The sequence below is a fragment of the Methylobacterium sp. Leaf118 genome (assembly GCF_920984675.1).
In the GTDB taxonomy this organism is placed as follows: Bacteria; Pseudomonadota; Alphaproteobacteria; order Rhizobiales; family Beijerinckiaceae; genus Methylobacterium.
Genome location: NZ_CAKLBV010000028.1, coordinates 1 through 56,119 on the forward strand (window position 1 = coordinate 1; position 56,119 = coordinate 56,119).

Below are 56,119 nucleotides of genomic sequence, written 5' to 3' on the forward strand. Positions count from 1 at the left end.
CCAGCTCACGCCAGACCCGCAAGGACGAAAACAAGCCGCCCACGTTTCTCTTTCTCAATCTCAACTTGTCAAAGAGCTGCATCTGATTTGCCAGACGCTACTACTGAAGTCAAGTGGCAATTTGCTTTGGCTGGTGCCGGTCGCTGCTTGCCGTCGTCTTCGGTAGTCTTTCCGGGCGGCCCGTTTGTCTCGTCACCGCGTCAGGAGCCGCCGTATAGGAGGGCCTGATTCCGGTGTCAACCAGCTATTTTCCGACGCTCAGGATCTCCGCCGGTCCGGACCCCGCGGAGGGCCGCTCGCGCGTGGCCCGTCCGGCCCGGCGCTGCGGTAACCGTTCGGTAAACAAACGTCCTTAACACCGCCTTCATCGGCCGCCTTCCCCGCGCGGGTAGACCTTCGCGGTGCCTGCGCTGGCGCAGGGCGGCGCCAAACCTTCATTGGAAAGCCACAGACCATGTCGGCGACGGTCGCAGCGGACAAGGGAACCGCCCCCAAGGCGGCCGAAAGCACGCTTTCGGCCGAGGAGTTGCTGAAACAGGCGGTCGGCGCCGGCCCGGAACCCCGGGTCGCCCCCGTCGAGGCACCGGCCCCGGGGACGGGCGCGCCCCGGACGTTTCGCCTCGGCGCGAACGGCCGGCTCGCCGCAGCGGCCTCGATCGCCCTGGCCTGCGGCCTCACGATCGGCCTCAACGCGGCGCCGCGGGAGCGCTCCGGCGAGGCTCTCGGTCAGCTGCGGGCCGGGATCGAGGCCGGACGGGCCGAGACCCAGCGCCTGGCCCAGGACGTGGACCGGCTCGCCCGCGCCGCGACGGCCCTGCGCGAGGCGAGCGAAGCCGCCCGCGGCGAGATCAAGGCGCTGAACACCAGCCTCACCGAGAGGATCGGCCGGACCGAGCAGGCGCTCGACCGGCGCCTCGCCGCCCTGTCGGACACGATGGTGCAGGCCGAGCGCGAGCAGAGCGTGAAGATCGCCGGCCTCGCGACGCAGATGGAGAAGAAGCCGCCGCTCCCGCCGTCACCGGTGGCGGCGCTCCCGGCCAAGGCCGAGACCAAGCCGGAGGCCAAGCTTACCGAGCCGGTCCAGACCGGCAGCCTGCCCGACAAGGCGAAGCCCGACACCGTCGAAGGCTGGGCGGTGCGGGACGTCTATGACGGGGTCGCGATCCTGGAGGATCGCCGTCGCCGGCTGGTGGAGGTCGGCGCGGGGGACGCGGTGCCGGGCGTCGGCCGGGTCGAGGCGATCGAACGCCGGGGCCGGGCCTGGGTGGTGGTGACGCGCCAGGGCGTGATCACGCCGCAGGCGTGGTGACCCTCGACCGCCCCACACAGGGATCAGCCGAGCGGCGCGGCCTCGTGAATGGGGATGGAGCCCAGGGTGCTGCCGGGCAGCGTCGGCACCAGCTCCGCCAGCATGGTGGCGCGCTCCAGGCGCGCGCGACCGCGCTCCCGCGCCTCGTCCCGCGCGGCGGCGGCCGGGTGGAGGATCATCGCCAGGAGCGCGAGATCGTCGTCCTGGCTCGTCAGATGCTTCGCTTCGAAGACTGGCATGACCGGCTCCCACCCCATCCCGGGGCACGCGGTCGCCGAGCGAGAACTCGACTGTAGGCGAGTAACGGGCAGAGCGGGAACAAGTTCCGGCCCCATCCATAATTTAACCGCAAATTCATATTTGCGCCGCGCAAGAGTTCGCTGCAGTGCGAAGGGACACCCGGCGGGCCGAATAGTGGCGGTCCATCCTCCGGCGCCGATCCGAGCCGGGCCCTCGTTCACCCGGGCGGGACGGGGGACAGCGGCAGCGTGTAGAGGCGCGCGGGGAGACCGCGGAACGGGGTCTCGATCCGGAACAGATGACCGGCCATCGGGTCGATCTGCGGGTCGCGCCCGCGCCGGCAGGTCGTGACGTAGAGCGTCGACAGATCGGGACCTCCGAAGGCGCATTTGGTCACGAGGGCCGTCGGCACGGGGACGACGCGCTCCACGGTCCCGTCCGGCCGGAAGCGGGTGATCCGCGACGCGCCGTAATGGCAGATCCAGAGATGATCCTCTGCGTCGAGGGTGAGGCCGTCAGGCTTGCCCCAGCCCGCCTCGAACCGCAGCACCGTCTCCGGCGCGCCGATGCGGTCGCCGTCGAGCCCGTGGACGCGGACGATTCCCTGGGCGGTGTCGAGGGTGTAGAGGCGCCGCCCATCCGGGCTCGGCACGGGCCCGTTGGTGACGGCCGCTCCCCCGCCGAAGCTCTGGAGCCCGCGCCCGTCGAAGCGGTGGTAGCGCCCGGTCTCGGCCTCCTCCGCATCGTCCATGCTGCCAAAATAGAGGCGGCCGTCCGGGCCGACCTGGCCGCTGTTGAGGCGGTTGCCCGCGGGCTCGCCCTCGGGCCGGACGATCGGCCGGCGGGACCCGTCGGCGAGGTTCAGGGCGGCGACGCCCGATCGGAAGCCTGCCACCACCACCGCCGGGTCCGGTGTCAGGACGGCGAAGCTGAGCGTCTCGTCGAGGGCGAGGCGCTCGGTTGTCCCGGTCTCCGTCCAGTGGCGCCAGATCGCCGGGTCCTCGATGTCGACCCAGAGGAGGGAGGCGTCGCGGGCGTCCCACACCACCTCCTCCCCGAGGGTGCAGCCGCAGGCGACCATGACGCGGGCGGGTTCGGGATGGACGATCGGGGTCATCGAGGCTCCGGGACGGGCGGGTGACCTCCGTCAACACCGGCCGGGGCGGTTGGTCTCCCGCCAAACCGGGACGAACGGAGGCGGGTCCCGGAAACCGGCCGCCCCCGCCCGGGCCGACCCGTCAGCGCGTCGTCTCGGCGAGGATCTCGGTGTTGATCGCGAAGGCCGCCATGGCGCCCTCGGCCGCCGCCACCACGGCGAACTGCACGCGGCGCGAGGCGTCGCCCGCGACGTAGAGCCCCGGCACGTTGGTCTTCTCGTAATCCCCGGTCGGCACGACCCCGCGGGCCTCGTCGAGGTCGCAGCCGAGCTGCGTCACCAGGGGCGAGGGGCTGCAGGCGAAGGGCATCACGAACACAGCCGCGCAGGGAATGTCGCTGCCGTCGCGGAAGGAGAGACGGCTCGGCCGGTCCCCGTTGCCCTCCAGCCGGGCCACGGGGGTCGTGACCACGCGGATGCGGTTGCGGGCGAGGCGGTCGCGGTCCTTGTCCGAGAGGTCGCCGTCGGTGCCGTCGGTGCAGAGGGTGACGTCCTGGCTCCAGCCCGAGAGTTCCAGGGCGACGCCGCAGCCGCCATGGCCCCGTCCGTAGGCGATGAGGGGGCGGTCGCGGACCTCGTAGCCGTCGCAATAGGGGCAGGAATGCACCCCCGTGCCCCAATAGGTGGCGAAGCCCTCGATCTCAGGGATGTCCTGGGACAGGCCCGTCGCGAGGATGAGGCGGCGCGCCCGCTCGCGGCGCCCATCCGCCAGGGCGATCGCGAACCCGTCGCCGTCGCGGAGGGCTTCGACCACCTCGATCGTCCGATGCTCGACGGTGTCGTAGCGGGCGAGGTCGGCGCGGGCCCGGGCGCGCAGCTCGGCCGGCGGGGTTCCGTCGCGGGTGAACAGCCCCCAGGTGGCGGGGGTGCCGGCGTTGCGGGGCCGGTCGGCGTCGCAGATCAGGACCCGTCGGCGGGCGCGGCCCAGGATCAGGGCGGCGTTGAGCCCGGCCGGGCCGCCGCCCACGATGATGACGTCGTGCATGAAGCCTCCCGCGGGGTCCCCAGCGGGAGCAAGCGCGCGGGAGGAGTGGGGTTCCGCGCGCGGCTCAGGCCGCGGACTTCACCGGCACGCCCTTCTCGGACAGGAATTGCTGCAACTCGCCCGACTGGAACATCTCGCGGGCGATGTCGCAGCCGCCGACGAACTCGCCCTTCACGTAGATCTGCGGGATGGTCGGCCAGTTCGAGTAGGCCTTGATGCCGTCACGGATGCCCATGTCGTCGAGGACGTTGACGCCCTTGAACGGCACGCCGAGGTAATTGAGGATCTGAACGACCTGGCCGGAGAAGCCGCACATCGGGAATTGCGGCGTGCCCTTCATGAACACGACCACGTCCTGGGACTCGATCTCGTTCTTGATCGCGGTGTTGATGTCGCTCATCGGAAATGTCCTCGTCGGCGTGTCGTCGGGTTCAATGGCTTGAAGTCAGGTGAGCCCGGCAGAATTCAAGGCCGGACCGCCCCCGGCATGGTCAATCCTGAGGAACGCCCGTGGTCAGCGCAAGAGCGTGGAGCACACCGCCCATGCGCCCCTGGAGCGCGCCGTAGACCATCTGGTGCTGGGCCACCCGGGTCTTGCCCTTGAAGGCGGAGGAGATGACGGTGGCGGCGTAGTGGTCGCCGTCGCCAGCGAGATCCTTGATCTCGACCGTCGCGTCGGGCAGCGCCTCGCGGATCATCGCCTCGATCTCGCGCGCATCCATGGGCATGGGGGTCTCTCGCTCTCGACTTCGTGTCAGGCCGCCGGGGCGGCCGGCTGGCTCGCCATGTAGGACGGGAACCAGCCCTCGTGGGCCTCCCTGAGCTCGTCCACGGATATGGTCTCGCCGTCGGGCAGTACCAAGATGTCCCCGCCGACGATGCCGACCGTCGCGGCGTCGATCCCCTGGGCGGAGGCGCTGTAGAGGAGGTCGGCGGCGGCCTCGGCCGGGACCGCCACGAGGTACCGGGCCTGATCCTCGCCGAACAGGTAGGCATGGGCCGGCAGCCTCTCCTGCGGGACGGCGGGAAGCGCCGCGCCGATCCCGCCGGCCATCGCCATCTCGGCCAGGGCCACGGCGAGGCCGCCGTCGGACAGGTCGTGCACCGTGTCGGCGATGCCGGAGACGATCAGGCTGCGCACGAAGTCGCCGACCTTCCGCTCGGCGGCGAGATCGACCGGCGGCGGCGCGCCCTCCTCGCGGCCGAGGATCTCGGCGAGGTAGAGCGACTGGCCGAGCCAGCCCTCGTGGCGGCCGAACAGCACCAGCACATCGCCCTCGCGCTTGAGCGACAGGGTGGCGTAGCACTCCACGTCGTCGAGCACGCCGACGCCGCCGATGGTCGGGGTGGGCAGGATGCCGACGCCGTTGGTCTCGTTGTAGAGCGAGACGTTGCCGGACACGACAGGGAAGTCGAGCGCCCGGCAGGCTTCGCCGATCCCCTGGAGGCAGCCCACTAGCTGTCCCATCACCTCGGGTTTCTCGGGGTTGCCGAAATTGAGGTTGTCGGTGATCGCGAGGGGGCGCCCGCCGACGGCGGTGATGTTGCGCCACGCCTCCGCCACGGCCTGCCGGCCGCCCTCGACCGGATCGGCCTCGCAGTAGCGCGGCGTCACGTCGGTGGTGAGCGCGAGTCCCTTCGGGCCGTCCTCGACCCGAACGATCGCCGCATCGCCGCCGGGCTTCTGCACGGTGTTGCCGAGGATGAAGTGGTCGTATTGCTCGTAGACCCAGCGCTTCGAGGCGAGTTCGGGCGAGCCGATCAGGCGCTTGAGCGCCTCGGCGTTCGGCACGGGCGCCGCGACGCTCGCGGCGGCGATCACCGGATGGTGGGTGTTGGCGATGTGCGGGCGGTCGTAGAGCGGGGCCTCGTCGCCGAGTTCCTTGATCGGCAGATCGGCCACCGTCTCGCCGTTGTGCTTGATGACGAAGCGGAGCGTGTCGGTGGTGTGGCCGATGACCGCGAAGTCGAGGCCCCACTTCACGAAGATGGCCTCCGCCTCCGCTTCCATGCCGGGCTTGAGCACCATGAGCATGCGCTCCTGGCTCTCGGAGAGCATCATCTCGTAGGGGGTCATGCCCTCTTCGCGGGTCGGCACCTTCTCGAGATGCAGCTCGACGCCGAGATCGCCCTTGGCGCCCATCTCCACCGCGGAACAGGTGAGACCGGCCGCGCCCATGTCCTGGATCGCGATGACGGCGCCGGAGGCCATCAGCTCCAGGCAGGCCTCGAGTAGCAGCTTCTCGGCGAAGGGATCGCCGACCTGCACGGTCGGACGCTTCGACTCGCTGGCCTCGTCGAACTCGGCGGAGGCCATGGTCGCGCCGTGGATGCCGTCGCGGCCGGTCTTGGAGCCGAGATAGACGATCGGGTTCCCGATGCCGGTCGCCGCCGCGTAGAAGATCGCGTCGGTGCGGGCGAGGCCCACCGCCATGGCGTTGACGAGGATGTTGCCGTCGTAGCGCCTGTGGAAGCCGACGAGCCCGCCGACGGTCGGGACGCCGAAGGAATTGCCGTAGCCCCCCACGCCGGCGACGACCCCCGAGACCAGATGGCGGGTGCGCGGGTGGTCCGGGGAGCCGAAGCGCAGGGCGTTGAGCGCCGCGATCGGCCGCGCGCCCATGGTGAACACGTCGCGCAGGATGCCGCCGACGCCGGTCGCCGCGCCCTGATAGGGCTCGATGAAGCTCGGGTGGTTGTGGCTCTCCATCTTGAAGACGCAGGCCAGCCCGTCACCGATATCGATGACGCCCGCATTCTCGCCGGGGCCCTGGATCACGTGCGGGCCCGTGGTCGGCAGGCCGCGCAGGTGCTTGCGCGAGGACTTGTAGGAGCAGTGCTCGTTCCACATCGCCGAGACGATGCCGAGTTCGGTCAACGTCGGCTCGCGGCCGACGAGGGCGCGGAAGCGTTCGTACTCGTCGGGCGTCAAGCCGTGCTGGCGCACGAGGTCGGGGGTGATCGGAACATCGTTGCGAAACATCCGCAGCCCTTGCCAGTCCCCTTTGCCGCAGGAAAGCCCCGCGGGCACGATCACGCAACCCACGACGAGCGGGACCCGCCCGTCCGGGCGTCTGGTCCGGTGCGGGGACCGCTCTAGAGCGGAACGCCACGGGCTGCAAACGCGGAACGGCGTTGCAGCATGATCGCGCGCGATCGAGTTGCCGGTTTTCCTCAGCTTGCCTCTGCGGCACTTGCCCCGGTTCGGGCGGGCCGCTCCAGACAGACAATGCGGAGAACGGCCGGGATCTCGGGATGGGACGCGGTCGGGCGCCACGCGATCCCATCCGGCTCGGGAGCCGGAGGCCGGCTCGTCAGGCCGAGGCCCTAGCCGTCCTGCGGCCGATCGGCGATTCGGGCGACCGCCGCGTGGATCGGCTCCGGCCCGGCCACGAAGGCGGCGTAGTCGAAGGCCTGGGGCGCGCGGCTCGACATCAGAAGCTGGAAATGCATTCGAAACAGGTTCCAGCGCCGCCTTGCCACGATGTCCGGCTCGATCAGATCCTCGATCGGCACGCGCAGGACCGCGATGCGGCCCGGGGACGGAGCCGGGAGCCCGGAGGCGCTGAGCGGATCGCGCAGGTGGATCGACAGCCAGTCCCACTTGGCCCGCACGTCGAGCCAGCCGATGCGGGTCTCGGCGCCGATCCGGGTCAACGCAGCCCGGGCCCCCTTGGCCCGGTCGTCAAGGGTGATCCAGGGCGTCACGCTGCCGATGGTGACCAGCGTCACCGGCGTGCCGCGCCCGCCGAAACCCGGATCCTCCGCGAGGATGCGGTCGAGGACCTCGAGCGCGAGGAAGCTCGACGAGGAATGACCGATCACCACGATCTCGGTGGAGGCCCCTTCGGCGGCGCGGATGCGCGCGGCCCAGGGGCCGAGCCGCTCGCGCATCGCGGTCTCGCGGCCCGAGCCGTGGTCGTGGGTGAAGGCGGTGTCGTCGACGAGGTGGGCCACGTAGAGCGGCCTGCCGCGCGTGAGGCGCATCACCACGCCGAGGATCGCGTAGGCGAGGAGCGGCACCAAAGCGACCACCGCCAGGGGGGGCAGGCCGGCCAGCGGCGTCAGGGCCACGAGCCCGAAGGCCAGCGTGAGGCTCAGCAGGATGAAGGCGAGGTAGAGGAGGTGGACGCCGAGGATGACCCGGTGGAAGCGCCGCCCCTCGCGCCGCAGCGCTGTGAGATAGCCGCTGCGCCACAGCCGCCACCACAGGACGGGCAGTTCCGCGAGCCGGCGAAGGTTGCGGCGGGGAAACCGCGCGCGCACGATGTCGTCCCAGCGCAGCAGGCTGTAGCGGACCCGCGTCGCCGCGCCCTCGACCTCGCTCGTCACATCCCAGTCGAGGCTGATGTCGTCGCCGGAGCGGGTGGGCTCGCCGACGGTGATGCGCAGACCCCGGCGCTCCGCCGTGATGCGGCTCTCCCGGCGGAACAGGCCCCAATAGGTCTCCGGCGCGCGCGGGTCGAAGCCCGGCAGGTAGAAGACCTGTCGCGCCGGCTCTGTGTCGTCGGAGCGGGAAATGGCGGCCTCTCGCGGGAACGGCGCGGCCCGCCGGCCGCCTCACCCGCGCTGCCTACACGATCGGTTGCGCGCAAAGCGAGGGCAAAAACGGCCACGGCCACGGCTTCGCACCCGGGGTCGGCACGCCCTCGCCCTCCGCGGCCCCCGTCGCTCGTCCCATCGTGACCGGAGGGCGCAGCCCGGGCGACCGCCGCGCCGCTTGGTTCGAGCGCCGTAGCGCGACCCGTCCGAGAGCCCGGCTGGGGCGTCGCCCGCCTCACCCCGCCTCCAGCCACTCCCGGAGCTTCGTCCAGCGCCGCCGGGACGCGCCCTCGCGCACCGCCCTGCGGATCGCCTGGGTCTGGCCGATCAGCACGACGAGGCGGCGCCCGCGGGTGAGGCCCGTGTAGAGGAGATTGCGGGCGAGCATGGTGCGGTGCTGCATCACCACCGGGATCACCACGGCGGGATATTCCGAGCCTTGCGCCTTGTGGATCGTCGTGGCGAAGGCGGGCACCAGCGTGTCGAGTTCGGCGAAGGGATAGATCACGGCACGCCCGTCGAAATCGACGCGCACCGCCTCCTCCGCGAGGTCGACCCCCGCGATCGTGCCGAGATCGCCGTTGAAGACGTCGCGGTCGTAATCGTTGCGGGTCTCCATCACCCGGTCGCCGGGGGCGAAACGCCAGCCGAATCGCTCGACCTGGACCGGCGGGTCCGGATTCAGCACCGCCTGGAGCCGGTGGTTCAGGTTCCGGCTGCCCAGGGATCCGCGGATCATCGGCGTCAGCACCTGGATGTCCCGGGCCGGATCGAGGCCGAAGCGGCGGGGGATGTGGCGGGACACGGTCTCGACCAGGGTCTCGACGCCGGCCTCCGCGTCGTCGATCGTGACGATGTGGAAGTCGCTCGGCGCCCCCCGGGGCGGCGCCTCGGGCACGTGGCCGGCATTGACCCGGTGGGCGCTGACGACGATCCGGCTCTCGGCGGCCTGGCGGAAGATCTCGGTGAGGCGGGCGACCCGGACCCGCCCGGACGCGATCACGTCGCCGAGCACCTGCCCCGGCCCGACGGAGGGAAGCTGGTCCACGTCTCCGACGAGGATCAGGCCGGCCCGCTCCGGCACGGCCTTGAGGAGCGCGTGCATCAGCGGCAGGTCGACCATCGAGGTCTCGTCGATCACGACGAGGTCGGCATCGAGGGGGTTCGCCTCGTTCCGCCGGAAGCCCCCATGGGCGACGTCGATCTCCAGCAGGCGGTGGATCGTGCGCGCCTCCAGCCCGGTCTGCTCGGTCATGCGCTTGGCCGCGCGCCCGGTCGGCGCGGCCAGCAGCACGCGGACACCCTTGGCCGAGAGGATGCGCAGGATCGCGTCGAGGGTGCTGGTCTTGCCGACGCCCGGCCCGCCGGTCAGCACGCAGAGCTTCGTCGACAGGGCGAGCCGCACCGCCTCGGCCTGGGACTCGGAGAGCGCCTTGCCGGTCCGCGCCTCGACCCAGGGACGGGCGCGGGCGAGGTCGATCGACGGCCAGGGCGGGGTGCCCTCGGCCCGGTCGAGGAGGCGGGCGGCCACCGCGCGCTCGGCGCCGTGCAGGCCTTTCAGGAACAGGCCAGGCTCGCCGGCCAGGGTGTCGGCCACGACCTCGCGCCCGTCGCGCAGGGCGAGCGCCGCGGCGCAGCGCACGAGGTCAGGCCCGACCTCGAGCAGGTCGGCCGCCGCGCGCACCAAAGCCGCGACGGGCAGCCCGCAATGGCCCTCGTCCATGGCCTTCTGGAGCGCATCGCTGATCCCGGCGGCGAGCCGCTGCGGCGCCTCGCGGGGCAGGCCGAGCCGCAGCGCGATGGCATCCGCCATGCGGAAGCCGATGCCGCGGATGTCCCGGGCGAGGCGATAGGGATCCTCGGCCATCACCCTCAGGGAATCCCGGCCGTAGGTCCGGAAGATGCGGGTCGCCCGCGCGGTGCCGACGCCGTGGGCGTGCAGGAAGATCATGATGTCCCGCACCGCCCGCTGCTCGGCCCAGCCCATGACGATGCGGGCGGCGCGGGCCTTCCCGATGCCCTCGACCTCGGTGAGGCGCGCGGGCGCGGCCTCGATGATCTCGAACACGGCCTCGCCGAAGGCCGCGACGATGCGCTTGGCCATCATCGGGCCGATGCCGCGCATCTGGCCCGAGGCGAGGTAGCGCTCGATGCCCTCGATGCCGGTCGGCGGCGTGACCTGCAGGGTCTCGGCCCGGAACTGGAGCCCGTGTTCGCGATCGGTCGTCCAGCGGCCGGACGCCGTCAGCCACTCGCCCGCCGCGATGGCGGGGGCGTGGCCGATCACCGGCACGAGGTCGCGCTTGCCGCGGGCATGGACCTTGAGCACGCAGAAGCCGGTCTCGACACTGTGGAAGGTCACCCGCTCGACCGAACCCGCCAGCACATCCATGCATCACCCGATCGAAGGTTTCGAAAGGCGGAGTCCTTTCGCGGGTCCAGCGCTGAGCCCCGGCCGGCGGAGCCAACCGGGGGCTCAGCCCCAAACCCCTCCAAAGGGATGATCCCTTCGGGAACCCGGACTTACGCGGCGCGTCCGCGGGCCGGCTTCTTGGCCGGCGGCCAGCCGAGCGCCCGCAGGCGGGCTTTCGCATAGTCGCGCACCTCCTCGCGGGTGCCGGTCGGCATGGCGTTGAGGAGGCCTTGGGTCCGCTCGTCGAGCATCAGGTCGGTGACAGCGTTGATCGAGGCGGCCTCGTCGATGAGGCGCTTGAGGTCGGCCTCCTGCTCGGTGACCTCGTCGAAGGCCGGAGCGGCATCGAAATCCTCGTCCACGGCCCGGATCGCCATGGGCTGGTTCTGGCGGAACTCGTCGGCCTCCTCCTCGGAATAGACGAGGCCGTGCAGCTCGATCAGCTTGAGGATGACCCGGTCCTTCGCCCGCTTCTCGGCCATGGCGTAGACATAGGCCGCCTGACGGCCGGAGACGCGGTAGTTCACGTTCACCAGCGCCTCGCCGATCGACCACTCGACCCGCTCCTCGCCCGCCTTCTCGCCGGGCATGCGCCCCGTGACGAGAATCACCGCCTCGTCGCGCTCCGAGCGGATCAGCGTCGGCGGATCGAAGCGCAGCCGGGTATGGGCGGCGATCCGCTCCAGGGTCTTGTGGTAGATCACGGCGGTGCCCTGCACCCGCCAGACATTGCCCGCGAAGGGCTCGCCGTAGCGCACGAGGATATCGGCGATCTGCTTGTCGGCGGTTCTCATGGTGCGTCCCGGGTTGGGGGTCGAGCCCGCGAGCGAAAGGGCGCCGGAGCGGCGCCTGTTCTCTTTTTGTTCTTGTCCTGATTTATATGTGGATAAGTGTGGACGGCGCAACGTCCCAGTCTGCGGCAGGCCGTCGCTGGCGCGCGTGTGCGGCCTGTGGATAGCCTGTTGAAAAAGGGTTCGGGGCGGCCCGTGCTCCGGGGCCGCCCGGCCGGATCAGCCCGGCGCCGACCGGCCGGGCCCCGAGGCCTCGGCGAGGAAGTCGCGGATCGCGTCGGTGAAGCGCTCGCCATAGGCGTCGCGTTTGCGCTCGCCGACGCCGTGGACCGAGCGCAGCGCCCAGAGGTCGACCGGCTTGGCGCGCGCCATCTCGATCAGGGTGCGGTCCGGAAACACCATGAAGGCGGCGATGCCGTCCCCGCGGGCGATCGTGGCGCGCAGGCCCCGCAGATGCTGGAACAGGGCCTCGTCGGCCTCGTTCAGGCCCTCCGCGCCGTCCTCGGTGCGGGCGCTGGAACGCCGGCTTCGCGGCTCGGCCTTCTTCGGCTCGGGGTCGGGGCGAACCTGGACCGTCTCGCGGCCGAACAGGATCGCCTCGCCCTTCTCGGTCATCACGAGGCCGCCATAGCCGTCGCTGTTCTCGGCCACCGCCCCGGCGGCGAAGAGCTGGCGCAGGAGGGCGCGCCAGGCGGCCACGGGCTTGTCGGCCCCGACGCCGAAGGTCTTGAGCGCCGCGTGGCCGTTGCGGCGGATCGGCTCGCTCTCCTTGCCGTGGACCACGTCGCAGACATAGGCCGCGCCGAAGCGCTGGCCGGTGCGCACGATCGCCGAGAGCAGCTTCTGCGCCGCCACGGTGCCGTCGATGAGGGGGACGCCGCCCCGGCAGAGATCACAGCGACCGCAAGGGTCGCTCGCCTCGCCGAAATAGCCGAGCAGGGACTGGCGGCGGCACGTCGCGCCCTCGCAGAGCGCGATCATCGCCTCGAGCTTGCGCCGCTCGACCCGGCGGCGTTCGTCGGGGATCTCCTTCTCGTCGATCTGGCGACGGCGCAACGCCATGTCGTCGAGGCCGTAGAGGGTGAGCGTGTCGGAGGGCAGCCCGTCGCGGCCCGCTCGGCCGATCTCCTGATAGTAGCCCTCGATGTTAGTCGGCATGTCGGCGTGGCAGACGTAGCGCACGTCCGGCTTGTTGATGCCCATGCCGAAGGCGATCGTGGCGGTCATCACCACGCCGTCCTCCTGCAGGAAGGTGTCCTGGTTCTTCGCCCGCGTGCCCTGGTCGAGCCCGGCATGGTAGGGCAGGGCGTTGAAGCCGTCGGCCTTCAGGGTGTCGGCGAGCTGCTCCACCCGCTTTCGCGACGAGCAGTAGATGATGCCGCTCTCCGAGCGCCGGTTGCGCAGGAAGCGCTCCAGCTGCCGCGTCGGGTTGTCCTTCGCCTGGAAGGTCAGGCGAATGTTCGGCCGGTCGAAGGAATGGACGAAGGTTTTCGGCGGGCGGCCGGCGGGAAACAGCCGCTCGGCGATCTCGGCGCGGGTGGCGGCATCCGCCGTGGCGGTCAGCGCCAGGGTCTGCACGTTGCCGAGGGCCTCGCGGGCCCGGGCGATCTCCCGGTATTCCGGCCGGAAGTCGTGGCCCCATTGCGAGACGCAATGCGCCTCGTCGACCGCGAGCCGGCGCACCCCCACGCTCTGCAGGGCCTCCATGCAGCCGTCCATCAGGAGCCGCTCGGGCGAGACGAACAGCAGGCGCAGGGCGCGCGCGCGGATCTTTCGCCACGTCTCCCGCGCGGTGACCTCGGCCACCGTCGAATTAAGGGTCGCCGCCTCGATGCCGAAGGCGTGCATCTGCTGCACCTGATCGTGCATCAGGGCGATGAGCGGCGAGACCACCACGGTCAGCCCGTCATCGACGAGGGCGGGCAACTGGTAGGTCATCGACTTGCCCGAGCCCGTCGGCATCACGGCGAACACGTCGTCGCCGTCGAGCACGGCAGCGATCACCTCGTCCTGGCCGGGCCGGAAATCGTCGTAGCCGAAGGTTTTCTGGAGCGCGGCACGGGCCTCGGCGAGGCGTGAGGTCATCGGGTCTCGGAGGCTCGAGCGCGGGGGAAAGGACGTGGCTTACACCGATCCAGGATGGGGTCTACCCTATGGGGGCAATGCCGCAATGGCCGCCGAGGCGTCGCCCCATGCCCCTTGTGATCGACGAGGGGACCGATCGACGGGCCCAGCCTCTGGCGGCTCTGCTGCGGATCGAGAAGATCGAGGCCGTGCGGGGCGCCGCGCCTCAACGGGCTGCGGCGCTCCGATACGTCAGCCGCGAGCGGAGTCGCGCCACACCGGCCGAAGACGGATCGTGCGGCAGAACGGGATGAAGGCTCTCTCCCGCCTCGGGCCTCACCGCGTGGCAACCGCGAGAGCCGCACCCGCCATGAGGGTGCCGGCGCCGCGATTCACCGCCCGCCGAGCGCGCACCGAGACGAAGAGGCGCCGGACGCGGACCGCAGCCAGGGTGTAGGCGGCGAGCGTCGTGCTGAGCACGACCACGATCGTCACGGCGACCTCGACCATGCCGAGCGGCGTGATGTGGTCGAGATCGATCACGCTCGGCAGAAGGGCGAGGAAGAACAGGACGACCTTGGGATTGCCGAGGGTCAGGGCCAAGCCGCCGAGGAAGAGGCGCAGGCCGCTCTCGCCGCGAGCGGGCTCGCCCTCAAGGGGCTCGACCGGCGCGGTCCAGGCCCGCCATCCGAGATAGGCGAGATACGCCGCCCCGACGTAGCGGATGGCGACGAAGACGGGAGCGACGCCCTGCGCGAGCAGCGCGAACCCGGTCGCGGCGATCGCGAACCAGACCAGGTCGCCGACGATGAAGCCCGCGACGAAGGCCGGGATGCCCCGCGGGCCCCGCGCAAGGACGCGGGCGACGAGCGCGACGACGCCGGGACCGAACGACGCCACCGCGACCCCATAGACGGCGGCGAAGAGGACGATGCTCGACAGAGGCATGCGGCAACTCAGGCGATGTCCGGTGCGACGATGCGACCGTCCGCGATTCTGATCAGGTCGGCACGCCCCGACAACTCGGAAAACATCGCCGGGTCGGCGCCCGTCATCCAGACCTGGCTCTCCAGGGTTTCGAGGGCGTCGAACAGGCCGCCGCGGCGGCGCGGGTCGAGATGGGCGGCCACCTCGTCGAGGAGGATGAGGGGGGACAGCCCGCTCATGGCGCGGACCAGCCGGGCATGGGCCAGGACGAGGCCGATCAGCAGGGCCTTCTGCTCGCCGGTCGAGGCGGTGGCCGCCGGCACGTCCTTGGGACCGTGGCGGACGACCAGATCGGTGGTCTGCGGCCCGATCAGGGTACGGCCCGCCGCCCGGTCGCGATGGCGCCCCTGCATGAGCGCCCGGCGGAAGCGGTCCTCGGCTTCGAGCGCCGGCCAGACCGCGACGAGGTCGTCGAGGTCGCCCTCCAGCCGCACGGCCGCCCAGGGGAAGGGCGCTTCATCGTCCCGGGTCTCGGCGATCAGCCGGTCGAGGCGCTCGGCGGTCTCCCGGCGGGCGAGCGCCACGGCGACGCCGAGTTCGGCGACCTCCCGCTCCACCGCGTCAAGCCAGCGGCCGTCATCGGGGCGCTCGTCGAGGAGGCGGTTGCGCGAGCGCAGGGCCCGCTCCATCGCCGAGACCCGGGCCCCGTGGCTGGCATCGACGGCGAGCACGAGCCGGTCGAGGAAGCGGCGGCGGTCGCCGGCCGGACCGCGGAACAGGCCGTCGAGATCGGGGGTGAGCCAGACGATCCGCAGGAATTCGGAAAAGGCGACGGGGGAGGGGGCCGGGGCCCCGTCGATCCGGCAGAGGCGGCTGCCGCGGGCCTCGTGGACCGGCGGCTCGTAGCCGGTGCCGAGCCGATGCTCGGCCTCTCCGCTCTCCAGCACCACCGAGACCGCGAAGCCGCCGGGCCCGCCGACCCGGGCCATGGTGGCGAAATCGGCCCGGCGCAGCCCCCGGCCGGGGCAGAACAGCGAGACCGCCTCCAGCACGTTGGTCTTGCCCGCCCCGTTCTCGCCGACCAGCGCCACGAAGCGGCGTCCGGTGGCGAGGTCGAGATCGCTATGGTTGCGGAAGTCGCGGGCGATCACGCGGATCAGGCGCGTCGCCGGGGCTGGTGCTTCATTCATACGGCAGAAGGCCGGACCGATCCCGGGCGGAGTGGATGACGCGATCGATCAGGACGGCTTCATCGCTGACACGGTGGAGGATCAAGTAGGAGGGGAACACGAGGATGCGAACGTCCGCCGCGATCTCCGGCGCCGGCCGCCCCTGGAATGGGGTGCCGGAACGGGAACGGCAACGCACGCGACGTTCCGCGACGAAGGTCACCGCCCGCTTCGGATCGTCGTTCGCGATGACGTCGCCGATGTCTCTCAGGTCCGCCCGCCCCCGTCGCGCGATGACGACGGGTCTCACGAGCCGGCCGTCTCACTCGCTCCGTAGCGCGCGTCGAGCACATCCTCGACCGGCTCGTAGTGGCCGCTCTCGACGCCCTCGGCCCAGGCGGTTCTCAGCTCCACGAGCCGCGCCTCGCGCAGACGGACCAGGCGGATCCCCTCCAGCACGGCCGCGTCGGTCGAGGCATCGCGCCCGGCCGCGACGAGATCGTCGACGAAAGCCGCGTTTTCCGGCGTCAGGACGACTGGCTTCGACATGAGCTCCCTCGCACCGACCCATCGAGCCGGTCGAATCCGAACGAGGCGAGCGACCCGTTCGCCTGATACGGGCTCCGCTTGATCAAAGCGGAGCCCGTATCAGGCAAGCCCGCGCGGCGTTTGAGCGAAGCCCAAATCCGCCATCCCGAAGGGATCAACCGGATTTGGTATCACACCCGCATCGGCATCAGCACGTAGAGGGCGGCGGCGCCCTCGCGATCCTGGATCAGGGTCGGCGAGCCGGGATCGGCGAGCTTGAACAGCGCGGTGTCGCCCTGGAGCTGGGCGGTGATGTCGAGGAGGTAGCGGGCGTTGAAGCCGATATCGAGGGCGCCGGCCTCGTAATCGACATCGAGTTCCTCGGTCGCCGAGCCGGCATCCGGGTTGGTCACCGAGAGGGCGAGGCGCCCGTCGGTCATGGAGAGCTTCACGGCGCGGCCGCGCTCGGACGAGATGGTCGAGACGCGGTCGACGGCGCGGGCGAAGGCGTCACGCTCCACCGTCAGGCGCTTGTCGTTGCCGGTCGGGATGACCCGCTGGTAATCCGGGAAGGTTCCGTCGATCAGCTTGGAGATCAGGGTCACGCCGCCGGCGAAGGTGAGGCGGATCTTGGCGGGCGAGATCTCGACCGCGACGCTGTCGCCGCCGTCGTCCACCAGCTTCTGGATCTCGGCCACCGCCTTGCGGGGTACGATGATGCCCGGCATGCCGCGGCTGCCCTCGGGCGCGGCGGTCTCGACCCGAGCCAGCCGGTGCCCGTCGGTGGCGACCGCCCGCAGGGTCAGCGTGCCGTCGACCTCCATCGTGTGGAGATAGATGCCGTTGAGATAGTAGCGCGTCTCCTCGGTCGAGATGGCGAACTGCGTCTTCTCGATGAGGAGCTTCAGTTCGGCGGCGGGAATCGCAAACGAATGCGGCAGTTCGCCCGCCGCGAGATCGGGGAAGTCGCCCTCGGGGAGGGCGCCGAGCGCGAAGCGCGAGCGGCCGGAGCGGATCGTCATCTGCCCGGTCTCGCCGGAGGTCTCGAGGGAGACCTGGGCGCCGTCGGGGAGCTTGCGGACGATGTCGTAGATGACGTGGGCCGGGACCGTGGTGGCACCCGCGTCGATGACGTCGGCCGCGACTGTCTCGGTCACCTCGATATCGAGATCCGTCGCCTTCAGCTGAAGCCCGCCCTCGGCCGTGCGCAGGAGGACGTTGGACAGGATCGGAATGGTGTTGCGGCGCTCCACCACCCGATGCACGTGGCCGAGCGATCTGAGGAGGGCCGCGCGCTCGACAGTGACTCTCATCGACGAATCCGTAATTTCTCGAAACAACGCCCGCCCGCCCGCGATCCGGCCCTTGGACCTCGGACAGGGTGGGGCCGCACAGCTTGGCGAAGCGCCCCGGCGAAGGCAAGGGCGCGCGGGCGGCTGTCCCGGATGACCGCGCGGCCTCACGCGCCGGCGCCCGCGGGACGCGCCTCACGCAGGGAGGGCGAGCCGAGCCTCGGCCCGGGAGGTCCGCACCGGCTCGCGGGACGGAGCCGGTGCGGCATGAGCGCCGAGAGAACCGCCCGGATCCGGGACGAGGGTCAGTCCTGCAGCATCCGCTTCAGCAGCTCGACCTCATCGCCGAGCACCGCGTCCTCGCCGATCTGCTTCTCGATCTTGCGCACGGCATGGAGCACCGTGGTGTGGTCGCGCCCGCCGAAGCGGCGGCCGATCTCGGGAAGGGAGCGCAGGGTGAGCACCTTCGAGAGATACATCGCGATCTGGCGCGGCTTGACCACCGCGGCGGTGCGCCGCTCCGACAGGATGTCCGAGCGCGAGACGTTGTAGCGCGAGGCGACGAGCTTCTGGATGTCCTCGATCTTCACCCGCTTGGGCTCGCGGTTCTTCACGAGGTCGCGGATCGCCGATTCCGCGGTTTCCACGGTCACCGGCGCGCCGGTGAGGGTGGCATGGGCGAGGAGCCGGTTGACCGCGCCCTCGAGGTCGCGGCCGTTGGCCGTGATGGCGCGGGCCACGTAGGACGAGACGGCGGGGGAGACCTCGAAATTCGGGTGGCTCTGGCGCACGGCGGCGAGCCGGGCCGAGAGGATCGAGGTGCGCAGGCCCTCGTCCAGCGTGCCGATCTCGACCACGAGCCCGCCGGCGAGGCGCGAGCGCACCCGCTCGTCGAGGGCTTCGAGTTCGGTCGGGGGCCGATCGGAGGCCACCACGACCTGACGGCCGGAATCGATCAGGGCGTTCAAGGTGTGGCCGAACTCGGTCTGGATCGACTTGCCCTGAATGAACTGTACGTCGTCGAGGATGAGCAGGTCGATCGCCCGCAGGCGCTCCTTGAAGGCCAGGGCGCTCTGGGTCTTCAGGGCGTTGACGAAGCCGTACATGAAGCGGTCGGCGGTGAGGTAGATCACCCGCCGTCCCGCCTCACGGGCGGCGTGGCCGGCCGCGTGCAGCAGGTGGGTCTTGCCCAGGCCCACGCCGGCATGGACGTAGAGCGGGTTGTAGAGCGTGCTCTCGCCGTCGTTGCGGGCGATGCGCTCGGCCGCCGCATGGGCGAGGGCGTTCGAGCGGCCGACCACGAAGCTCGCGAAGGTCAGGCGCGCGTCGAGGGGCGCACCGTTGAGGTCGACCGACGCGCTGTCGCCCCGCGGGGCGGCGATCTCGGTCTCGACGCCGGGGCCGGGGCCCTGGAGGGCGGCGGGCGTCGCCGTGGCGTGGAGCCGGGTCAGCGGCCCCGTGGTGGGGTTGGACTTGCCCGCGGCCGGCGCCGAACGCACGGGGGCAGAGGGGCCGCGCACCCCGACCTCGATCCGGCTGACGCTGTCGGCCTCGGCCCGGAAGGTGGTGAGGACCCGGTCGAGATAATGCGACTCGATCCAGCTCTTGAGGAAGCGGGTCGGGACCGTGAGGCGGGCGACGCCGCCGGCGACCTCTTCCAGCTCGAGCCGGGCGAACCAGCTCGCGAACACGTCTTCCCCGAGTTCGGCCCGCAGGCGCCGCTTCACCCGAGCCCAGGCGGCGGGCACGTCGGTGCCGTGCCTGCCGTCGCCGCCATTGCCGTCCGCCATGCTGCCGTCGAGGTGCATCACCAACTCCCCTCGCACCCGCCCAACGGACCGGACCGGCGCGTACGCAAACTACACGAGAGGACCCCACCGACCGGGCGGGACCCGCCGAACTCCGCGGCACTGTCAAGAGCCAGGCCTGCGGTCATCGTCTAAGAAGCCTGTGTATCAACAATCCTCTATCGTTCTCCTAACAACGGGACGATCGGGGACAACTTCTTCGCCGGCACGGAGTCGCGAAGCGGCGCCCGGCGAGTCGAAGGCGTGCGGGCATCTTGGGGAAGACTCGTGCGGCCTCGGTGCTCACCTTGTGGGGCGACCCCGCCATCAAGGTTCTGTTAAGCTACACGCCCGGCTACGACTCAGCGAGTCGAGAACGATTCGAACGTGGTTAACCGATATTTGCCGACGCTCGAACCGGCCGGGGCAAGGGCGAATCCGGGATAACGGCACGATCCCTGTGGAGAAGACGCGGAGTCCGGTGCATGGGCGGGCCGCTGAGGATGGGCTCGGGCATGGGGCCGGGCATGGGGCCGGGCATGGGGCCGGGCCTGCCCCGGCACGGCGTCCGGCGGCGGAGCGAACAGGCAGGGCGCCGAACCAGCAGGGCGCGCCAGGAAGGCGGGAGCGCGTGCGGAGCGGCCGGTCTCGGCGCACGAAAAAAGCCCGGCGCAAGGCCGGGCTCGGATCGTCGCATCGATGAGGCCCGGCCGATCGGCCGGGAACCAGGCTCAGGCCGCGATGGCCTTCACCCGGGCGGCGAGGCGCGAGACCTTCCGCGAGGCGTTGTTCTTGTGAACGATGCCATGCTGGGCCGCGCGCATGATCTCCGGCTCGGCGGCGCGGAGGGCGGACAGGGCCTCGCCCTGGTCACCAGAGGCAATCGCCTCCTCGACCTTGCGGACAAAGGTGCGCATGCGGGAGCGGCGCGAGCGGTTGATCGCCGTGCGCTTGGCGATCTTGCGTGTCATCTTCTTGGCCGACACGGTGTTGGCCATGGGGCATCCTCGTCTGGTCGTGGCGGCAACGACCCGAGCGGGGGAGTCCCGTATCGGTCGGCGCGGCCTGAATGATGGGCAATGACGAAGCGTCCGGTCACCGAAGGGCGTACCGGCCGCGGAGCGGGTCCTATAGCGGCGCCCCAGGGTCTCGTCAACAAATCGTCACGGCAACGGCGCGACGGCGCGGACGCTCAGCGCTCCGTGAGCTTCATCTCGATGCGCCGGTTCTTGGCATAGGCCTCTTCCGTGGTGCCGGATTCGAGCGGCTGGAACTCGCCGAAGGCCCCGGCCAGCAGCCGCTGCGGCGGGATGCCCTTGCCGCGCAGGTACTGCACCACCGCGATGGCCCGGGCCGCCGAGAGCGCCCAGTTCGAGGGGAATTGCGCCGACTGGATCGGACGGGCGTCGGTATGGCCGTCGACCCGCAGCACCCAGGGGATGTCGGCGGGGATCTCCCGCGCGATGTCGACGATGGCGCCGGCGATGCGGTCGATCTCCGGCCCGGCCTCGGGCTTCAGCGCCGCCGAGCCCGCGGCGAACAGCACCTCGGATTGCAGCACGAAGCGGTCGCCGACGATGCGGATGTCCGAGCGGCTGCCGACGATCTGGCGCAGGCGCCCGAAGAAGTCCGAGCGGTAGCGGGCGAGTTCCTGGACCCGCTGCGCGAGGGCCACGTTGAGGCGGCTGCCGAGTTCGGCGATGCGGGCCTGGCTCTCGCGATCGCGCGATTCGGAGGCCGACAGCGCGTCCTCCAGAGCGGCGAGCTGGCGGCGCAGGGCCCGGATCTGCTCGTTGAGCAATTCGACCTGGTTCTGGGCGCGCTGCGTCGCGCCCCGCTCGGCGGCGAGCTGCGCGTCGGTGTCGGCGCTCCGGCCCTGGCTCGCCTGGGCGGCGTCGGAGAGCGCCTGGAAGCGATCGCGGTCGGCTTCCGTGGCGGTGAGCGTGTTGCGCAGGCCCGAGGCGGCCTCCTCCTGCGCCCGGCGCGCCGAGCGCTCCAGGGCCAGGAGATCGGTGAGATCGGCGATCTGGCGGTTGAGGCGGGTCAGCACCGCGTCGCGGCCGGTCAGCTCCTGCGACAGGAAGAATTGCCCCACGACGAAGACCGTGAGGAGGAAGACGACGGCGAGGAGGAGGGTGGCGAGGGCGTCGACGTAGCCCGGCCAGACATTGAGGCTGCGGTGGGCCCGGACGCGGCTCGACGCCATTACTCCGCCTTCCCGCGGGCGAGCCGCTCGAGCACCTGCTTCAGCTCGCGCTCGCGGGCGGCCTGGGCCTCGACCCAGTCGCGGATCATCTGCTGCTCGGCCCGCATGTGCTGGACGAGGCCCTGGATCCCCTCGGCGAGGTTGGTCATCGCCTGCGTCGCCGCCCGCCCGCCGGCGCCCTCAGAGACGACGCCGGTGAGCCGCTCGACCGCGGCCTGAAGCTCGCGGGCGAGGGCCGGGTCCTGCGCGGGCGCGGCGGCGGTCACGACCGCCTGGGCCTCGCCGGAGACCAGCCAATCCTCCAGCTCGTTGTGGAATCGGGCATGGGCCTGGCCCGCCTGAAGGTCGAGGAAGCCGACGACGAGGGAGGAGGCGAGGCCGAACAGCGAGGCCGAGAAGGCCAGGCCGATGCCGGAGAGCGGTACGGCGAGCCCGCTCTTCAGCTCGTCGAACATCACCGCGGCATCGCCCCCGCCGCGCATCCCGCCGATGACCGCGCCCACCGCCGAGAGCGTCTCGATCAGGCCCCAGAAGGTGCCGAGCAGGCCGAGCAGGATCAGGATGCCGGCGACGTAGCGCAGGATCTCCCGGCCCTCGTCGAGGCGGGCCGCGATGGTGTCGAGCAGGGCCCTGGTCCCGGAGAGCGTCACGCCCTCGCGCCGCGCCTCGAGCGCCGGCACGAGCGGCGCCAGCAGCAGGGGCTTCTCCTTCGGCGCCTGCCCGGCGGCGACCGCGTTGACGTAGCGCGTCTCGCGGAACAGGCGGGTGACCTGCCCGAAGGCGAGCAGCACCGCGATCAGCAGCACGCCGAGGATCAGACCGTTGAGGCCGGGATTGGCGAGGAAGGCCGGGGTGATCTGCCGGTAGAGGACGAAGGCGAGGAACCCGACCAGCGCCAGGAAGACCAGCATCCGCACCAGGGTCATGCCGGGCTTGGCGAGGGGCAGGTTCTCGGGAGACGCGGGACGGGCCGCCATCGGGTCCATGCTCGTGTTTGAGGCCGACGCCGGGGGGATGGCACCGCGCGGGAGTGACGCGGCGGCACTCTGGCGACTCGGTCCCGCGCGATCAAGTCGGGCCGTGGCCGCGTCCCGGACCTCTTGCGGTTGGAACGCCGGGTCGCCGGGCCCCGTGCCTCACGGGGCCGCCGTCATCCCTCCCAGTCCCGCGGCCAGCTCTCCTCCAGATGGGGCCCGAGCCGGACCGCCCAGACCCTTTTTGCGAGGCCGGTGGCGTCGTCGGTCTCGACGGCGACGCCGCAGAGCGTGCCGGGGCCGGAGGCGGTTTCCAGCCGCGAGCCCGGCGTCTTCTGGAGGAAGCGGCGCACCGGCTCCTCCTTCTGCATGCCGAGGACGGAATCGTAGTCGCCGCACATGCCGGCATCCGACAGATAGGCGGTGCCGTGCGGCAGGATGCGGTGGTCGGCGGTCGGCGCGTGGGTGTGGGTGCCGACGACGAGACTCGCCCGCCCATCGAGGAAATGCCCCATCGCCTGTTTCTCGCTGGTGGCCTCGGCATGCATGTCGACGATCACCGCATCCGCCGCCGCCCCCAGCGGGCAGGCCTCCAGTTCCCGGTCGGCCGCCGTGAAGGGATCGTCGAGGGGATCGAGATAGATGCGGCCCATCACGTTGACGACGAGGACGCGGGCGCCGCGCGGGGTCTCGATCACCGTGGCGCCGCGGCCGGGCGTGCCCGGCGGGTAGTTGGCCGGCCGGATCAGCCGCGGCTGGCGGGCGATGAAGACGAGCGCCTCGCGCTGGTCGAAGGAATGGTTGCCGAGGGTCACCGCGTCGGCGCCGGCCTGGAGGATCTCGTCGCAGATCGACTCCGTGATGCCGAAGCCGCCGGCGGCGTTCTCGCCGTTGATGACGACGCAATCGAGCCGCCAGCGCTCGCGGAGTTGGGGCAGGCGATCGGTCACCGCTTGGCGGCCGGGTCGGCCGACGATGTCGCCGAGGAAGAGGATGCGCATGAGCATCGGCCCGAAAGTGGACACCGGCCCCGAAGCGGGCGCCGCGTGGTCGCGAGGATGGAGCGCTCAGCCCTGCCGCAGCGGCACGGGGCCCTGTTCGGTCACCAGGTGGTCGAGCGGTCGGTCATGCGGCTCGGCGGGCACCGCCGCGACCTCCTGCACCGAGAAGGCGATGCCGACGGTGAGCACCGGGCCGTTCTTCGAGAGCCGCTCGATCGCCTGATCGTAATAGCCCGCGCCATAGCCGATGCGCTGGCCCGCCCGGTCGAAGGCGGCCAGGGGCACGATCAGGGCGGTCGGGTCGAGGGGGGGAAGGTCGTCGCGGGGCTCGGACAGGCCGAAGCCGCCCTTCACGAGTTCCTCGCCCGCCCGCCATTCGCGGAAGACGAGGCCCTGCTTCGTGACCTTCGGCAGCGCCACCCGCTGGCCGCGGGCGAACAGGCGCTCGATCAGCGGGCGCGGGTCGATCTCGCTGCGGATCGGCCAGAAGGCGCCGACCAGGGGCGCCCGCGCGAGATCGGGCATCGCCGCGATGGTCTCGGCGGCGCGGCGCGCGCCGTCGGCACGATCCTCGGGCGAGAGGGCGTCGCGGCGGGCGAGCGCCTCGGCACGGATCTGCGCCTTGAGGGCACGCGAGGGGGAAGAGTGCGGAGCCACCTGAGCCGTTGGAGTGTCGATCCCGGGAAACCTACAGAGTAGGTGGGCGCCGTGTTGGCCAAGTCCACGGACGAGGCCAGTGACAGCTCCCGAGGGAGTCGATAAGGCCCCGGGGAAAGTTCTCCTGACGAACTCGGCAGCCCCGCCCGTCAGATGTAGAGCCGGCGCGGCTCCGGCGCTAGGGGCAAAGCGTGCGACCCGGAGGCCGGCCCCGGAAAAGTCGCCGGAGCGATCGGACCGGCAGGCTCAGGCGCAAACGATCCCCGCCCGGCCTTATCCCCCCGAATGTCCCGACAGCGCCCGGGCGAGCCGGTCGATGCGCTCGGCGGCGACGCCGACCCCCGTCGCAAGGCGGGCCTGCTCGCCGGCCTCGCGGGCGGCCTCGCGCTCCAGCTCGCCGATCCGGCGCCGGGCCTCCTGCAGCTCGTCGGCCAAGGTCAGCGCGGCCATGACCTGGAGGCGCATGTCGCCGATCTCGCCGAAGGTCCCGCGCATGCCGGTGATGCGCCGGTCGAGATCCTCGGCCAGCGTCGTGAGGTGGCCTTCCTCGCCCTCGCCGCAGGCCATCCGGTAGCTCTTGCCCGCGATGGTGACGGTGACGTGCGGCATCCGACGACGACTCTTCTCACTCGCGGCCGGGGGGGCCGGACAGCACATCCTTCACGGTCTCGATGGCGCGATCGAGGCGGCGGCCGACTTCGCCGGTGGTGGCGTTCATCCGGGCGAGCCGGGCACCGGCGGCGTCGAGCTCGGCGGCGAGCCGGGCGCGGTCCTCTTCGAGAAGCGCGAACTCCGTCTCCCGGTCGCCGCGGCTGCGCTCGGCCTCCAGCCGACGGGCCACCGCCGTCTCGAGCAGCGCCAGGGCCGCGTCGAGGCGGTGCATCGCCTCTTCCAGGGTGACCGCCGTGTCCTTGTCCACCGTTTTCGCCATACCGACCCGACCGACCCCACCTCCGTGCCCGCCCCCGAGCGGGACGAGGTTTCCGCCAACGGCTTCCGAAATTCCAGTCCGTTCGCGGGCCATGCCCGATCTTTGACAGCCCCGGTCGCCATGGTAGAGAGCCGGCGCCCGGCCCCCGCGCTCAGTTCTCCGTGCCCTCGCGCGGCCGCAGCCCAACGGAATCTCGACCGTGCCCCTTCCCGGCTTCCCGCGCAGACCGTCCGCCGTCCGGACCTGCGCGGGTGCGAGCCGTCGGCCGGTTCATGCCAGGTTCAGCGCGGCCCCGCATGGAGCGGTCCCGCTGTCGTCGGACGAGGGGCGCCCTCGCACCGCATCATCGGTCCCCCATCGGCGCACCCGCGCGCCCCAATACGAAGGAGTCACGCCGTGACCGTCAAGGTTGCCATCAACGGGTTCGGGCGCATCGGCCGCAACGTGCTGCGCGCCATCCACGAAGCCGGCCGCAGCGACATCGAGGTCGTGGCGATCAACGATCTCGGCCCCGTCGAGACCAACGCCCACCTGCTGCGCTACGATTCCGTGCACGGCCGCTACCCGGGTGAGGTCGCGGTGGACGGCGAGTACCTCGTCGTCGACGGCAAGCGCATCAAGGTCACGGCGGTGCGCAACCCCGCCGAGCTGCCCCACAAGAATCTCGGCGTCGACGTCGCGCTGGAATGCACCGGCATCTTCACGTCGAAGGACAAGGCCAAGGCCCATCTCGAGGCGGGCGCCCGCCGCGTCCTCGTCTCGGCTCCCGCCGACGGCGCCGACCTCACCGTCGTCTACGGCGTCAACCACGACAAGCTCACGGCCGAGCACCTCGTGGTCTCGAACGCCTCCTGCACCACGAACTGCCTCGCCCCGGTCGCCCAGGTCCTCAACGCGACCGTCGGGATCGAGCGCGGCTTCATGACGACGATCCACTCCTACACCAACGACCAGCCCTCGCTCGACCAGATGCACAAGGATCTGTACCGCGGGCGGGCGGCGGCGCTCTCGATGATCCCGACCTCGACGGGCGCGGCCAAGGCGGTGGGCCTCGTTTTGCCGGAGCTGAAGGGCCGGCTCGACGGCACCGCGATCCGCGTGCCGACCCCGAACGTCTCGGCGGTCGACCTCGTCTTCACGGCCAAGCGCGCGACCTCGGTTCAGGAGATCAACGACGCGATCAAGGCCGCCGCGGAAGGCCCGCTCAAGGGCGTGCTCGGCGTGACCGACCGGCCGAACGTGTCGATCGACTTCAACCACGATCCCCACTCCTCGACCTTCCACCTCGACCAGACCAAGGTCATGGACGGCACCTTCGTGCGCATCCTGTCCTGGTACGACAACGAGTGGGGCTTCTCGAACCGCATGGCCGACACCGCCGTCGCGATGGCCAAGCTGATCTGACCCGAGCCGATCCGCGGGCGGCTTCACCGCCGCCCGCGCGAGGCACGCAATCACGCACGATGTCCGGGCGGCCCCGCCCGCCGAAGCGTCCGACGAGCAGGGTGAGCCGCCGATGACCGAGACCGCGCCGACCAAGACGACCGGAACCGACTTCATCCCCGTCACCCCGGCCCCCGCGACGCCCGCCCCCGCGGCTCCGCCCGCCCCGCCGCCCGTTTCTCGGGGCCCCGTCGGCCCGGCCGAGACCGCCGCCTCCGCCCCCGTCAACGTCGCCGACCAGCTCGCCCGCATCGAGGACAAGGCGGCGCGGATCGAGGACAAGTACGCCCGCTCCGAGGCGTTGCTGTCGCGGGTCGAGGAGAAGGTCGAGGGCGCCTCCGCCCGCATGAACGAATCCGCCCGCCAGGCCGACCTCGCCTCCCTGCGCGGCGAAGTGCGCGGCATGGCCGACCGGGTGGCGCGCCTGCCCGGCACCGGCGCCCTGGTGCTGACCGCGCTGATCACCTCGGTGCTCACCGTCGCCCTGATGGTCGCGGTGCAGCGGGCCGATCTCGATCGGCTGCTGCCGCCGAGCCTCGGCGGCCAGACCCAGACCCAGACGACGAATCCCTGATCTCTCCCGCGAATTGACAGGCCCATGACGGACTTCCGCACCCTCGACGATGCCGGCCCGCTGAACGGCAAGCGCGTGCTCCTGCGCGTGGACCTCAACGTGCCGATGGAAGCGGGCCGCGTCACCGACGCGACCCGCATCGAGCGGGTGGTGCCGACGATCCGCGAGATCGCCGACCAGGGCGGCAAGGTGATCCTGCTCGCCCATTTCGGCCGTCCGAAGGGCAAGCCGGACCCGAAGGACTCCCTCAAGCCCATCCTGGCGACGCTCGCCGAGAAGGTCGGCAAGCCGGTGGCCTTCGGCGAGGATTGCGTCGGCGAGGCCGCCGCCTCGGCCGTGAACGCCTTGCAGGACGGCGACGTGCTTCTTCTCGAGAACACCCGCTACCACGCGGGCGAGGAGAAGAATTCCACCGACTTCGCCGAGGCCCTGGCGGCGAACGGCGACCTCTACGTCAACGAGGCCTTCTCCGCCGCCCACCGGGCCCACGCCTCGACCGAGGGCCTCGCCCGCCTGCTCCCGGCCTATGCCGGGCGCCTGATGCAGGCCGAGCTCGACGCGCTCTCCAAGGGGCTGGAATCGCCGGCCCGTCCCGTGATCGCCATCGTCGGCGGCGCCAAGGTCTCCACCAAGATCGACCTCTTGGAGAACCTCGTCGCCAAGGTCGACATGCTGGTGATCGGCGGCGGCATGGCCAACACCTTCCTGCACGCGCAGGGCAAGGATGTCGGCAAGTCGCTCTGCGAGAAGGATCTGGCCGAGACCGCCCAGCGCATCCTGGCGGCGGCCAAGGAGAAGAACTGCACCATCATCCTGCCCGCCGACGCCCTGATCGCCCGCGAGTTCAAGGCGAATGCCGAGAACGAGACCGTGCCGGTCGACAGCGTGCCCTCCGATGCGATGATCCTCGATGTTGGCGCCGCCTCGATCGCCTCGATCGACGGCGCCATCGATGCGGCGCGCACGCTGGTCTGGAACGGGCCCCTCGGCGCCTTCGAGCTGACCCCCTTCGACACCGGCACGGTCGCGGTCGCCCAGCACGCGGCGGCCCGCACCCGGGCCGGCCAGCTCGTCAGCGTGGCCGGCGGCGGCGACACGGTGGCGGCCCTCAACCATGCGGGCGTGGGCGAGACGTTCTCCTACGTCTCGACCGCGGGCGGCGCCTTCCTCGAATGGCTGGAAGGCAAGGAACTGCCCGGCGTCGAGGCGCTGCGGGCGAAGGGCTGAGACGACGTCGCTGCCGCCTCGTCTCCCCGCCGCGGGGAGGGGAGGGCGGCCCCGTTCCGTGACCTGAAAAGGCCTTCAGCGAAGGCCCAACCGCGCGAGGTATCGACCCATGGCACGCATCACCCTTCGGCAGCTCCTCGATCACGCCGCCGAGTACGGCTACGGCGTGCCCGCGTTCAACCTGAACAACATGGAGCAGGGGCTCGCCATCATGGCGGCGGCCGATGCCACCGATTCGCCGGTGATCCTCCAGGCGAGCCGCGGCGCCCGCGCCTACGCCAACGACGTGGTGCTGGCGAAGCTGATCGACGGCCTCGTCGAGATCTACCCGCACATCCCGGTGTGCATGCATCTCGACCACGGCAACAACGAAGCCACCTGCGCCACCGCGATCCAGTACGGCTTCACCTCCGTCATGATGGACGGATCGCTTAAAAGTGACGGCAAGACCCCGGCCGATTACGCCTACAACGTCGAGATCACCCGCAACGTCACCAAGATGGCCCATTGGGCCGGCGTCTCGGTCGAGGGCGAACTCGGCGTCCTCGGCTCGCTGGAGAGCGGCACCGGCGAGGCCGAGGACGGCCACGGCGCGGAAGGGGAGCTGTCCCACGACCAGTTGCTCACCGACCCGGAGGAGGCGGTGAAGTTCGTGCGCGAGACCAAGGTGGACGCGCTGGCCGTGGCGATGGGCACCAGCCACGGCGCCTACAAGTTCACCCGCCAGCCCGACGGCGACGTGCTCGCCATGAACGTGATCGAGGAGATCCACCGCCGCCTGCCGACGACCCACCTCGTCATGCACGGCTCCTCCTCGGTGCCGCAGGAGCTGCAGGACATCATCAACAAGTTCGGCGGCCAGATGAAGCCGACCTGGGGCGTGCCGGTCGAGGAGATCCAGCGCGGCATCAAGCACGGCGTGCGCAAGATCAACATCGACACCGACAACCGGATGGCCATGACCGGCCAGATCCGCCGCGTCCTCACCGAAACGCCGGAAGAGTTCGACCCGCGCAAGTACCTCAAGCCCGCCATGGAGGCGATGACCAAGCTGTGCAAGCAGCGCTTCGAGGAGTTCAACACCGCGGGCCAGGGCTCGAAGATTCGCCCGATCTCCGTGGCCGAGATGGCCAAGCGCTACGCCAGCGGCTCCCTCGATCCGCGCATCGACGCCTGATCCCTCCGCGCCCGGTCCATGACCGGGCGCCCGAAGGCCCGGCCCGCACAGGTTAGGATCCGAGGTTCCCATGGCCGAGACCGAGACGGCGGGGCCCGCACCCCGCCTCGCCCTGCTCACTCCCTACGGCCTCGGCCTCCCGGAGGCCGAGGCGACCGCGACGGCGCTCACGGCCGCCTGCGCCGCGGGCGACGTCGCCGCCGTACTCCTGCGGCTGGCGCCCTCCGACGAGCGCGGCCTCGTCAACCTCCTCAAGCAGCTCTGTCCGGCCGCCCAGGAGTGGGGCGCGGCGGTCGTTGTCTCCGTGCCGGGCTTTGCCGGCGACCTCGTCAGCGTCGCGGCCCGGGGCGGCGCGGACGGGGTGCATCTCGACCGGCCGGACGAGCCCGCCCTGCGCGACCTGCGCGGGCGCCTGCGCGACGGGCGCATCCTCGGGGCCGGCGGCGTGCTCGGCTCGCGCGACACCGCCATGCTCGCCGGTGAGGCGGGCGCGGATTACCTGATGTTCGGCGGGCTGTTTCCCGACGGGGTCGCCCCCGATCCGGACGAGGTTCGCGAGCGCGCCGCGTGGTGGGCCGAGATCTTCGAGACGCCCTGCATCGCGGTGGCGGCTCAGGCCGGCGAGGTCGCGGGGCTCGCTGCGACCGGGGCCGAGTTCGTCGGCCTCGAAAGCGCCCTCTGGCTCGGCGATGCCGAGGCCGTGCGGATCGCGCAGGCGCAGCTCGACACGGTGCGATGACGGTTTTCGGGGTTTCGAACACGTCCTCCCGCTCGCGCCAGGCTGCGGACCGGGGGAGGGCGAGGCGGCGGCTGCGCCTCGGTTCGCTCCTGGCGGTCTTCGCCGTCACAGTGCCGGCCGGCTTGCAGGCCGCCCCGAAGCCGCCCGCCCCGGAGGCCGCCGCGCCCAAGGAGGCCAAGCCGACAGGCAAGGGCCTGGAGCGCGAGCTGCCCTCGCCCTACTCGTCGAACGCCGAGGGCGCGAAGCCCGCGACCGGCCAGGCCAACGCCGATGCGGCCTACGGCGCCTACCAGCGCGGGCGCTATGTCACCGCCTTCCGCGAGGCGACCAAGCGCATCGAGGCGAACCCGAAGGACGCCGCCGCGATGACGCTGCTCGGCGAGCTGTACAATCAGGGCCTCGGGGTCAAGCAGGACCCGAAACGGGCCCGCGAATGGTACCGCCTCGCCGCCGCCCAGAACGAGCCCCACGCCATGGCCTCCCTCGGCCTGATGGCGATGGATGGCCGCGGGGGCCCGAAGGACGTGAAGGCCGGGCGGACCTGGCTGGAACAGGCGGCCCAGCGGGGCGAGGCGAGTGCCGCCTACAATCTCGCTTTGATCCAGATCGGCGACGGCGGGCCCGACGACCTCACGGCCGCCGTCACGAACCTGCGCCGGGCGGCGGAGGCCGAGATCGCCCCCGCCCAGCACGCCCTCGGGGTGCTCTATCTCCAGGGGCGGGGCGTCGCGAAGGACACGACCCAGGCCGCGACCTGGTTCCGCCGCGCCGCGGATAACGGCGACCTCGCGGGCGAGGTCGAGTTCGCCATCCGCCTGTTCAACGGCGACGGCGTGGTCAAGGACGAGGCGCGAGCCGCGCGCTACTTCCTGCACGCGGCTCGCCGCGGCAACGCCATCGCCCAGAACCGGGTCGCCAAGCTGTACCTGCTGGGGCGCGGTCTTCCGAAGAACCTCGTCGAGGCGGCGGCCTGGAACCTGACCGCGGCGGCGCAGGGGCGCTCCGACGAAGGGCTCGATCAGGGCACCGCCGGGCTCAAGCCCGAGGAGCGCAAGCGCGCCGAGGCCCTGGCCACCGAGCGGGCGAATCTCCAGCGGTAGAGGATCGTCCGGGAGACCGGCTCCGCGACGACGCGCTCCGGTCCGGCGCCCCCTCGTCGTTGTACGAAAGCCAGCCCCCCGATCGGGACGCTGCCCCGCAGCGGGCGGTCAGTGGCGTCCGTCCGGCTCGCCCTCCTTGTCGGCGGGCGGGACGGCGCTCGCCACCGCGGTCGGCTCCAGCATCGGCTGGAGGCGGGCGGCGAGCTGTTTGTCGAGATGGCGGGCATAGGCGCCCTTGAAATAGCGCTCGCCGGTGCCGCGGCCGTAGGCCTGATCGTGGGCGACCGCCATACGCTGCACTTCGGGCCGGCACAGGAAGCCGATCACGCCCGCGGCCTCGTACCAGTGGCCGTCGCGGGCCAGCCGAATCGCCCGGGGATTCGAGAGCACGGTCTCGGCGAAACAGGCGGTCGCCGCTTCCTCGAGCGGCTTCAGCACCGCGTGTGGGCTGCCGGGCACGTGCTGGCGGGCGGGTCGCGCCTCCGCCGCGTGGGAGACCAGGGCGACGGCAAGACCGCAGAGCAGCACGGCTTTCATGGTGGCGTCTCGAACCGATGTCGAACGCGCACATTGTTCGCTGAACAAACGGACAGATCTAGGGCGAGGCCGGGGCTTTCAGGCCGTCCCGGGCGACAATCCCGGGCTGTCGCCGCGCCGCAACACCGGGCGTCAGCCCCGGCGCACCGCGTTCCAGCTGCCGCTGCAGCTGATCAGCCCGCCCCCGACGGTCTCCCAGGTGCCCGAACCGCTGCCGCCGGCGGTGAGGCGCCCGACCACCTGCGCGGCATCCTGGCCGCGGGAGATGATGCCGCGCACCGCGCCGTTCGGCGCGACCCGGCCGCTGATGTTGAACTCGCCCCCGCCATAGATCGCTTCGCCGCGCTGGATCTGGACGCCGTAGCGGTAGGCCCGGTCGCAGGGTCCGTCGCGGGTCACGACCTCGATGCTCCAGCGCCCGTCGTAACGGTGCGGCACCGGCACCTTGCGCTTGGCCGCGTCGGCGGGACCGAGGACCGCCAGGGTGACGACGGCGGAAAGGCAGGTCGCGAGGATGGGCAAGCGCATGGCGTCGGGTCCGGCTGTCCAAGCGGCGGCTTGGCAAGGGGGCTTCGGCAAAGGGGCATTGCAACGGGGGCTCGGCCCTTGGGCCTCGCCCCTCTCACGGCCGAAGATTGGTTCGACGCCCGCGAGGTCAAGGCTTGCCCGTCTCCCGCCGCGTGCGCCTGCGCAACCCGCGGCCCAGCCTCGCTTGGCCGGCGTCAGCCCTTCGCCCGCTCCGCCGCCTCGGTCAGCAGGGCGAGCAGGTCGCATCCCGCGAACAGGAAGCCGTGGATTCCGGCCGCCTTCAACGCCTCCGCGTCGGCCGGCTTGCCGGCGAGGTAGAGCGTGCCGCAGCCGGCCGCCTTCAGGGCCTCGGCCGCGGGCCCCGCCTCGGTCTCGTAGAGCTTGTCCGACGAGCACAGGCAGGCGACCCGCGCCCCGGACGCCTTGAACGCCTCGGCGAGCGCCGCCGGGTCGGAGAAGCCGTCATTGCCCAGGGCCTCGATGCCGCCGGCCGCGAAGGCGTTGGCCGCGAAGGTCGAGCGGGCGTTGTGGACCGCGACCGGGCCGAGATTGGCCAGGAACACCGCCGGACGCCGGCGGCTCTCGGCGAGATGCGCGTCGGAGGCGTCGCGCAGGGCCTCGAACGGCTCGGCGAGGCGCCGGGAGGGCAGGGCGCCCGCGCCGCGCTCCGGGGCCTGGCGCGGGGCCACGTCGAGCACCGCCACCGGCTTCTCGGCCAGGAAGGGGAACTCGCTCGCCCCCGTGAGCGGCGCCTTGCGGGTCGCCACCGCCCGCTCGCGGCCCGCATGCACGGCCGCGATCCGGCCCGCCAGCGCGCCCGCGGCGAGGCTCTGCACGATGCCGCCCTCGCGCTCGATCTCCTGGAAGGCAGACCAGGCCCGCTCGGTCAATTCGGCGGTCAGCGTCTCGAAGCCGCCCGCGCCCGCGGCCGGATCGGACACCTTGGCGAGGTTCGATTCCTCCACCAGCACGATCTGGCTGTTGCGCGCCACGCGCCGGGCGAAGGCATCGGGCAGGCCGAGGGCCAGGGTGTAGGGCAGGGCCGTCACCGAATCGGCGCCGCCGAGCCCCGCCGAAGCGGACGCCATGGCCGTCCGCAGGATGTTCACGAAGGGATCGCGGCGGGTCATCATCCGCCAGCCGGTCTCGGCGAGCACCCGCAGGGGCTTGGGCTCCAGGCCGCAGGCCTCCTCGATCCGGGCCCAGAGCCGGCGGATCGCCCGGAACTTGGCGATGGTCAGGAACTCGTCGGCATCGGCCACGAGCAGCACCGCGATCGCGTCGCGCGCCCGGTCGAGATCGTGTCCCCCGGCCTCGAGGGCGCGGAGATAGGCGACGCCCGTCGCGAGCGTGGCGGCGAGCTCCTGCACCTCGCTCGCACCGGCCTCGTGATAGGGGCGGCCATCGGCCAAAGCCACACGCCCGCGGACGCCGGAGAAATCGGTGAGCGCCTGCACGAGCTGGCCCTCCCAACCCTCGACGGCGTGGCCGGTCGCCGCCTGCGTCCCGATCGGGTCGAGGCCGAGATCGAGGTCGAGTTCGGCCGGGTCGTCGCCGCGCCGCGCGACGAGGTCCTTGAGGAGCCCGGCAAGGGCGAAGCCGCGGGGGCCCGCATCGAGGCGCAGGGCGATCAGGGGCAGCATCACGCCCTTCAGCGCCGCGTCGAGCGCGGCCCCATCGGGCAGGTCGAGGCCGAAGCCGCGGGCGGCAGGCGAGGCCGCGTCCACGAGAACCAGGGCGTCGGCGCCGCCTTCGAGGTCGGCGAGCGCCTGGACGGCGGCCTTCTCGGCGTCCGGCTGGTCGATGCGCTGGGCGAGCCGCCACGGACCCGGCGCCCGAACCGGCTGCGCCACGGGGGCGGCGGGGGGGTAGAGCGGCTCGATCCGCAGGCCGTCGGCGGTCTTGGAGACGAGACGCTTCTCGAAGTCGCCGCCCTTCAGCGCGGCCTCGACCGCCCCGCGCCAACGCTCCCGGGTCGCGGGCTCGAACAACTCGGCAAGCGGACGGTCTTCCATCGTGAACCCTGACGTGCGGCGATTCCGATCCGCTTCTGTGGGAGAGCGGCGGCTTGGCCGCAAGCCCTCGCACGGCCTGCGGCGAAACGACAACCGACTTTAGTCTCTGTCGCCCCGCAGGCCTCGTTCAAAATCCTGAGGGTTCAGCCAAAAATAATCAGTCCGGCAAAGCCCAGCGAGCCGACGATGATGCGCCACCACGCGAACAGCCAGAAGCCGTGGCGGGACACGTAGTCGAGCACCGTCCGCACCACGATCAGGGCCGAGACGAAGGCGGCCACGAACCCGATCGCGATGAGGGCCGCGTCGTCGGAGGAGAGGTTCTTGTAGTTGTCGAGCAGGTCCTTGGCGAAGGCGCCGGCCATGGTCGGCATGGCGAGGTAGAACGAGAACTCGGTGGCCGACCGCTTGCTCGCGCCCATCAGCATGGCGCCGACGATGGTGGCGCCGGAGCGCGATACGCCGGGGATCATGGCGAGGCACTGGAAGGCGCCGATCTTGAGGGCCATCGGCAGGCTGAAGGTGAACACGTCGGTCTTGCGCGGCTGCTCCACCCTGTCGGTGTGGCGCTCGTCCGGCGGCGTGGACTTCGGCTCGCCGAACATGTCGTCGATCACGAGCAGCACGAGCCCGCCCGCCACCAGGGTGGAGCAGATGATCCACGGGTTGAACAGGTAGAGCTTGATGACCTTGGAGAAGAGGCCGCCGACGATTGCCGCGGGCAGGAAGGCGACGAGCACGGCGAGCACGAAGCGCCGCGCGGTCGGGTCGTGCGGCAGGCGGGTGGCGATGCCCCAGAGCTTGCCGAAATAGGCGTAGAGGATCGCCAGCACGGCGCCGAGCTGGATCAGCACCTCGAAGGTGTTGTTAGGCGAGTGGAAGCCGATGAAATGGCCCACCAGCAGCTGGTGCCCGGTCGAGGAGACCGGGATGAACTCGGTCGCGCCCTCCACCACGGCGAGCAGGAGCGCCTTCGCGATCTGGACGAGATCCATGGTCTTGTGTTCCCCGCGCCTGTTGGCTGCGCGTCTTGCCCGCGCTTCTTGGCCGCGCCCCTGGCCCTTCGGCCGGCCGGCGCGATCACGCGGAGTGCGGCAGACGACGGCGGTGCGGCAGCTTTGGGGCGGCAGGGTTGACGCGCGGTTACCGCGGACGCGTGAGTCTGTTAAGGAGGCAGCAACGAACCAACCATAATCCTGGCCTGCCGGCCGGACCCTTCGTCCGGTGGCAGCGAGTTGCCGAGCCGGCGGCTTTTTGGACCGACACGCTGAACCACGGCCTCGATGGCAACCCTTCACCACGCACCGTTCTGCCCCCATTCCCGCTTCATCCGCCTCGCGCTCACCGAGATGGGCATGGAGCCGGTGCTCGTGGAGGAACGGCCCTGGGAGCGGCGGCGGGACTTCCTGACGATCAACCCGGCCGGCACCACGCCGGTGCTGGTGGAGCAGACCGGCCTCGCCGTGCCGGGCGCCGCCGTGATCGCCGAGTATCTCGACGAGACGCGGGGCCTGGGCCTCAACGGCCGGCGGCTCCTGCCCGACACCACCGTCGCCCGGGTCGAGGTGCGGCGCCTGCTCGACTGGTTCCTCGTCAAGTTCAACGCCGAGGTGACCGAGTACCTCGTCACCGAAAAGATCGACAAGCGCTTCATGCCGAGCACGGCCGGCGGCGGCCCGCCGGACATGAACGCCATTCGCGCCGCGCGCACCAACGTGCGCTACCATCTCCAGTATATCGGCTACCTGATCGGCGGACGCCGCTGGCTGGCGGGCGACCACCTGACCTATGCGGATCTCGCGGCCGCCGCCCACATCTCCTGCGTGGATTACCTCGGCGACGTGCCATGGGACGAGGACGAGATGGCGAAGGACTGGTACGCGCGGGTGAAGTCCCGCCCGTCCTTCCGCGCGCTCCTCGCGGACCGGGCTCCCGGCATGCCGCCGGCGGCCCATTACGCGGATCTGGATTTCTGAAACCCGCCACCCCGGCCCTGACCGGCCGCGCCCTGCGCGAGACCGTCGAGGCGCGGGCGCGCAAGCTCGGCTTCGACGCCGTCCGCGTCACCCGCCCCGACGCCGTGCCCGCCTTGCGTGAGCACCTGCCCGCCTGGCTCGTGGCGGGCCATCACGGCACCATGGACTGGATGGAGGCGCGGGCCGATCAGCGCGCCGACCCGCTGGTGCTCTGGCCCGAGGCGCGCAGCGTCCTGATGCTCGGCATGAATGCCGGGCCGCAGACCGATCCCCTCGCGCTCCTGGCCCTGAAGGATCGCGGCGCGATCGCGACCTACGCGCAGCGGCGCGACTATCACGAGGTGGTCAAGGGCAAGCTGAAGGAGCTCGGCGGCTTCCTCTCGGCGCGCTCGGGGCGGCCGGTCAAGGTCTTCTGCGACACCGCCCCGGTGATGGAGAAGCCCCTGGCGCAGGCCTCCGGGCTCGGCTGGCAGGGCAAGCACACGGTGCTGGTCTCGCGCGCGCACGGCAACTGGCTGATGCTCGGCGCGATCTTCTCCGCCGCCGAATTGGAGCCCGACCCGCCCGAGGGCGACCATTGCGGCTCCTGCCGCCGCTGCCTCGATGCCTGCCCGACCGACGCGTTCCCGGCGCCCTACCGCCTCGATGCGCGCCGCTGCCTCTCGTATCTCACCATCGAGCATCCGGGGCCGATTCCGGCCGCGTATCGCGCGAAGATCGGCAACCGGATCTTCGGCTGCGACGATTGCCTCGCCGTCTGCCCCTGGAACAAGTTCGCCGGCGCCGCGCGGGAGATGCGCATGGCCGCCCGGGCGGATCTCGCGGCCCCGCCGCTCAAGGACCTCGCCCGGCTCGACGAGGCGGCGTTCCGGGCCCGATTCGCCGGCACGCCGATCAAGCGCACCGGCCGCGATCGCTTCCTGCGCAATGTCCTGATCGCCATCGGGAACTCCGACACCCCCGCGCTCGCCGACGAAGCCGCGCGCTGCCTGACCGATCCCGACCCCACCGTCCGCGGGGCCGCCATCTGGGCCTGCGGCCGGCTGCTGCCCGCGGCCGACCTCGCCCGCCTGTTCGACGCCCATGGACGCGACGAGACGGATCCCCATGTGAGGGCCGAATGGCACGCTCTCGGCCCGACCCGCGGGGAGGGGGCGCCCGCCCCGGAGAATCCGCCCGCATGAACCTGTTCGTCTTCGGCCTCGGCTTCTCCGCGCGCCACTTCGCGGAAACCCGGCGGGCCGACTTCGCCGCCGTGCGGGCGACCGTGACGGAGGCCGAGCGGGCGGAGACGCTCGCCGCCGCGACGGGCTTCGCGATGTGCGCCTTCGGCCCGGACACGGACGGCCCCGGCATCGCCGACGACCTCGCCGACACGGATGTGCTGCTCGTCTCCGCCCCTCCGGGGCCGGGCGGCGACACGGCCCTGCGGCGCTACGGACCCGCCATCGCGGCAAGCCGCATCCGGTGGATCGGCTACCTCTCGACCATCGGGGTCTACGGCGACCAGGGCGGCGCCTGGATCGACGAGACCACGCCGGCCACGCCGACGAGCGCGCGCTCGCGGGAGCGCCTCGCCGTCGAGGCGGCGTGGTGCGCCCTCGGCCAGGAGACCGGCAAGGCGGTCCAGATCTTCCGGCTGTCGGGCATCTACGGCCCCGGCCGCAACCCGATCGTGAAGCTGCGCGAGGGCCGGACCCAGCGCATCGTCAAGCCGGGCCAGGTGTTCAACCGCATCCACGTGGCCGACATCGCGACGACGCTCGCCGCCTCGATCGCGCGCCCGCGCGGCGGCGCGGTCTATAACGTCACCGACGACGAGCCCGCCCCGCCCCAGACGGTGATCGAGCACGCCGCCGCGCTGACCGGCCTGCCCCTGCCGCCCGCGGTCGATTACGAGACCGCCGACCTCAGCCCGATGGCGCGCAGCTTCTACGGCGAGAACAAGCGGGTTCGGAACCGGCTGATCCGGGAGGAGCTGGGCGTGAGGCTCGCCTACCCGACTTACCGCGAGGGCTTGGCCGCCCTGGTGGCGGATGCGGAGGGCGGCGCGACCGCCTCCTGACGCGGCCGCGGCCCGAGACCACGGCGCGCGGCAGGCGCGGGCGTTTCCGAACCTCCGGCCAGCCGGGCGCGGGGGAGGCCGTGTCGGCCTTTTCGGAAAAAGACGATGCGGAACAGGGATCGTCAGGGATTCGACATTCAGGACGATTCTGGAGGAGCCCCGGCCCCTACGCGAAGCGAATGCCGAGTTCCTGGCCCGTGCGCCGCACGACCCGACACGCGATCGGAGCCTCGCCCTCGAGATGCAGGGTGAACGCGTCGGGGATCCCGTCCGCCTCGACCGAGAGCTTCGCGCCGCTCGGCGAACGGTTCAGCAACAGGCCATCGACCGTGCGCGGGGCGCTGCTCCCCGCGGGGGTGAAGGCGAGGCGGACCGGGCTCAGGCCCCGCACCCGGTCCTCGACCCGCCGCTCCTCCAGCCCGACGCTCCAGGAATCGAGGTTCCTGGCGAAGCCCGCCACCGTCTCGGCGGTCGATTGCATATCGGCATTGACCTGCCCCGTGGTGGCGCGCTGCTGCACGCTTGCCGCGGCGGTCTGGGCAATGGTGTCCTGCACCGTGTCGACCACCGAGGCGGTGGCGGCCAAGGCCGCGCCGACCTCCCGGGAGACCGCCTGCATCGCGGCGATCTCTCCGGTGATGCGGGAGGTCGCGGTTCTGGCCTGTTCGGCGAGGCCCTTCACCTCGGTGGCGACGACGGCGAAGCCGCGCCCGGCGGCACCCGCGCGGGCGGCCTCGATCGTGGCGTTCAGGGCCAGCAGGTTGATCTGATCGGCAATCGAGGTGATCGCCTCGACCACGCCGTTCATGGCGGAGGCCGCCGCGCCGAGCCGGTGCGAGAGCCGACCGGTCGCCTCCATCCGGGCCTGGATGTCGCCCACCGCCTGTTGCGAGCGGTCCATCTGCCCGGCAATCTCCGTCGAAGTGCGGTGCATCTCCTCGGAGGCCGTGGCGACGCCGCGCACCCGCCCCAAAGTCTGTTCGGCCATGGCGATGGCACTCGCCCGCACCATCATGCTCTGGGTGATGTCGAAGGCGTATTTCACGACCTTGAACGGGCGCCCGCTGGGGTCGAGGACCGGGTTGTACGAGGCCTGGATCCAGACCTCGCGACCGCCCTTGCCGATGCGCTGATAGGCGGCGGAGCTGAACCGGCCGGCCCGCAGGCTCTCCCAGAAGGCCGCATAGGCGGGGCTGCGGGCATAGTCCGGCATCACGAACAGGCTGTGGGACTTTCCGACGATCTCGGGCAGGGTGTAGCCCATCGCAGTGAGGAAGTTCTCGTTGGCGTCGAGCACGGTGCCGTCCATGGCGAACTCGATCACCGCCTGGGAGCGCCGGGCCGCCTCGACCTGGCCCGCCATGTCGGCGGCCACCGTCTTGGTCGCGGTGACGTCGCTGGCGTATTTCACGACCTTGAACGGGCGCCCGGCGAGGTCGAAGATCGGGTTGTAGGTCGCCTGGATCCAGACCTCGCGCCCGCCCTTGCCGATGCGCTTGAACTCGCCGGCCTGGTACTCGCCGCGGGCCAGCCGCTCCCAGAACGCCCCGTAGGCCGGCGAGGCCGCCTCGGCGGGATCCACGAACAGGCGGTGATGCTGGCCCTGGACTTCGGCGAGGTCGTAGCCGAGGGCGGCGAGGAAATTGGCGTTGGCGTGGCGGATCGTGCCGTCGAGATCGAACTGGATCACCGCCTGCGAGCGGTCGATCGCCGCGATCTGGCCCGCGCTCTCGGCGGCGGCGTGCCGCTCGGCGGTGACGTCGAGGGCGAACTTGACGATCCGCACCGGTCGCCCGCGGGCGTCGAGGACCGGGTTGTAGGTCGCGCGGATCCAGACCTCGCGCCCGTCCTTGGTGCGCCGCTTGTAGGCCGCGGCCTGGAACTGTCCCTCGCGCAGGGCCTCCCAGAACGCCGCATAGGCCGGCGCTCCCGCCTCCGCGGGATCGACGAACATCCGGTGATGGCGCCCGCGCACCTCGCCGAGCGTGTAGCCCACCAGGGCGAGGAAGTTGTCGTTGGCGTCGAGGATGGTGCCGTCGAGGGCGAAGGTGATGACGGCCTGGGATCGGTTCAGCGCATCGAGTTTGGCGGAGGCGTCGGAGCGACGAAGCGGTGAGAACATCGCGGGCAGCCCGGCTGGAATCGGTGCGAGCCAGAGAGTCAGAGGCGGCTTAACGGCCCGCTAAGCCCATCCGGCCCAGAGCCACAAAACAGCATAGCCTCACGACGTTGTCAGAGGAGGCCGTCGTCGCCGTCCGCCTGGACCGACAAACCGCGCCTCAAATCTCCTCCCGCACGCCCTTTCCATGACGTTCGAAGTAGAACGGAACCGGGCGGTAGGGCGGGAAACCGGCCTGCGCCGCCGCCTCGAGGTCGTCGAGGACGACGCGGGTGATGCGGGGCAAATCGAGGGTCCTGCGCGCGTCGTCGAGGGTGACCCAGGCCAGTTCGGTCAGTTCCGCATCGGGGCCGACGATGCCGGGGGACTCGCCGGCGACCGCCCGTCGATCGACGGCGAAGAAGCGGGTGTCGAACCGGCGCGGGCGCTTGGGCGGCGTGATCGCCCGGGCGACGAGGTGCAGGGCTTCGAGGTCGGGCATCACGCCCGCCTCGAGGAAAGCCTGCCACGCGCCCTCGGGGGCCGATTCCGGCGGGCCGTATTCGCGGGTGCCGATCAGGAGGCCGGTCTCCTCGTAGGTCTCGCGGATCGCCGCGAGGGCCAGGGAGCGGCCGAGATGGTGCGGGGCCCGGGGCAGCTTCGCCCGGAGGCCGTCCTCGGCGCGCTGGGACAGGGCACCGGCCACCGGCATCTGCCGATCGGAGGCCTCGATGCGCCCACCGGGAAACACGTATTTGCCGCCCATGAAGGCGAGCCGCTCGTTGCGCCGGCCCATCAGCACCCGCAACGCCTTGCGGGAGCGATCGAGCAGGATCAGCGTGGCGGCGTCGTGCGGGCGAAGGGTGGCGGCGCGCCGGGGCGCCCCGGCATCGGTGATCGGGACGTCAGGCGTTTCCGAGACCGGGGGCGCCGCCTGCTCTTCCTGCTGACTCACCGCCGCGCCTCTCCCCTGCTTCCGCGCCGCCCAGAACGGGCGGAGCCACGCCGAACCCGTGCATCCCGAACGCGTATTGCAGGCCGATCACCGCGCCCTTGACCGGCTGGAGCAGCCCCAGCGCCAGAACGAGGGTGAGCAGCGGCCACACGGTCAGCGAAAGCCAGAGCGGCACGTCGTAGCCCATCTCCACCTCGAGCACGAGGTAGCCGACGATGTGGCCGACGAGGAAGATCACGAGGTAGGGCGGCAGGTCGTCGGCCCGGTGCTCGGCCATCGCGAGGCCGCAGGCGTCGCAGGCGGGCCGCACCTTGAGGAAACGGCCGAACATCTTGCCGTCCCCGCAATGCGGGCAGCGGTTGACGAAGCCGCGGGCCATGGCCCGGCTCAGCGGCACGCGCGCCGCATGCCCCGGCGGGGGGACGTCGTGCCGATGCGAGGCGGGGTGCTGGGGCAAGGCGGGATCCATGGGGCGATCGTAGCCGCTTCCGCTCAGCGGCGCGAGCCGCGATGGCGTCGCGAGCCGTCGCCGTCGGTGGCGGGCGGCTTCGGACCGGCGCGGCCGGGCCTCGACGGCGCGCTCGCCTTCCCGGCCCGGACCTTGGGCCGACCCGGCTTGGCCGACCCGGCCGGCCGGCGCCCGCCTCCCTTCGCGCCCGAGCGGGTGCGGCCCTCCGACAGAATCTCGAAGCGCAACGCCCCGGCCACCGCTGCGGCCTCCACCAGCCGCACCTCGACCGGGTCGCCGAGGCGGAACGTCTCGCCGGTCCGGTCGCCGACGAGGGCGTGCTGGGTCTCGTCGTGGCGGTAGTAATCGGCCCCGATGGTGGCGGCGGGCACGAACCCGTCGGCCCCGGTCTCGGCGAGCTTCACGAAGAGCCCCGCCCGGGTCACGCCGGAGATGCGCCCCGTGAAGGTCGCGCCGACCCGGTCGGCGAGGTAGCCGGCGACGAGCCGGTCGATGGTGTCGCGCTCGGCCGCCATGGCCCGACGTTCGGCGCCGGAGATCTGCTCGGCCACCGCGTCGAGGGCTCCGGGCGTCACGTCGGCGGGCAGCCCGTCCTTGCCGAGGCCGCAGGCCCGCACCAGGGCGCGGTGCACCACGAGGTCGGCATAGCGCCGGATCGGCGAGGTGAAATGGGCGTAGCGGCGCAGGTTCAGCCCGAAATGGCCGAGATTCTGCGCGGCGTAGACCGCCTGGGCCTGGGAGCGCAGCACGACCTCGTTGACGAAGATCGCGTGCTCGCTGTCCGAAACCTGGGCGAGGATGCGGTTGAACAGCGAGGGCCGGAGCGCCCCGGCCTTGGCGATCTTGATGCCGATGGAGGCCAGCACCTCGGAGAGCGCCCGCATCTTCTCGAGCGCCGGCTCGTCATGCACCCGGTAGATCAGCGGCGAATTCGCCGCCTCCAGGGTCTCGGCCGCCGCGACATTGGCCTGGATCATGAACTCCTCGATCAGCCGGTGCGCCTCCAGACGCTCCGGCACGATCACCCGGTCGACCCCCCCCTCCGGCGTCAGCAGCACCTTGCGCTCGGGCAGGTCGAGGGCGAGCGGCCCCCGCTCGTCGCGGGCCCGCGTCATCGCGGCATAAGCGGCGTAGAGCGGACGCAGAGCCGTCTCGAGGATCGGCCCGGTCGTCTCGTCGGGCCGACCCTCGATCGCGGCCTGCGCCTGGGCATAGGCGAGCTTGGCATGCGACCGCATCAGGATGCGGTGGAAGCTGTGCTTCCGCTTCACGCCGTCGGCACCGATGGTCATCCGGACGGCGAGCGCCGGCCGGTCCTCGCCCTGTCGGAGCGAACAAAGGTCGTTGGAGATGCGCTCGGGCAGCATCGGGACGACCCGATCGGGGAAGTAGACCGAGTTGCCGCGCAACAGCGCCTCGCGGTCGAGGGCCGAGCCGGCGCGGACATAGGCCGCGACGTCGGCGATGGCGACGGTGACGAGGAATCCGCCCGCATTGGCCGGATCGGGATCGGGCTCCGCCATCACCGCGTCGTCGTGGTCCTTGGCGTCGGGCGGGTCGATGGTGACCAGCGGCGCCGCGCGCCAATCCTCGCGCCCGCGCTTCGTCGCCGCCTTGGCCGCGTCGGCCTCCTCCAGCACCGCGGGGGGAAAGACGTGGGGGATGTTGTGGACGTGCAGGGCGATCAGGCTCACCGCCTTCTCGGTGCCGAGGGAGCCCAGCCGCTCGCTGACCCGGCCGCGTGGGAGACCGAAGCGAGTCTCGCGCTCCACCGCGACGCTGACGAGGTCGCCGTCGCGCGCGTCGCCCTCTTCGCCCGGCGGGATCGCGATCTCCTTACCCTGCGATTTCTTGTCGACCGGCAGGATGCGCCCGCCGTCGCGGCCCGCGCGGTAGATGCCGATGATCTCGGCGCGGTTCTTGCCAATCACCTTGATGATCCGGCCGGTATAGCGGCCCGGCGCCTCCCCGTCGGGCGACACGCGGATCAGCGCCCGGTCGCCGAGGCCGGGGGCGGGGCGGTTGCCCTTGCGGCCGGCCCGCGGCATCTCGACGGTGATCCGCGGCGCCTCGCCCTCGCCCTCCCACTGCGCCGGCCGCGCCACGAGATCGCCGTCCCGGTCGCGGGCGACGATGTCGGCGACGACGACGTCCGGCAGGCTTCCGCCCCGGCGCAGGCCGCCGCGCCCGCGTTCCAGGCCGCCTTCCTCCTGGATCGTCTTGAGGATCGCCTTGAGCCCGATCTTGTCGGCGCCCTTCAGCCCGAAGGCCTTCGCGATCTCGCGCTTGCCGACGGCCTCCGGCGAATCAGCCACGAAGGCGAGGATCTGCTCGCGGGTCGGGAGGGGGGCGCGGGTGCCCTGCGGATCGATGCGTTTGGCCAAGAAGTCTCACCGCACCGGCCGCTCGCGGGCGGCGCGGTCGTCTCGTGGGTTCGGAACGGCGCGATGGCCGTGATTCGTTCCCAACATGGGCGCTCGGCGCGCCCGTCACAACATCGCCGCCCGCGGCGTAAACAGATTCGCGACAGATCTTCAGCCCGTCGATGCGCTCCCACGGATCCGCTCGACCGCCTGTTCCAGGTCGAAATCGGACGCCAACAGCGCATCGAGGTCGAACGGCGACCGTTGCGGCAGGGTCAGGCTCACCCGGCCCTCCGCCGGTCGGAACTCGGGGGCCTCGGCGGCACGCACCGCGATCGTCCAGGCGCCGTCCATGCGCAGGCTTTCCGGGTCCGGCGGTGAGGCCCGCAAAGTCGCGAGTCGCTCCGCCGCCGCCTGACGGAAGGTGAGGCTGCGGCCGTCGTCCGAGATGAGGGCCGCCCTGACCAGGTCGGCGAGGATGTCCCCGACCCTGTCCACGTTCGGGTTCATGCGCTGTCCGCTCCGGTGCCGATCCGCGCGGGGAGGGGCAAGGGCGATGCCAGGATCGTCAGTACGGCGTGCCGTCCGCGCGCTTCGCCCGCAAAGCCTCGGCGTACCAAGTCAATTCGTCGAGGAACTTCCGGGTCGCCTTGGTGAGCCATTCCTCGGCCGGCTCGCCCGCCTCGTCGAGCGCCTTCTGGACCCGGGGGATCGGCAGCAAAGAGGGGATGCTCGGCGTGCCGAGTTCGGCCAGCATCGCCCGCAGCTGCATCGCCGCCCGGACACCGCCATACGGGCCGGCGGAGTAGCAGCAGATGCCCGAAGGGCGCCAGAAATACTCCTCCAGGAAGTGGTCGAGGGTGTTCGACAGCGCCGGCGGGACCGAATGGTTGTACTCGGCCGAGACCACGACGAAGGCGTCCGACCGGCGGTAGAGGGCGGCGAGCCGCTCCAGGGGCTCGGGCGCCTCGCCCTTCGGATACTCCTTGTACATCCGGTCCAGCAGGGGAAGCTGCAGCGCAGCGGGATCGACCAGCGGCGCCTCGTGCCCGCGGGCTTCGAGGGCCGCGACCATCAGGCGGGCGGCGCGGAGACCCAGGCGCTCCGAGCGCACCGAGCCGAGGATGACGGGAATGGTGAGCGGCATGGGGCGGGCCCTCTCGGCGGTGGCGGGAGCGACGCGTCGACCGCATCGGCCCGCGACCCGGTTCCGGCGCTCGGCCGCTTCGTCCCGTGTCGAGGAGCGACCCGGTTCCCGGGCGATCCTCTCGCTGACTGTTGGGAAGAGGCTTTCTGCCGAGAGCGGGCGTCCGCCTCTCGGGCCGATGGACGCGGCGGGTTCCATTCGAACCCGCCGCGGCCTGGATCGGGAGATCGGATCGAGGAACGGAGTACCTGTCCCGGATCCGACCTCCGGCAGAGATCCTTACAGGGAGTAGTACTGCACGAACTCGATCGGGTGCGGGGTCATCTCGTAGCGCAGCACCTCGGCCATCTTCAGCTCGATGAAGGAATCGATCTGATCGTCCGAGAACACGCCGCCGGCCTTGAGGAAGGCGCGGTCCTTATCGAGGTTCTGCAACGCCTCGCGCAGGCTGCCGCACACGGTCGGGATCTCCTTCAGCTCCCGCGGGGGCAGGTCGTAGAGATCCTTGTCCATGGCCGGGCCGGGATCGATCTTGTTGAGGATGCCGTCGAGGCCGGCCATCAGCAGCGCCGAGAAGGCGAGGTAGGGATTGGCCATCGGATCGGGGAAGCGGACCTCGACGCGCTTGGCCTTCGGGTTCGTCGTCCACGGGATACGGCAGGAGGCCGAGCGGTTGCGGGCCGAGTAGGCCAGCAGCACGGGGGCCTCGTAGCCCGGCACCAGGCGCTTGTAGGAGTTGGTGGACGGGTTGGTGAAGGCGTTGAGCGCCTTGGCATGCTTGATGATGCCGCCGATGTACCACAGGCATTCCTGGGAGAGGTCGGCGTACTTGTCGCCGGCAAACAGCGGCTTGCCGTTCTTCCAGATCGACTGGTGCACGTGCATGCCGGAGCCGTTGTCGCCGTAGACGGGCTTGGGCATGAAGGTCGCGCTCTTGCCGTAGCTCTGCGCGACGTTGTGGATGCAGTACTTGTAGATCTGCATGTGGTCGGCGAGCAGGGTCAGCGTGTCGAACTTCATGCCGAGTTCGTGCTGGGCGGAGGCCACCTCGTGGTGGTGCTTCTCGACCTTCACGCCCATCGACTGCATGGCGGCCAGCATCTCGCCGCGCATGTCCTGCGCCGAATCCTGCGGCGGCACGGGGAAGTAGCCGCCCTTGGTCTGGATGCGGTGGCCGAGGTTGCCGCCCTCGTAATCGGTGAAGCCGTTGGTCGGCAGCTCGGTCGAGTCGAGCTGGAAGCCGGTGTGGTAGGGGTCGGCGCCGAACTTCACGTCGTCGAACACGAAGAACTCGGCCTCGGGGCCGACGAAGATCTCGTCGCCGATGCCGGTCGAGCGCAGGTAGGCCTCGGCGAGCTTGGCGGTGCCGCGGGGATCGCGGGAATAGGGCTCGCCGGTCGACGGCTCCAGCACGTCGCAGACGATCGACATGGTCGAGGCCGAAAAGAACGGATCCATGCAGGCCGTGACCGGATCGGGCATGAGCAGCATGTCGGACTCGTTGATCGCCTTCCAACCGGCGATCGACGAACCGTCGAACATCGTCCCCTCGGTGAAGATCTCCTCGTCGACGAGGCCGACGTCGAAGGTCACGTGCTGCCACTTGCCGCGCGGGTCGGTGAAGCGGAAGTCGACGTACTTCACGTCGTTGTCCTTGATGGCCTTCAGCACATCGGCGGCCGTTTTCATCGTGTGCATCTCCCTGATCGTCTCGTAAGCGGAGCGGCGGAGAGCCGCCCGGGCCGGGTTGGCCCCCGGCCGGTCGTGGCGTGCCGCGCGTGGATGGACGAATAAGCCTCGCGAGCCCGTGCGTGCCGCGGGCGCGGCCCGAGGCGCGATCCGGTTCTTGCCGTTCTCGCGCCCTCCGGCCGGCCCCGCCGACGGGCGCGGACGATATCGTCCGCGCCCCGCGGTTGCCACCCGTCGAAGGACAGAAATCGTCGCCCGTGCGGGCCTTTCGCGGAAATCCGTGCCCCAATTCGCGCCATTCGCGGCGGCGGATTCGCCCGGGACCGCCGCGCCGCGCCGCGCCGGAACTGGCACGCCTCGTGCTAGAGGCCGGAGCGAGGCGGCCGGCTCTGGGCCGGACGCTTCGGGGGTCAGGCGAAGGCTCCGTCCGAAGGTGGTTCGTTGCTCAGAGGACGGCGAGGCAAACGCTCGCCGGACCCGGCTTCCCGAACCGGCGGACGGGCCGGCAGCGATGCCGGATCCACGGGGCTGCGTCAGACGGATTTCGTCGATCAGGAACGAGAGACACGCGATGACCAAGTACAAGCTCGAGTACATCTGGCTCGACGGCTACACTCCGGTTCCGAACCTGCGCGGCAAGACGCAGATCAAGGAGTTCGACGGCTTCCCGACCTTCGAGCAGCTGCCGCTCTGGGGCTTCGACGGCAGCTCCACCCAGCAGGCCGAGGGCTCCTCCTCCGACTGCGTGCTCAAGCCCGTGCGCCACTTCCCCGATCCGGCCCGCACCGACGGCGTGCTCGTGCTGTGCGAAGTGATGATGCCGGACGGCAAGACCCCGCACCCGTCGAACAAGCGCGCTACCGTGCTGGACGATGCCGGCGCGTGGTTCGGCTTCGAGCAGGAGTATTTCCTCTACAAGAACGGTCGCCCGCTCGGCTTCCCCGAATCCGGCTATCCCGCCCCGCAGGGCCCCTATTACTGCGGCGTCGGCGCCTCGAATGTCGGGCCGGTCGCGCGCAAGATCGTCGAGGAGCATCTCGACCTCTGCCTCGCCGCTGGCATCAACCACGAGGGCATCAACGCCGAGGTGGCCAAGGGCCAGTGGGAATTCCAGATCTTCGGCAAGGGCTCCAAGAAGGCGGCCGACGAGATGTGGGTCGCTCGCTACCTGCTCCAGCGCCTGTGCGAGACCTACGAGATCGACATCGAGTACCATTGCAAGCCGCTCGGCGACACCGACTGGAACGGTTCGGGCATGCACTGCAATTTCTCGACGACCTACATGCGCGAGACCGGCGGCAAGGACTATTTCGAGGCCATGATGGCGGCCTTCGAGAAGAACCTCGACGACCACATGGCCGTCTACGGCCCCGACAACCACATGCGCCTGACCGGCAAGCACGAGACGGCGCCGTGGAACAAGTTCTCCTACGGCGTGGCCGACCGCGGCGCCTCGGTGCGGGTACCCCATTCCTTCGTCAACAACGGCTACAAGGGCTACCTTGAGGACCGCCGCCCGAACTCCATGGGCGACCCCTACCAGATCGCCTCGCAGGTCCTGAAGACGATCTCCGAGGTTCCGCTCCCGGCCGAGGCCGTCCAGAAGGCCGTCGCGTAAGGGCTTTCAGGGTCGTCGGCCCCCCCGGGATCGATGACCGCTTCGACAGGCCGCTCCCGCCGCGAGGTGGGGGCGGCCTTTCCGTTTAGGGGGCCGCGTTCCGATAACTGAGCGGGGCGCCCGATCGATCGCGGCATCACGCCTCGCCTCACACGCCGAAGATCGACCACCCGGTGCGTTTCACGAGCATCTCCAGGGCGATGCGCCCGAGATGGGAATTGCCCGCCGCGTCGAGCCCCGGCGACCAGACGCAGATCGAGGCCTTGCCCGGCGCCACCGCCAGGATGCCGCCGCCGACGCCGCTCTTGCCCGGCAGCCCGACCCGGTAGGCGAAGTCGCCCGAGCCGTCGTAATGGCCGCAGGTCAGCATGATGGCATTGATGCGCCGCGCCCGCTCCGACGAGATCACCGAGTGGCCGGTGAGGGGATGGCGTCCGGAATAGGCGAGGAACAGGCCCGCCGTGGCGAGCTGCCGGCACGTCATCGCGATGGCGCAGTGGTGAAAGTAGACGCCGAGCGTGTAGTCGACGGTGTTCTCGATGACGCCGAACGAGCGCATGTAATGGGCGAGCGCCGCGTTGCGGAAGCCGGTGCGCTTCTCGGAGGCCGCGACGGTCTCGTCGATGGCGATCCCGGAATCCTGCGCGAGGAATTGCAGGAAGCGCAGGATCTCGCCGAGGGCTTCCCGCGGCTGATGGCCCGAGAGGATCACGTCGGTCACCGCGATGGCGCCCGCATTGATGAAGGGATTGCGTGGGATGCCCTGCTCGCGCTCCAACTGGACGATGGAGTTGAAGGGGCTGCCCGAGGGCTCGCGGCCGACCTTGCGCCAGAGCCGGTCGCCGACCATGCCGAGCGCCAGGGTGAGGGTGAAGACCTTGGAGATGCTCTGGATCGAGAAGGGGATGTCGGCATCGCCCCCGGCGGCGACGCGGCCCTCGCCGTCGATCACCACGAGGCCGAAGGCGGCGGGATCGACCCGTTCGAGTTCGGGGATGTAGCGCGCCACCGCGCCGCGGTCGGGACGTGCCCGCATCTCCGCGGCGATGTCCTGGACGATGGATACGAGGTCGGACACGGCGTCACTCGGCTGCGGCGCCCGGAAACGAGCGCGGACGCCGCCCGCCCTTCACGAACCGGGCCAAGGGCTCACGGTTCGGCGGGCGGGATCAGATCGCGTCGGTGCCCGTCTCGCCGGTGCGGATGCGGATCGCTTCCTCGATGGTCGAGACGAAGATCTTGCCGTCGCCGATCCGGCCGGTCTGGGCGGACTTGCGGATCGCTTCGACGGCGCCCTCCACGAGCGCGTCCGAGAGAACGATCTCGAGCTTCACCTTGGGCAGGAAGTCCACGACGTACTCGGCGCCGCGATACAGCTCGGTATGGCCCTTCTGCCGGCCAAAGCCCTTCGCTTCGATCACGGTGATGCCCTGGAGGCCCACCTCCTGGAGCGCCTCCTTCACCTCATCGAGCTTGAACGGCTTGATGATCGCCTCGATCTTCTTCATCCCGGGTCGGCCCGATCCGCGCGCGTCGATTGTCTCTTCTGAACCCTACCATCGCAGCCGCGTGACCGCCACGGCGATTTGCGCCGCGAGCGCGGCAAGCTGCGCAGCAAATGTGCAATATGCGCGGAATATGTGGGCATTCCCGCGGTTTTCGATGAATTTTGAGGCAAGACGTGAGCGACATCCATGCATGAGCCGGTGAATTCCTCCGGGAAGGCCCGGCCGTTGCTCACCGTCGAGGCGATGCGGCGGGTCGATGCGGCGGCGATCGCCGCGGGCACACCCGGCCTGACGCTGATGCAAAGGGCCGGCGCGGCGGTCGCGGCGCGGGCGCGGGCCCTGGCTTTGGCCTTGGCCTTGGCCCCGGGAGGGCGGGTACTGATCCTGTGCGGACCCGGCAACAACGGCGGCGACGGCTTCGTCGCCGCGCGCCTCCTGGCCGAGGAGGGCCAGGCCGTCGCGTTGCGCCTGCTCGGCGACCGGGCGGCGCTGACGGGCGACGCCGCGCTGGCGGCGTCCGAATGGACCGGCGCGGTCGGCCCGGCCGAAACCGACCTCCCGCCCTGCGATCTCATCATCGACGCCCTGTTCGGGGCCGGCCTCTCGCGCGACCTCGACGGCGCCGCGCGGGCCTTGGTCGAGGCGGTGAACGCGTCCGGCGTGCCCGTTCTGGCCGTCGACGTGCCGAGCGGCCTCGACGGCGATACCGGGTCCGTGCGCGGCGTCGCCGTGCGGGCCACCGAGACCGTGACCTTCGTCGCCCTCAAGCCCGGCCACCTGCTCCAGCCCGGCCGCGACCTGTGCGGCGCGCTCCACGTCGCCGCGATCGGCACCGGTGAGGCGGAGTTGGAAGCGGGTCTCGCGGGGGCGCCGGCGGTCTTCCGCAACGGGCCGGGCCTGTGGTCGCTGCCGCGGCTCGGCGCGGGCAGCCACAAATACACCCGCGGCCACGCCCTCGTCCTGTCCGGCCCGGCCTTCAAGACCGGCGCGGCCCGGCTCGCGGCCCGCGGGGCGCTCCGGGTCGGGGCCGGGCTCGTCACCCTCGCCTCGCCCGCCTCGGCGCTTCCCGAGAATGCCGCCCATCTCACCGCGATCATGCTGAACCCCTGCGAGAGCGCCGACGACCTCGACGACATCCTCGTCGACGATCGGCTGAACGCGCTGCTGCTGGGCCCCGGCCTCGGCACCGGCCCGGACACCTGCGCGGTCACCGCGGTGGCGGCCTCCGCCGGCCGCGCCCTCGTGCTCGACGCCGACGCGCTGACGAGCTTCCGCAGCGAGGTGCGCACCCTCGCCCGCCACATCCGCGATGGCGAGGCGCGGGCGGTGCTGACCCCGCACGAGGGCGAGTTCGGGCGGCTGTTTTCGGGAACCGACGCCGTGGGGGAGGGGCTCTCGAAGCTCGACCGGGCCCGTCGCGCCGCGGCGATCGCCGGTGCGGTCGTGGTGCTGAAGGGGGCCGACACGGTGATCGCCGATCCCGACGGGCGGGCGGCGATCAACGACCACGGCACGCCCTATCTCGGCACCGCCGGGTCCGGCGACGTGCTCGCGGGCGTGATCTGCGGGCTCCTCGCCCAGGGCATGGCGCCGTTCGAGGCGGCCTGCGCCGGGGTCTGGCTGCACGGCGATGCCGGGCTCCGGCACGGGCCCGGGCTCATCGCCGAGGACCTGCCGGAATTGATGCCCACTGTTCTGCGGGCCCTGGCCTGACGACAGCCGAAAGCCCCCGGCTTCCCGCGAGGGCCGGCCGGGGGGCTTCCCCCGTCAGCCCTGGATCCGCTCCCGCATCGTGGCGCGGAACTCGTCGATGCAGACGAGTTTTCCGCCGCGCTCGGCGTGCCAGAAGGTCCAGCCGTTGCAGGCGGGCAGGCCTTGGACCAGGGCGCCGACCTTGTGGATCGAGCCCATGGCCGGGCCGATGCCGAGCTGGCCGTCGGGGCGCACGGTCGCCCGGAAGCGGCGGCGCTCATCGGTCAGCGTCTCGCCCGGGCGGACGAGGCCCGCCTCGACCACGCTGAGGAAGGGAATGCGCGGCTCGGCCCGCTTCGGGGTCGCCAGCGCCAGCGAGGCCGAGCCCAGAGGCTCGATGGCCGCGATCCGGCTCCGCGCCGCCGCCGCGTAGGTCGCGTCGCGTTCCAGCCCGATGAAGCGGCGTCCGAGGCGCTTGGCCACCGCGCCGGTGGTGCCGGTGCCGAAGAACGGGTCGAGCACCACGTCGCCGGGATTGGTGGCGGCCATCAGCGTGCGGGCGAGCAGCGCCTCCGGCTTCTGGGTCGGGTGGACCTTGCGGCCGTCGCCGTCCTTCAGGCGCTCCTCGCCCGTGCAGAGCGGGATGAACCAGTCGGACCGCATCTGAAGGTCCTCGTTGCCGGCCTTCAGCGCGTCGTAGTGGAAGGTGTATTTCGCCTGCGGCGAGCGCGAGGCCCAGATCAAGGTCTCATGGGCGTTGGTGAACCGCTTGCCGCGAAAGTTCGGCATCGGGTTGGCCTTGCGCCACACGATGTCGTTCAGGATCCAGTAACCGAGATCCTGCAACGCGCTCCCGACCCGGAAGATGTTGTGGTACGACCCGATCACCCACAGGGTCGCGTTCGGCTTCATCACGCGGCGCGCCGCCGAGAGCCAGGCACGGGTGAATTCGTCGTAGGCGGAAAAGCTCGAGAACTTGTCCCAATCATCGTCCACGGCATCGACCACGCTGTGATCGGGCCGGGTCAGCCCGGCTTCGCCGAGTTGAAGGTTATAGGGCGGATCGGCGAAGACGCAGTCGACGCTCGATGCCGGCAACGCCTCCATCGCGGCGATACAGTCGCCGACGAGGATTTCGTCGAGGGGGAGAGGGTTGGGGAGACGCTGAACGGAGGGTGCAAGACCCATCCGCGGCGCCGACGCGATCCGCCCGGTACGCGAGACTTGATTCCGGGCGGTGGCGCCGGCAACCGCGGTACGCGGGGAAGCCATGGCAAACACCGGTTACGCGACTGACAACCGGACCATGCCGCGGGCAGGGTAAAGGCCGCGTTTGCCGTTTCCCGAGTCGCGCGTCTCGATATGGGTCGGCAGTTTTTGCCGGGTCGAGCCATGCGGCGGGCGCAGAGCCGAGGGGCCGGCAGCGAGGGCCGCGCCGGCGCGGCCGGGCGAGACATCGAGCCCGCGCAGATCGGCCGCCGAATGCTTTCGTGGCAAGCAATGAGGATTTTGCGCCGCCGATCGCCCATGCATCGGTAAATATTCAATGCTTGCGACGACAGGGGCGCTCCGAAGCGCAGCGTTATAGTCGCGAAGTCGTCGATTTCGCACCGCAACAACGAGGTCTTATTTTAGCCGGGTTCGGGCTCATTTTCCCGCGTCGTTCAAACACGTCGCAACGACAAGGGAATGCGATCCACGATGAAGGCCACCAGCTGGACCGTCGCCGCCTGCCTCGCCACCGTCATCGGCACCGCCGCGGTGCTGCCCGCCCAGGCCCAGGGGGGCCGGGCATCCTGGTACGGAAGCGGGCACCGCACGGCGAACGGCGAGCGGTTCAACCCCAACGGACTCACCGCCGCCCACCGCTCCCTGCCCTTCGGAACGCGGGTGCGCGTGACCAACCGGGCCAACGGACGCTCGGTCGTCGTGCGCATCAATGACCGGGGTCCCTTCGTCGGCGGCCGGGTGATCGATCTGGCCCGGGGCTCGGCCCGCGCCCTCGGGATCGGTGGCGTCAGCTACGTGTCGCTGGCCGTGCTGCGCTGAGGCGCGGCCGCGCGTCGGTTTCCCCGCCCGCGTGCGGGGCCGGCGTTGCCGTCGGGCCGAGGCCTTCCCATACTCTCCCCGTCACGCTGCAACGCGAGGAGGAGTGGTCGAGATGGCGAAGCCCATGGTGGTCGAGATTCCGCACGAGCTCGGCCGCGACGAGGCCCGGCGCCGCATCGACGAGGGCACCGCCAAGGCGCGGGCGGCCCTCGACAAGAGTGGCATCGCCATCAACACCCTGACCTGGACCGGCGACCGGCTGGATTATTCGGTCACGGCGCTGGCCCAGACCGTCGACGGCCAGATCGATGTCGGCCAGGACATGGTGCGCGTCGAGGTCCGGATGCCGCTGCTGCTCTCGATCTTTGCCGCCCGCATCCAGAAGATCATCGGCAAGGAGGGCAACAACCTCCTCCTCACCAAGAAGTAGCGGAACCTCGCCGGAACCGGCCCGTTCGTCCGCAGGGCCGGCCCCGATGCCGGCGAGAGGTGAGGCGCCAGTCCATGTCGAATCCCGGACCGATTCCGGAGACCCCGCAGCCGGCGATGCCCCCCGAGACGCCGAGTCCGGCGCCGGCCGAGACCCCGGGGGTGCCGCCGGCCGAGTCGCCGCAAGTGCCACCACCGGGCCCCGGCCCCGAAATCCCCGGCGGGACGCCCGCCGAGGCACCGGGGAGCACGCCGGCGGAGATCCCGCTCGACAGTCCCGGCCTTCCCGACTCGACGCCGACGGGCCCGGCCAACCCCACGGCGTGATCCCCGTCAGCGGACGGCCGCGGCATGAGCGGGGCCGTCCGATCCGAAACGCGTTTGTTCCGGGCGGCCGCTGCTGCCATAAGCCCGGCATGGCCGCCCCCCCGCTTCTCACCCTCCAGGACATCGCGCTCACGTTCGGGGGCACGCCGCTGATCCAGCGGGCGGAGCTGACCATCGCCCCGGGCGAGCGGGCCTGCCTCGTGGGCCGCAACGGCTCCGGCAAGTCGACGCTGATGCGCATCGCCGCCGGGCTCGCCGAGCCGGATCGGGGCGAGCGCTTCCTTCAGCCCGGCACCACTTTGCGCTACCTCGCCCAGGAGCCCGACTTTTCGGGATTTGCGAGCACCCTCGATTTTGCCTTGGCCGGCCTCGCCCCCGGCGACGACGCCCACCGCGCCCGCTACCTCCTGGAAAGCCTGGGGCTGACCGGCACAGAGGAGCCGGCCCGCCTCTCGGGGGGTGAGGCCCGCCGCGCGGCCCTCGCCCAGGCGCTGGCGCCCGAGCCCGACATCCTGCTCCTCGACGAGCCGACCAACCACCTCGACCTTCCGGCGATCGAGTGGCTGGAGGCGGAGCTGAAGCGCACGCGCTCGGCCCTCGTCCTCATCAGCCACGACCGGCGCTTCCTCTCCGCCCTGTCGCGCTCGACGGTCTGGCTCGACCGTGGCGTGACGCGGCGGATCGAGCAGGGATTCTCCGGCTTCGAGGCGTGGCGCGACGCCTTCTTCGAGGAGGAGGAACGCGACAAGCACAAGCTCGACCGCAAGATCGCCGACGAGGAGCACTGGCTGCGCTACGGGGTCACCGCCCGGCGCAAGCGCAACGTGCGCCGCCTCGCCGACCTCCACGACCTGCGGAAGACGAGCCGCGAGCACCGCCGCCCGGTGGGGCAGGCGGTGCTGACGGCCAGCGAGGGCGAGGCCTCCGGCACCCTCGTCGCCGAGGCCCGCGGCGTCTCGAAATCCTTCGGCGCGCGCCGCATCGTCAGCGATTTGTCCTTGCGCATCCTGCGCGGGGACCGACTCGGCATCGTCGGCCCGAACGGGGCGGGCAAGACCACGCTCATCAACCTCCTGACCGGGGCGCTGGCCCCCGATTCCGGGGAGATCCGCCTCGGCACCAGCCTCAACATGGTCCATCTCGACCAGCGCCGGGCGAGCCTCAACCCGACCGATACCGTCACGGAAGTCCTCACCGGCGGGCGCGGCGACACCGTCACGGTTGGCGGACGGAGCCGCCACGTGATCGGCTACCTGAAGGACTTCCTGTTCGCGCCCGAACAGGCGCGCACCCCGGTGAGCGTGCTCTCCGGCGGCGAGCGCAACCGGCTGCTGATCGCGCGGACGCTGGCCCAGGCCTCGAACCTCCTCGTCCTCGACGAGCCCACCAACGACCTCGACCTCGAGACCCTCGACCTCCTGC

General features: G+C 71.2%; 52 protein-coding genes and 1 other RNA gene (1 of these 53 cut by a window edge). 15 read left to right on the plus strand and 38 right to left on the minus strand.

What is annotated here, in order from left to right; genetic code table 11:
* The first annotated feature begins 454 nt into the window (after positions 1-454).
* Positions 455-1,309 carry a hypothetical protein gene (locus LW587_RS13400; protein ID WP_232630089.1) on the plus strand — a complete coding sequence of 285 codons (855 nt, stop codon included), beginning with the start codon at positions 455-457 and terminating at the stop codon, positions 1,307-1,309.
* 23 nt (positions 1,310-1,332) lie between these two features.
* On the opposite strand, the gene LW587_RS13405 is transcribed toward LW587_RS13400, so the two are convergent.
* From LW587_RS13405 to LW587_RS13520, 24 genes are all read right to left on the minus strand, one after another.
* Positions 1,333-1,548 (minus strand): hypothetical protein, encoded by a 216-nt coding sequence (locus LW587_RS13405; protein ID WP_232630090.1) that lies wholly within the window; start codon positions 1,546-1,548, stop codon positions 1,333-1,335.
* Between the two features lie 218 nt (positions 1,549-1,766).
* Positions 1,767-2,666 carry an SMP-30/gluconolactonase/LRE family protein gene (locus LW587_RS13410; RefSeq protein ID WP_232630091.1) on the minus strand — a complete coding sequence of 300 codons (900 nt, stop codon included), beginning with the start codon at positions 2,664-2,666 and terminating at the stop codon, positions 1,767-1,769.
* A gap of 121 nt (positions 2,667-2,787) precedes the next feature.
* Positions 2,788-3,690, minus strand: coding sequence for an NAD(P)/FAD-dependent oxidoreductase (locus LW587_RS13415; protein ID WP_232630092.1), 903 nt, complete (start codon positions 3,688-3,690; stop codon positions 2,788-2,790).
* A 64-nt stretch (positions 3,691-3,754) separates the two neighbouring features.
* A complete protein-coding gene (gene grxD, locus LW587_RS13420) occupies positions 3,755-4,090 on the minus strand; it encodes a Grx4 family monothiol glutaredoxin (RefSeq protein WP_232630093.1) in 336 nt (111 codons plus the stop codon).
* A gap of 91 nt (positions 4,091-4,181) precedes the next feature.
* Positions 4,182-4,418 carry a BolA family protein gene (locus LW587_RS13425; RefSeq protein ID WP_232630094.1) on the minus strand — a complete coding sequence of 79 codons (237 nt, stop codon included), beginning with the start codon at positions 4,416-4,418 and terminating at the stop codon, positions 4,182-4,184.
* A gap of 26 nt (positions 4,419-4,444) precedes the next feature.
* Positions 4,445-6,673 carry a phosphoribosylformylglycinamidine synthase subunit PurL gene (gene purL / locus LW587_RS13430; protein ID WP_232630095.1) on the minus strand — a complete coding sequence of 743 codons (2,229 nt, stop codon included), beginning with the start codon at positions 6,671-6,673 and terminating at the stop codon, positions 4,445-4,447.
* Positions 6,674-7,017: 344 nt separating this feature from the next.
* Positions 7,018-8,211 carry a hydrolase gene (locus LW587_RS13435; RefSeq protein WP_232630138.1) on the minus strand — a complete coding sequence of 398 codons (1,194 nt, stop codon included), beginning with the start codon at positions 8,209-8,211 and terminating at the stop codon, positions 7,018-7,020.
* Positions 8,212-8,467: 256 nt separating this feature from the next.
* Complete coding sequence (gene recD2 / locus LW587_RS13440; RefSeq protein ID WP_232630096.1) at positions 8,468-10,624, minus strand: SF1B family DNA helicase RecD2; 2,157 nt, start codon at positions 10,622-10,624, stop codon at positions 8,468-8,470.
* A gap of 131 nt (positions 10,625-10,755) precedes the next feature.
* The gene (locus LW587_RS13445; protein WP_232630097.1) at positions 10,756-11,439 is read right to left on the minus strand and encodes a trna delta -isopentenylpyrophosphate transferase; all 684 of its coding nucleotides are present in this window, start codon (positions 11,437-11,439) and stop codon (positions 10,756-10,758) included.
* Between the two features lie 216 nt (positions 11,440-11,655).
* Positions 11,656-13,521, minus strand: coding sequence for a DNA helicase RecQ (gene recQ / locus LW587_RS13450; RefSeq protein WP_232630098.1), 1,866 nt, complete (start codon positions 13,519-13,521; stop codon positions 11,656-11,658).
* A gap of 315 nt (positions 13,522-13,836) precedes the next feature.
* On the minus strand, positions 13,837-14,448 hold the full coding sequence (locus LW587_RS13455; RefSeq protein ID WP_232630099.1) for a LysE family translocator: 612 nt from the start codon (positions 14,446-14,448) through the stop codon (positions 13,837-13,839).
* 8 nt (positions 14,449-14,456) lie between these two features.
* A complete protein-coding gene (gene recF / locus LW587_RS13460; RefSeq protein WP_232630100.1) occupies positions 14,457-15,617 on the minus strand; it encodes a DNA replication/repair protein RecF in 1,161 nt (386 codons plus the stop codon).
* Positions 15,610-15,906: a type II toxin-antitoxin system RelE/ParE family toxin gene (locus LW587_RS13465; protein ID WP_232630101.1), complete on the minus strand. Its 297-nt coding sequence runs from the start codon at positions 15,904-15,906 to the stop codon at positions 15,610-15,612. The genes recF and LW587_RS13465 overlap by 8 nt, the downstream gene beginning before the upstream one ends.
* On the minus strand, positions 15,903-16,145 hold the full coding sequence (locus LW587_RS13470; RefSeq protein ID WP_232630102.1) for a ribbon-helix-helix domain-containing protein: 243 nt from the start codon (positions 16,143-16,145) through the stop codon (positions 15,903-15,905). The genes LW587_RS13465 and LW587_RS13470 overlap by 4 nt, the downstream gene beginning before the upstream one ends.
* A gap of 170 nt (positions 16,146-16,315) precedes the next feature.
* Entirely contained in the window at positions 16,316-17,437 is a 1,122-nt protein-coding gene (dnaN, locus tag LW587_RS13475) for a DNA polymerase III subunit beta (protein ID WP_232630103.1), read from the minus strand.
* A 284-nt stretch (positions 17,438-17,721) separates the two neighbouring features.
* On the minus strand, positions 17,722-19,224 hold the full coding sequence (gene dnaA, locus LW587_RS13480; protein ID WP_232630104.1) for a chromosomal replication initiator protein DnaA: 1,503 nt from the start codon (positions 19,222-19,224) through the stop codon (positions 17,722-17,724).
* Positions 19,225-19,934: 710 nt separating this feature from the next.
* The gene (gene rpsT, locus LW587_RS13485; protein WP_232630105.1) at positions 19,935-20,201 is read right to left on the minus strand and encodes a 30S ribosomal protein S20; all 267 of its coding nucleotides are present in this window, start codon (positions 20,199-20,201) and stop codon (positions 19,935-19,937) included.
* Between the two features lie 194 nt (positions 20,202-20,395).
* On the minus strand, positions 20,396-21,409 hold the full coding sequence (locus LW587_RS13490; RefSeq protein WP_232630106.1) for a peptidoglycan -binding protein: 1,014 nt from the start codon (positions 21,407-21,409) through the stop codon (positions 20,396-20,398).
* Positions 21,409-22,386, minus strand: coding sequence for a MotA/TolQ/ExbB proton channel family protein (locus tag LW587_RS13495; protein ID WP_232630107.1), 978 nt, complete (start codon positions 22,384-22,386; stop codon positions 21,409-21,411). The genes LW587_RS13490 and LW587_RS13495 overlap by 1 nt, the downstream gene beginning before the upstream one ends.
* A gap of 173 nt (positions 22,387-22,559) precedes the next feature.
* On the minus strand, positions 22,560-23,384 hold the full coding sequence (locus tag LW587_RS13500) for a TIGR00282 family metallophosphoesterase (RefSeq protein WP_232630108.1): 825 nt from the start codon (positions 23,382-23,384) through the stop codon (positions 22,560-22,562).
* 66 nt (positions 23,385-23,450) lie between these two features.
* The gene (locus tag LW587_RS13505) at positions 23,451-24,041 is read right to left on the minus strand and encodes a 5-formyltetrahydrofolate cyclo-ligase (RefSeq protein ID WP_232630109.1); all 591 of its coding nucleotides are present in this window, start codon (positions 24,039-24,041) and stop codon (positions 23,451-23,453) included.
* A non-coding RNA gene (gene ssrS, locus LW587_RS13510) (6S RNA) lies at positions 24,031-24,187 on the minus strand. The genes LW587_RS13505 and ssrS overlap by 11 nt, the downstream gene beginning before the upstream one ends.
* Positions 24,188-24,314: 127 nt before the next feature.
* Entirely contained in the window at positions 24,315-24,650 is a 336-nt protein-coding gene (locus tag LW587_RS13515; protein WP_232630110.1) for a cell division protein ZapA, read from the minus strand.
* Between the two features lie 16 nt (positions 24,651-24,666).
* Entirely contained in the window at positions 24,667-24,972 is a 306-nt protein-coding gene (locus LW587_RS13520) for a DUF4164 domain-containing protein (protein ID WP_232630111.1), read from the minus strand.
* A 396-nt stretch (positions 24,973-25,368) separates the two neighbouring features.
* Between LW587_RS13520 and gap the strand changes: the two genes are divergently transcribed.
* The 6 genes from gap to LW587_RS13550 all read left to right on the plus strand — a co-directional run bounded on the left by gap (position 25,369) and on the right by LW587_RS13550 (position 31,232).
* Positions 25,369-26,376 carry a type I glyceraldehyde-3-phosphate dehydrogenase gene (gene gap, locus LW587_RS13525; RefSeq protein WP_232630112.1) on the plus strand — a complete coding sequence of 336 codons (1,008 nt, stop codon included), beginning with the start codon at positions 25,369-25,371 and terminating at the stop codon, positions 26,374-26,376.
* A 112-nt stretch (positions 26,377-26,488) separates the two neighbouring features.
* Positions 26,489-26,989 carry a hypothetical protein gene (locus tag LW587_RS13530; protein ID WP_232630113.1) on the plus strand — a complete coding sequence of 167 codons (501 nt, stop codon included), beginning with the start codon at positions 26,489-26,491 and terminating at the stop codon, positions 26,987-26,989.
* Between the two features lie 24 nt (positions 26,990-27,013).
* Positions 27,014-28,216, plus strand: a complete 1,203-nt coding sequence (locus LW587_RS13535) for a phosphoglycerate kinase (protein WP_232630114.1) — start codon at positions 27,014-27,016, stop codon at positions 28,214-28,216.
* A 109-nt stretch (positions 28,217-28,325) separates the two neighbouring features.
* Positions 28,326-29,393, plus strand: a complete 1,068-nt coding sequence (gene fba, locus LW587_RS13540) for a class II fructose-bisphosphate aldolase (protein ID WP_232630115.1) — start codon at positions 28,326-28,328, stop codon at positions 29,391-29,393.
* 70 nt (positions 29,394-29,463) lie between these two features.
* Complete coding sequence (locus LW587_RS13545) at positions 29,464-30,132, plus strand: thiamine phosphate synthase (RefSeq protein WP_232630116.1); 669 nt, start codon at positions 29,464-29,466, stop codon at positions 30,130-30,132.
* On the plus strand, positions 30,129-31,232 hold the full coding sequence (locus LW587_RS13550) for a tetratricopeptide repeat protein (RefSeq protein WP_232630117.1): 1,104 nt from the start codon (positions 30,129-30,131) through the stop codon (positions 31,230-31,232). The genes LW587_RS13545 and LW587_RS13550 overlap by 4 nt, the downstream gene beginning before the upstream one ends.
* Before the next feature lie 108 nt (positions 31,233-31,340).
* Here the strand turns inward: LW587_RS13550 and LW587_RS13555 are convergent, their stop codons facing one another.
* From LW587_RS13555 to LW587_RS13570, 4 genes are all read right to left on the minus strand, one after another.
* Positions 31,341-31,769, minus strand: coding sequence for a hypothetical protein (locus LW587_RS13555; protein WP_232630118.1), 429 nt, complete (start codon positions 31,767-31,769; stop codon positions 31,341-31,343).
* A 132-nt stretch (positions 31,770-31,901) separates the two neighbouring features.
* Positions 31,902-32,297, minus strand: a complete 396-nt coding sequence (locus tag LW587_RS13560) for a hypothetical protein (RefSeq protein WP_232630119.1) — start codon at positions 32,295-32,297, stop codon at positions 31,902-31,904.
* 194 nt (positions 32,298-32,491) lie between these two features.
* Entirely contained in the window at positions 32,492-34,312 is a 1,821-nt protein-coding gene (locus LW587_RS13565; protein ID WP_232630120.1) for a methylmalonyl-CoA mutase subunit beta, read from the minus strand.
* 143 nt (positions 34,313-34,455) lie between these two features.
* Positions 34,456-35,307, minus strand: coding sequence for an undecaprenyl-diphosphate phosphatase (locus tag LW587_RS13570; protein WP_232630121.1), 852 nt, complete (start codon positions 35,305-35,307; stop codon positions 34,456-34,458).
* A 288-nt stretch (positions 35,308-35,595) separates the two neighbouring features.
* Between LW587_RS13570 and LW587_RS13575 the strand changes: the two genes are divergently transcribed.
* Genes LW587_RS13575 through LW587_RS13585 form a run of 3 tightly spaced genes read left to right on the plus strand, consistent with a single transcriptional unit; the run spans position 35,596 to position 38,353 of the window.
* A complete protein-coding gene (locus tag LW587_RS13575) occupies positions 35,596-36,288 on the plus strand; it encodes a glutathione S-transferase family protein (protein WP_232630122.1) in 693 nt (230 codons plus the stop codon).
* A gap of 32 nt (positions 36,289-36,320) precedes the next feature.
* Positions 36,321-37,472 (plus strand): tRNA epoxyqueuosine(34) reductase QueG, encoded by a 1,152-nt coding sequence (queG, locus tag LW587_RS13580; RefSeq protein ID WP_269780330.1) that lies wholly within the window; start codon positions 36,321-36,323, stop codon positions 37,470-37,472.
* Positions 37,469-38,353, plus strand: coding sequence for an SDR family oxidoreductase (locus tag LW587_RS13585; RefSeq protein ID WP_232630124.1), 885 nt, complete (start codon positions 37,469-37,471; stop codon positions 38,351-38,353). Before queG ends, LW587_RS13585 begins: the two co-directional genes overlap by 4 nt.
* A gap of 166 nt (positions 38,354-38,519) precedes the next feature.
* Here the strand turns inward: LW587_RS13585 and LW587_RS13590 are convergent, their stop codons facing one another.
* The 7 genes from LW587_RS13590 to glnA all read right to left on the minus strand — a co-directional run bounded on the left by LW587_RS13590 (position 38,520) and on the right by glnA (position 47,074).
* Positions 38,520-40,475, minus strand: coding sequence for a methyl-accepting chemotaxis protein (locus LW587_RS13590; protein ID WP_232630125.1), 1,956 nt, complete (start codon positions 40,473-40,475; stop codon positions 38,520-38,522).
* 157 nt (positions 40,476-40,632) lie between these two features.
* Positions 40,633-41,406: an NUDIX hydrolase gene (locus LW587_RS13595; RefSeq protein ID WP_442919148.1), complete on the minus strand. Its 774-nt coding sequence runs from the start codon at positions 41,404-41,406 to the stop codon at positions 40,633-40,635.
* Complete coding sequence (locus tag LW587_RS13600; protein ID WP_232630140.1) at positions 41,357-41,785, minus strand: DUF983 domain-containing protein; 429 nt, start codon at positions 41,783-41,785, stop codon at positions 41,357-41,359. Before LW587_RS13600 ends, LW587_RS13595 begins: the two co-directional genes overlap by 50 nt.
* A gap of 113 nt (positions 41,786-41,898) precedes the next feature.
* Entirely contained in the window at positions 41,899-44,259 is a 2,361-nt protein-coding gene (gene rnr / locus LW587_RS13605; protein ID WP_232630126.1) for a ribonuclease R, read from the minus strand.
* Positions 44,260-44,409: 150 nt separating this feature from the next.
* Positions 44,410-44,748 carry a hypothetical protein gene (locus LW587_RS13610; protein ID WP_232630127.1) on the minus strand — a complete coding sequence of 113 codons (339 nt, stop codon included), beginning with the start codon at positions 44,746-44,748 and terminating at the stop codon, positions 44,410-44,412.
* A 58-nt stretch (positions 44,749-44,806) separates the two neighbouring features.
* Complete coding sequence (locus LW587_RS13615) at positions 44,807-45,385, minus strand: NADPH-dependent FMN reductase (RefSeq protein WP_232630128.1); 579 nt, start codon at positions 45,383-45,385, stop codon at positions 44,807-44,809.
* A 279-nt stretch (positions 45,386-45,664) separates the two neighbouring features.
* Positions 45,665-47,074 carry a type I glutamate--ammonia ligase gene (gene glnA / locus LW587_RS13620; protein WP_232630129.1) on the minus strand — a complete coding sequence of 470 codons (1,410 nt, stop codon included), beginning with the start codon at positions 47,072-47,074 and terminating at the stop codon, positions 45,665-45,667.
* Between the two features lie 571 nt (positions 47,075-47,645).
* Between glnA and LW587_RS13625 the strand changes: the two genes are divergently transcribed.
* Positions 47,646-48,692, plus strand: a complete 1,047-nt coding sequence (locus tag LW587_RS13625) for a glutamine synthetase beta-grasp domain-containing protein (protein ID WP_232630130.1) — start codon at positions 47,646-47,648, stop codon at positions 48,690-48,692.
* Between the two features lie 148 nt (positions 48,693-48,840).
* Here LW587_RS13625 and LW587_RS13630 read toward each other — a convergent pair whose 3' ends face one another.
* Together LW587_RS13630 and LW587_RS13635 are read right to left on the minus strand one after the other, a co-directional pair.
* Complete coding sequence (locus tag LW587_RS13630) at positions 48,841-49,770, minus strand: glutaminase (RefSeq protein ID WP_232630131.1); 930 nt, start codon at positions 49,768-49,770, stop codon at positions 48,841-48,843.
* Between the two features lie 91 nt (positions 49,771-49,861).
* On the minus strand, positions 49,862-50,200 hold the full coding sequence (locus tag LW587_RS13635) for a P-II family nitrogen regulator (RefSeq protein WP_003600526.1): 339 nt from the start codon (positions 50,198-50,200) through the stop codon (positions 49,862-49,864).
* A 186-nt stretch (positions 50,201-50,386) separates the two neighbouring features.
* Between LW587_RS13635 and LW587_RS13640 the strand changes: the two genes are divergently transcribed.
* Entirely contained in the window at positions 50,387-51,913 is a 1,527-nt protein-coding gene (locus LW587_RS13640; protein WP_232630132.1) for an NAD(P)H-hydrate dehydratase, read from the plus strand.
* A 54-nt stretch (positions 51,914-51,967) separates the two neighbouring features.
* Here the strand turns inward: LW587_RS13640 and LW587_RS13645 are convergent, their stop codons facing one another.
* The gene (locus tag LW587_RS13645) at positions 51,968-53,164 is read right to left on the minus strand and encodes a site-specific DNA-methyltransferase (protein WP_269780329.1); all 1,197 of its coding nucleotides are present in this window, start codon (positions 53,162-53,164) and stop codon (positions 51,968-51,970) included.
* Positions 53,165-53,593: 429 nt separating this feature from the next.
* Between LW587_RS13645 and LW587_RS13650 the strand changes: the two genes are divergently transcribed.
* The 3 genes from LW587_RS13650 to LW587_RS13660 form a co-directional block, all read left to right on the plus strand.
* Positions 53,594-53,941, plus strand: coding sequence for a septal ring lytic transglycosylase RlpA family protein (locus LW587_RS13650; RefSeq protein ID WP_232630134.1), 348 nt, complete (start codon positions 53,594-53,596; stop codon positions 53,939-53,941).
* A 112-nt stretch (positions 53,942-54,053) separates the two neighbouring features.
* The gene (locus tag LW587_RS13655) at positions 54,054-54,371 is read left to right on the plus strand and encodes a polyhydroxyalkanoic acid system family protein (RefSeq protein ID WP_232630135.1); all 318 of its coding nucleotides are present in this window, start codon (positions 54,054-54,056) and stop codon (positions 54,369-54,371) included.
* A 415-nt stretch (positions 54,372-54,786) separates the two neighbouring features.
* A protein-coding gene (locus LW587_RS13660) for an ABC-F family ATP-binding cassette domain-containing protein (RefSeq protein ID WP_232630136.1) crosses the window boundary here: on the plus strand, positions 54,787-56,119 show its 5' portion. Its footprint extends 509 nt past the window's final position; the window shows 1,333 of its 1,842 coding nt (coding positions 1-1,333); its start codon is at positions 54,787-54,789; the stop codon falls past the right edge of the window.

Bases quoted from the DNA above. Each gene is read 5' to 3' on its own strand.
- recD2 (WP_232630096.1), bottom strand. From the start codon at position 10,624: ATGGATGTGCTGGCGGGTTCGGTCGAGCGGGTGACCTTCCACAGTGTC.
- LW587_RS13560 (WP_232630119.1), bottom strand. From the start codon at position 32,297: ATGCGCTTGCCCATCCTCGCGACCTGCCTTTCCGCCGTCGTCACCCTG.
- dnaA (WP_232630104.1), bottom strand. From the start codon at position 19,224: ATGCACCTCGACGGCAGCATGGCGGACGGCAATGGCGGCGACGGCAGG.
- recF (WP_232630100.1), bottom strand. From the start codon at position 15,617: ATGAATGAAGCACCAGCCCCGGCGACGCGCCTGATCCGCGTGATCGCC.
- LW587_RS13615 (WP_232630128.1), bottom strand. From the start codon at position 45,385: ATGCCGCTCACCATTCCCGTCATCCTCGGCTCGGTGCGCTCGGAGCGC.
- grxD (WP_232630093.1), bottom strand. From the start codon at position 4,090: ATGAGCGACATCAACACCGCGATCAAGAACGAGATCGAGTCCCAGGAC.
- LW587_RS13550 (WP_232630117.1), top strand. From the start codon at position 30,129: ATGACGGTTTTCGGGGTTTCGAACACGTCCTCCCGCTCGCGCCAGGCT.
- purL (WP_232630095.1), bottom strand. From the start codon at position 6,673: ATGTTTCGCAACGATGTTCCGATCACCCCCGACCTCGTGCGCCAGCAC.
- LW587_RS13520 (WP_232630111.1), bottom strand. From the start codon at position 24,972: ATGGCGAAAACGGTGGACAAGGACACGGCGGTCACCCTGGAAGAGGCG.
- LW587_RS13655 (WP_232630135.1), top strand. From the start codon at position 54,054: ATGGCGAAGCCCATGGTGGTCGAGATTCCGCACGAGCTCGGCCGCGAC.
- LW587_RS13570 (WP_232630121.1), bottom strand. From the start codon at position 35,307: ATGGATCTCGTCCAGATCGCGAAGGCGCTCCTGCTCGCCGTGGTGGAG.
- LW587_RS13495 (WP_232630107.1), bottom strand. From the start codon at position 22,386: ATGGCGGCCCGTCCCGCGTCTCCCGAGAACCTGCCCCTCGCCAAGCCC.
- LW587_RS13455 (WP_232630099.1), bottom strand. From the start codon at position 14,448: ATGCCTCTGTCGAGCATCGTCCTCTTCGCCGCCGTCTATGGGGTCGCG.
- LW587_RS13600 (WP_232630140.1), bottom strand. From the start codon at position 41,785: ATGGCCCGCGGCTTCGTCAACCGCTGCCCGCATTGCGGGGACGGCAAG.
- LW587_RS13445 (WP_232630097.1), bottom strand. From the start codon at position 11,439: ATGAGAACCGCCGACAAGCAGATCGCCGATATCCTCGTGCGCTACGGC.
- LW587_RS13575 (WP_232630122.1), top strand. From the start codon at position 35,596: ATGGCAACCCTTCACCACGCACCGTTCTGCCCCCATTCCCGCTTCATC.
- LW587_RS13640 (WP_232630132.1), top strand. From the start codon at position 50,387: ATGCATGAGCCGGTGAATTCCTCCGGGAAGGCCCGGCCGTTGCTCACC.
- LW587_RS13425 (WP_232630094.1), bottom strand. From the start codon at position 4,418: ATGCCCATGGATGCGCGCGAGATCGAGGCGATGATCCGCGAGGCGCTG.
- LW587_RS13585 (WP_232630124.1), top strand. From the start codon at position 37,469: ATGAACCTGTTCGTCTTCGGCCTCGGCTTCTCCGCGCGCCACTTCGCG.
- LW587_RS13535 (WP_232630114.1), top strand. From the start codon at position 27,014: ATGACGGACTTCCGCACCCTCGACGATGCCGGCCCGCTGAACGGCAAG.
- fba (WP_232630115.1), top strand. From the start codon at position 28,326: ATGGCACGCATCACCCTTCGGCAGCTCCTCGATCACGCCGCCGAGTAC.
- LW587_RS13650 (WP_232630134.1), top strand. From the start codon at position 53,594: ATGAAGGCCACCAGCTGGACCGTCGCCGCCTGCCTCGCCACCGTCATC.
- LW587_RS13555 (WP_232630118.1), bottom strand. From the start codon at position 31,769: ATGAAAGCCGTGCTGCTCTGCGGTCTTGCCGTCGCCCTGGTCTCCCAC.
- LW587_RS13410 (WP_232630091.1), bottom strand. From the start codon at position 2,666: ATGACCCCGATCGTCCATCCCGAACCCGCCCGCGTCATGGTCGCCTGC.
- LW587_RS13645 (WP_269780329.1), bottom strand. From the start codon at position 53,164: ATGGCTTCCCCGCGTACCGCGGTTGCCGGCGCCACCGCCCGGAATCAA.
- LW587_RS13400 (WP_232630089.1), top strand. From the start codon at position 455: ATGTCGGCGACGGTCGCAGCGGACAAGGGAACCGCCCCCAAGGCGGCC.
- rpsT (WP_232630105.1), bottom strand. From the start codon at position 20,201: ATGGCCAACACCGTGTCGGCCAAGAAGATGACACGCAAGATCGCCAAG.
- LW587_RS13415 (WP_232630092.1), bottom strand. From the start codon at position 3,690: ATGCACGACGTCATCATCGTGGGCGGCGGCCCGGCCGGGCTCAACGCC.
- LW587_RS13545 (WP_232630116.1), top strand. From the start codon at position 29,464: ATGGCCGAGACCGAGACGGCGGGGCCCGCACCCCGCCTCGCCCTGCTC.
- LW587_RS13515 (WP_232630110.1), bottom strand. From the start codon at position 24,650: ATGCCGCACGTCACCGTCACCATCGCGGGCAAGAGCTACCGGATGGCC.
- LW587_RS13530 (WP_232630113.1), top strand. From the start codon at position 26,489: ATGACCGAGACCGCGCCGACCAAGACGACCGGAACCGACTTCATCCCC.
- LW587_RS13490 (WP_232630106.1), bottom strand. From the start codon at position 21,409: ATGGCGTCGAGCCGCGTCCGGGCCCACCGCAGCCTCAATGTCTGGCCG.
- dnaN (WP_232630103.1), bottom strand. From the start codon at position 17,437: ATGAGAGTCACTGTCGAGCGCGCGGCCCTCCTCAGATCGCTCGGCCAC.
- LW587_RS13635 (WP_003600526.1), bottom strand. From the start codon at position 50,200: ATGAAGAAGATCGAGGCGATCATCAAGCCGTTCAAGCTCGATGAGGTG.
- LW587_RS13625 (WP_232630130.1), top strand. From the start codon at position 47,646: ATGACCAAGTACAAGCTCGAGTACATCTGGCTCGACGGCTACACTCCG.
- glnA (WP_232630129.1), bottom strand. From the start codon at position 47,074: ATGAAAACGGCCGCCGATGTGCTGAAGGCCATCAAGGACAACGACGTG.
- LW587_RS13610 (WP_232630127.1), bottom strand. From the start codon at position 44,748: ATGAACCCGAACGTGGACAGGGTCGGGGACATCCTCGCCGACCTGGTC.
- LW587_RS13470 (WP_232630102.1), bottom strand. From the start codon at position 16,145: ATGTCGAAGCCAGTCGTCCTGACGCCGGAAAACGCGGCTTTCGTCGAC.
- LW587_RS13590 (WP_232630125.1), bottom strand. From the start codon at position 40,475: ATGTTCTCACCGCTTCGTCGCTCCGACGCCTCCGCCAAACTCGATGCG.
- LW587_RS13405 (WP_232630090.1), bottom strand. From the start codon at position 1,548: ATGCCAGTCTTCGAAGCGAAGCATCTGACGAGCCAGGACGACGATCTC.
- recQ (WP_232630098.1), bottom strand. From the start codon at position 13,521: ATGACCTCACGCCTCGCCGAGGCCCGTGCCGCGCTCCAGAAAACCTTC.
- LW587_RS13500 (WP_232630108.1), bottom strand. From the start codon at position 23,384: ATGCGCATCCTCTTCCTCGGCGACATCGTCGGCCGACCCGGCCGCCAA.
- LW587_RS13565 (WP_232630120.1), bottom strand. From the start codon at position 34,312: ATGGAAGACCGTCCGCTTGCCGAGTTGTTCGAGCCCGCGACCCGGGAG.